The 57,671-nt window shown below is 36.6% G+C and carries 41 protein-coding genes (2 of these 41 only partly in view); 24 read left to right on the forward strand and 17 right to left on the reverse strand.

Going from position 1 to position 57,671, the window contains the following annotated elements; genetic code table 11:
* The 4 genes from ICJ84_RS01890 to ICJ84_RS01905 all read right to left on the reverse strand — a co-directional run.
* Positions 1-1,254, reverse strand: partial view of a rhamnogalacturonan acetylesterase gene (locus ICJ84_RS01890; RefSeq protein WP_188214666.1) — the 5' portion only. The gene continues 249 nt to the left of window position 1, outside the view; only the first 1,254 of its 1,503 coding nucleotides appear in the window; its start codon is at positions 1,252-1,254; its stop codon lies beyond the left edge, outside the window.
* 14 nt (positions 1,255-1,268) lie between these two features.
* On the reverse strand, positions 1,269-4,121 hold the full coding sequence (locus ICJ84_RS01895) for a glycoside hydrolase family 2 TIM barrel-domain containing protein (protein WP_188214667.1): 2,853 nt from the start codon (positions 4,119-4,121) through the stop codon (positions 1,269-1,271).
* A gap of 125 nt (positions 4,122-4,246) precedes the next feature.
* A complete protein-coding gene (locus ICJ84_RS01900) occupies positions 4,247-5,551 on the reverse strand; it encodes a rhamnogalacturonan acetylesterase (RefSeq protein WP_188214668.1) in 1,305 nt (434 codons plus the stop codon).
* A 76-nt stretch (positions 5,552-5,627) separates the two neighbouring features.
* On the reverse strand, positions 5,628-6,674 hold the full coding sequence (locus ICJ84_RS01905; RefSeq protein WP_188214669.1) for a GntR family transcriptional regulator: 1,047 nt from the start codon (positions 6,672-6,674) through the stop codon (positions 5,628-5,630).
* Between the two features lie 248 nt (positions 6,675-6,922).
* Here ICJ84_RS01905 and ICJ84_RS01910 point away from each other — a divergent pair, with 248 nt between their 5' ends.
* Positions 6,923-8,401, forward strand: a complete 1,479-nt coding sequence (locus ICJ84_RS01910) for a glycoside hydrolase family 28 protein (RefSeq protein WP_188214670.1) — start codon at positions 6,923-6,925, stop codon at positions 8,399-8,401.
* A gap of 479 nt (positions 8,402-8,880) precedes the next feature.
* Here ICJ84_RS01910 and ICJ84_RS01915 read toward each other — a convergent pair whose 3' ends face one another.
* The 13 genes from ICJ84_RS01915 to ICJ84_RS01975 all read right to left on the reverse strand — a co-directional run bounded on the left by ICJ84_RS01915 (position 8,881) and on the right by ICJ84_RS01975 (position 33,127).
* Entirely contained in the window at positions 8,881-10,737 is a 1,857-nt protein-coding gene (locus ICJ84_RS01915; protein ID WP_188214671.1) for a right-handed parallel beta-helix repeat-containing protein, read from the reverse strand.
* Positions 10,738-10,833: 96 nt separating this feature from the next.
* Positions 10,834-16,356 (reverse strand): pectinesterase family protein, encoded by a 5,523-nt coding sequence (locus ICJ84_RS01920; protein ID WP_188214672.1) that lies wholly within the window; start codon positions 16,354-16,356, stop codon positions 10,834-10,836.
* Positions 16,357-16,607: 251 nt separating this feature from the next.
* Positions 16,608-17,567 carry an alpha/beta hydrolase gene (locus tag ICJ84_RS01925; RefSeq protein WP_188214673.1) on the reverse strand — a complete coding sequence of 320 codons (960 nt, stop codon included), beginning with the start codon at positions 17,565-17,567 and terminating at the stop codon, positions 16,608-16,610.
* An 8-nt stretch (positions 17,568-17,575) separates the two neighbouring features.
* Complete coding sequence (locus tag ICJ84_RS01930; RefSeq protein WP_188214674.1) at positions 17,576-18,484, reverse strand: alpha/beta hydrolase; 909 nt, start codon at positions 18,482-18,484, stop codon at positions 17,576-17,578.
* 143 nt (positions 18,485-18,627) lie between these two features.
* Positions 18,628-20,256, reverse strand: coding sequence for a glycoside hydrolase family 43 protein (locus ICJ84_RS01935; RefSeq protein ID WP_188214675.1), 1,629 nt, complete (start codon positions 20,254-20,256; stop codon positions 18,628-18,630).
* A gap of 18 nt (positions 20,257-20,274) precedes the next feature.
* Complete coding sequence (locus ICJ84_RS01940) at positions 20,275-21,522, reverse strand: glycoside hydrolase family 88/105 protein (protein ID WP_188214676.1); 1,248 nt, start codon at positions 21,520-21,522, stop codon at positions 20,275-20,277.
* A gap of 5 nt (positions 21,523-21,527) precedes the next feature.
* Entirely contained in the window at positions 21,528-22,538 is a 1,011-nt protein-coding gene (locus tag ICJ84_RS01945) for a DUF4861 family protein (protein WP_188214677.1), read from the reverse strand.
* Between the two features lie 23 nt (positions 22,539-22,561).
* Positions 22,562-24,001 (reverse strand): glycoside hydrolase family 28 protein, encoded by a 1,440-nt coding sequence (locus ICJ84_RS01950; protein ID WP_188214678.1) that lies wholly within the window; start codon positions 23,999-24,001, stop codon positions 22,562-22,564.
* A gap of 114 nt (positions 24,002-24,115) precedes the next feature.
* On the reverse strand, positions 24,116-25,048 hold the full coding sequence (locus ICJ84_RS01955) for a pectinesterase family protein (RefSeq protein WP_188214679.1): 933 nt from the start codon (positions 25,046-25,048) through the stop codon (positions 24,116-24,118).
* Complete coding sequence (locus tag ICJ84_RS01960; RefSeq protein ID WP_188214680.1) at positions 25,020-26,354, reverse strand: pectate lyase family protein; 1,335 nt, start codon at positions 26,352-26,354, stop codon at positions 25,020-25,022. Before ICJ84_RS01960 ends, ICJ84_RS01955 begins: the two co-directional genes overlap by 29 nt.
* A gap of 111 nt (positions 26,355-26,465) precedes the next feature.
* Entirely contained in the window at positions 26,466-28,016 is a 1,551-nt protein-coding gene (locus ICJ84_RS01965) for a DUF5123 domain-containing protein (RefSeq protein WP_241748661.1), read from the reverse strand.
* A 25-nt stretch (positions 28,017-28,041) separates the two neighbouring features.
* A complete protein-coding gene (locus tag ICJ84_RS01970) occupies positions 28,042-29,835 on the reverse strand; it encodes a RagB/SusD family nutrient uptake outer membrane protein (protein ID WP_188214681.1) in 1,794 nt (597 codons plus the stop codon).
* Between the two features lie 19 nt (positions 29,836-29,854).
* Positions 29,855-33,127, reverse strand: a complete 3,273-nt coding sequence (locus tag ICJ84_RS01975) for a SusC/RagA family TonB-linked outer membrane protein (RefSeq protein WP_241748662.1) — start codon at positions 33,125-33,127, stop codon at positions 29,855-29,857.
* A gap of 736 nt (positions 33,128-33,863) precedes the next feature.
* Between ICJ84_RS01975 and ICJ84_RS01980 the strand changes: the two genes are divergently transcribed.
* From ICJ84_RS01980 to ICJ84_RS02090, 23 genes are all read left to right on the forward strand, one after another.
* Entirely contained in the window at positions 33,864-34,748 is an 885-nt protein-coding gene (locus ICJ84_RS01980; RefSeq protein ID WP_241748663.1) for a pectinesterase family protein, read from the forward strand.
* Positions 34,730-35,506, forward strand: a complete 777-nt coding sequence (locus tag ICJ84_RS01985; protein WP_241748664.1) for a rhamnogalacturonan acetylesterase — start codon at positions 34,730-34,732, stop codon at positions 35,504-35,506. Before ICJ84_RS01980 ends, ICJ84_RS01985 begins: the two co-directional genes overlap by 19 nt.
* Positions 35,507-35,688: 182 nt before the next feature.
* Complete coding sequence (locus tag ICJ84_RS01990) at positions 35,689-35,907, forward strand: hypothetical protein (protein ID WP_188214683.1); 219 nt, start codon at positions 35,689-35,691, stop codon at positions 35,905-35,907.
* A 28-nt stretch (positions 35,908-35,935) separates the two neighbouring features.
* Positions 35,936-38,380 carry a sugar-binding domain-containing protein gene (locus tag ICJ84_RS01995; RefSeq protein WP_188214684.1) on the forward strand — a complete coding sequence of 815 codons (2,445 nt, stop codon included), beginning with the start codon at positions 35,936-35,938 and terminating at the stop codon, positions 38,378-38,380.
* 15 nt (positions 38,381-38,395) lie between these two features.
* Complete coding sequence (locus ICJ84_RS02000; RefSeq protein ID WP_188214685.1) at positions 38,396-39,274, forward strand: AraC family transcriptional regulator; 879 nt, start codon at positions 38,396-38,398, stop codon at positions 39,272-39,274.
* 136 nt (positions 39,275-39,410) lie between these two features.
* Positions 39,411-41,075 (forward strand): UxaA family hydrolase, encoded by a 1,665-nt coding sequence (locus ICJ84_RS02005; RefSeq protein WP_188214686.1) that lies wholly within the window; start codon positions 39,411-39,413, stop codon positions 41,073-41,075.
* Positions 41,076-41,110: 35 nt separating this feature from the next.
* Positions 41,111-42,127, forward strand: a complete 1,017-nt coding sequence (locus ICJ84_RS02010; RefSeq protein WP_188214687.1) for a zinc-binding alcohol dehydrogenase family protein — start codon at positions 41,111-41,113, stop codon at positions 42,125-42,127.
* Positions 42,128-42,165: 38 nt separating this feature from the next.
* Positions 42,166-42,942: an SDR family NAD(P)-dependent oxidoreductase gene (locus ICJ84_RS02015; protein WP_188214688.1), complete on the forward strand. Its 777-nt coding sequence runs from the start codon at positions 42,166-42,168 to the stop codon at positions 42,940-42,942.
* A 1-nt stretch (position 42,943) separates the two neighbouring features.
* A complete protein-coding gene (locus ICJ84_RS02020) occupies positions 42,944-43,999 on the forward strand; it encodes a glycoside hydrolase family protein (protein ID WP_188214689.1) in 1,056 nt (351 codons plus the stop codon).
* Between the two features lie 52 nt (positions 44,000-44,051).
* Positions 44,052-44,912 (forward strand): fumarylacetoacetate hydrolase family protein, encoded by an 861-nt coding sequence (locus ICJ84_RS02025; protein ID WP_188214690.1) that lies wholly within the window; start codon positions 44,052-44,054, stop codon positions 44,910-44,912.
* Positions 44,909-45,736 (forward strand): amidohydrolase family protein, encoded by an 828-nt coding sequence (locus ICJ84_RS02030; RefSeq protein WP_188214691.1) that lies wholly within the window; start codon positions 44,909-44,911, stop codon positions 45,734-45,736. Before ICJ84_RS02025 ends, ICJ84_RS02030 begins: the two co-directional genes overlap by 4 nt.
* A gap of 3 nt (positions 45,737-45,739) precedes the next feature.
* Positions 45,740-46,531, forward strand: a complete 792-nt coding sequence (locus ICJ84_RS02035) for an SDR family oxidoreductase (protein WP_188214692.1) — start codon at positions 45,740-45,742, stop codon at positions 46,529-46,531.
* A gap of 23 nt (positions 46,532-46,554) precedes the next feature.
* On the forward strand, positions 46,555-46,890 hold the full coding sequence (locus ICJ84_RS02040) for an L-rhamnose mutarotase (RefSeq protein WP_188214693.1): 336 nt from the start codon (positions 46,555-46,557) through the stop codon (positions 46,888-46,890).
* 231 nt (positions 46,891-47,121) lie between these two features.
* Entirely contained in the window at positions 47,122-49,164 is a 2,043-nt protein-coding gene (locus ICJ84_RS02045) for a transketolase family protein (RefSeq protein ID WP_188214694.1), read from the forward strand.
* A gap of 16 nt (positions 49,165-49,180) precedes the next feature.
* A complete protein-coding gene (gene fsa / locus ICJ84_RS02050; RefSeq protein ID WP_188214695.1) occupies positions 49,181-49,837 on the forward strand; it encodes a fructose-6-phosphate aldolase in 657 nt (218 codons plus the stop codon).
* Between the two features lie 17 nt (positions 49,838-49,854).
* Positions 49,855-50,532, forward strand: a complete 678-nt coding sequence (locus ICJ84_RS02055) for an NUDIX hydrolase (protein ID WP_188214696.1) — start codon at positions 49,855-49,857, stop codon at positions 50,530-50,532.
* Between the two features lie 141 nt (positions 50,533-50,673).
* Positions 50,674-52,350, forward strand: coding sequence for a ribulokinase (locus tag ICJ84_RS02060; RefSeq protein WP_188214697.1), 1,677 nt, complete (start codon positions 50,674-50,676; stop codon positions 52,348-52,350).
* Between the two features lies 1 nt (position 52,351).
* Positions 52,352-53,059, forward strand: coding sequence for an L-ribulose-5-phosphate 4-epimerase (locus tag ICJ84_RS02065; protein ID WP_317173656.1), 708 nt, complete (start codon positions 52,352-52,354; stop codon positions 53,057-53,059).
* A gap of 34 nt (positions 53,060-53,093) precedes the next feature.
* A complete protein-coding gene (locus ICJ84_RS02070) occupies positions 53,094-54,659 on the forward strand; it encodes a solute:sodium symporter family transporter (protein WP_188214699.1) in 1,566 nt (521 codons plus the stop codon).
* Between the two features lie 29 nt (positions 54,660-54,688).
* Positions 54,689-56,194 carry an L-arabinose isomerase gene (gene araA / locus ICJ84_RS02075; protein ID WP_188214700.1) on the forward strand — a complete coding sequence of 502 codons (1,506 nt, stop codon included), beginning with the start codon at positions 54,689-54,691 and terminating at the stop codon, positions 56,192-56,194.
* Positions 56,195-56,398: 204 nt separating this feature from the next.
* Positions 56,399-56,857 (forward strand): peptide-methionine (R)-S-oxide reductase MsrB, encoded by a 459-nt coding sequence (gene msrB / locus ICJ84_RS02080; protein WP_188215419.1) that lies wholly within the window; start codon positions 56,399-56,401, stop codon positions 56,855-56,857.
* Positions 56,857-57,396: a peptide-methionine (S)-S-oxide reductase MsrA gene (gene msrA / locus ICJ84_RS02085; protein ID WP_188214701.1), complete on the forward strand. Its 540-nt coding sequence runs from the start codon at positions 56,857-56,859 to the stop codon at positions 57,394-57,396. The genes msrB and msrA overlap by 1 nt, the downstream gene beginning before the upstream one ends.
* A gap of 1 nt (position 57,397) precedes the next feature.
* A protein-coding gene (locus tag ICJ84_RS02090) for a protein adenylyltransferase SelO (protein WP_188214702.1) crosses the window boundary here: on the forward strand, positions 57,398-57,671 show its beginning. It continues 1,289 nt past the right edge of the window; the window shows 274 of its 1,563 coding nt (coding positions 1-274); it begins with the start codon at positions 57,398-57,400; the stop codon falls past the right edge of the window.

Consider the following 57,671-nt stretch of genomic DNA (forward strand, 5'->3'; position numbering starts at 1 on the left):
TTCAGCTTTTCCGTTAGGCCATTCGTTACGTGGTGTTAAACTCAAAATAATTGGTTTTGCACCTTTTTCTTTAGTATCATTAATCATCTTTTTTAGATACCAGCCATAAGTATGAACGGTTTCTAATCCCGTGCTGTCTCGCATCACTTCCTGGATTTCGTCTCCAATGCCTTTTAAAGAGCCCCTATATTTCTTTTTGTCAATATTTCCTGCGTCATTATGTCCGAATTGAATAACAACATAATCTCCTTCTTTAAATTCGCTTTTAGCGGTATCCCATAAGCCTTCGTAGATAAATGTTCTGGTGCTTCTTCCACCTCGCGCTTTGTTAATTACGTTTACTTGAGTGGTATCGCAAAACTGCGGAAAGGGTACACCCCAGCCAATGGTGTTTGGGTTACTGCTGCTTGCCATGGTAGAATCACCAATTAAGAAGATGTTTTTCTTTTTTGGAAGGACAACTTTAACATCGTTGAGGATATAATTTTTTATAGAATTATCGGTTTGTTTTAGTTCATTTATAATTAATGAAGCAGCCATCGCGGCTCCTCTAGCCGAAGTATGCGTGTGGTCACGTTTGTAGAAATAAGTGCCGGTTACTTTATCTTCTCCAAAGCTCTCTAGCTTCGCAGCCATCTTTTCGTTTAGATTGATAAAAGTGGCTCCTGTTTTTTCGGCAATTTTTTTAGCCCATAAACCATAAGAATTATCGTTTCTAGGTACTTTACCATTATGCCAGTCGTTTCTAGGAATTGGTGACATGATAATAGGAATCGCTCCCTTAGCCTGGGTTTCTTTAACTACCTTTTCAATATACCAACCATAGGAGTGGACAATTTCATGTTCTCCAGTTATCATATTGATTATTTCTTCCGTTTCGTTACCAATACCTTTAATCGTGCCGCGTGCTCTAATAGTATCATTAACGGGACCGTTATCATTATGTCCAAACTGAATCATCACATAATCACCACGCTTCAATTGCTTTTGAACTGAATCCCATAAGCCTAAATTTTGATAGGTACGACTACTTGTGCCCCCTAAAGCATGGTTTTCAACGTTAACTTTTGTGCTGTCTAAAAACTGACCGATAAAATCGCCCCAGCCCCAAAGTCCACCTGAACCATCGCCCCGACCATTTTTTACAGTTGAATCTCCAACAGTGTATACTGTTGGTTTTGTGTTGTTTTGTTGTGCACAAGCTGTTAAAGAAATACAAAGACACAATAGTGTTAATAACTTCATTCTTTTCATCAATATGTAAATATTTAGTTGTCGGATCTAAAATCAAACCAAAGGGTCATTGGAATTCCTTCGTCCCCACTTTTAATTCTAATGTTGGTTGGTTGACTTTCAGGGCCCTGATGCTCTAAGGGTTTAAACGCACGCATTCCAGGAATTTCATACATAAAAGAAATATTCCCTTCTGGGAATTTCGGTTGAGGAAATACTTTTGAAACGGCATGTTTAGGTTCGTCGGGGGTGAATAACCTGAAGAAAAGCTTATCATTTTCACTGAAGAATTTATAATCACCATGATTGGTTTTAAGGTTTCCTCCAATAAAATTCGCATGGTAACCTTTAAATTCAGGATATACGAGATTTTCAAAACTTTCACCGGTAACGGTGGTATTATACTCTTTTTCCCAAAGTCCCATGGTAGTTCCTTTAATTCGGTTTTTCCAAACGTGATAAGGGCCATTGCCTAACCATTTCATGCTTTCAACACCGTCTTCAGGAAAATCGAATGATACACCAAACTGATCGATAGCACCTTCGAAGAATGCGCCGTCGAAACCACTGTTTCTTCCCGCATTTTTAAGGAAAATTAATTCTAACTTTAAGCGTCCGTCGCTAAACAATGTCCAGGTTGCCGTTTCGATACCACCTGCATATTTAAAAACACAAATAGCCGCATCTTCGGTTTGTTCAATTGAAACGTTTTCAACTTCAGCTTTCATACCTATTGGTCTCGGACCGTTTGTAAAAGGAATATCTCCCTTTTTATTTTGAATATTAATAATTTTGCCAGTTTTAGTATCTAATTTTAAAGTAAGAGTTTTACTTAATAATGTGATTTCGCTGTCTGTTTTTTCAGCTTTAGGTTCTTTTTTTACATCGCTTCTCGCAATAAGTTTATTGGCTAGATATGATGCTTTATGAATAGGCCAAGACCAGGAGTAAATCTCACGACCGTATTTATCGGTTGCAGTAATTTCTAACCAATCGCCTTCAAAAAAGTTTGTTGGTATATCAAAATGAATGGTTCTGGTTTCACCCGGTTCAATACTTTCAATATTTATAGGATTTGAAGCAATAATTTCAGATTGATGATTTGTATATAAAATATTATCGGCAGCTTTTAAAACGCGATATTCTAGTTTACATATGTTTAAATCTGTATAGATGTAATCGTTAGTTACTAAGAATGACCCATCGAATTTTTGCGTGATGTGTTTTGGTGCAAATTGAATAGGAGACCATACCTCCTTTACAGTAAAGAAACTGCCTTCTTTTTCTCTATGCGGACCTAAAACACCATCGGCTGCCAGATTACCTTTTGAATCATATTTTTGTTCTCCTGTCCAGTCTGAGCGTAAAACAGCCTCATCAAGCATGGCCCACATAAAACCGCCGGCGAATAGTGGACTTTGTTTATATCGCGACCAGAAATCTTCAAGTCCCGCACCAATACCGTTGTCATAAGTCCCGTGCATAAATTCGGTAGGAAAGAATACATTTTCACCATTATTGAATCTATGCATTCCTGTTAAATAGGTTGGGTAGTGGTGTGTATCCCAACCATCGAAATCTGACCACGGGTGGATAACGATGCGTTTTTGTGGATCGTACTCATGAAATACATGGTCTATCTCATTGTTCCATCCTCCTTCATTTCCGTGATCCCAGATAATGACGGAAGGGTGATTAACATCACGTTGAACCGTTTCTTTGATGAGCTGTGTTCCTGTTTTTGTATCATAACCATTTTGCCAACCTGCAACTTCATTTAAAACGAATAATCCAAGGGAATCACAAGCTTCAAGGAAATGTGTGTCTGGCGGATAATGCCCGCGAACGGCATTCATGTTCATGTCTTTAATAAGGTTTACATCTAGAATACTAATGGCTTTGTCGGTACTTCGTCCAGACTCTGGCCAAATGGTATGTCTGTTAATCCCTTTCATAATAATCTTTTTACCATTCACATAAATACCGTCTTTTTTAAGAAACTCTATAGTCCTGAATCCGATTTTAGTTTTAGATGTATGAAGGGTTTTGTTTCCATCTTTTAACTCTAAGGTTAGGGTGTATAGGTTTGGTGATTCCGGATTCCAATCTTTAATACCATTCCATTTTGCTGAAATCGTTTGATGATTATTTTTGTTATCTAAAGGAATGGAAATGGTTTTGAAATTATCGTTGTTTCCTATAGGAGATATACTTGCTTCAATACTCGCATTTTTCGGAAGGTTAACAAGGTCTAAATCCGCGGTAAGCGAACCATCCATTTTGGCATTGACAGCTACATGCTCTATGTAGGATTTTGGCGAAACTTCTAACCATACCGGTCTGTAAATACCACCAAATAACCACCAATCGGTTTTGCGTTCGGCATTATTTACCGAATTATTACTGGAGTGTTTAGAAACGTGAACTTCTAACAAATTATCTTCACCATAATTTACAAGAGAAGTAATATCGTATTTGAATTCATAAAACCCACCTTGATGGATGGGACCTGCCAATTTACCGTTTATTTTAACTTCGGTATCGGTCATCGCACCACCAAAGACAATGGTTACATTCTGATTTTTATAAGTTTCAGGAATATTGAATTTATGTTTGTAAAATCCTTCTTCCTTGCTAGGTTCATCTTGTTCTAATTCTTTATACCAACGTCCGTAGGTGTATTCTCCAAACCCTTCTAACTCCCAGTTAGAAGGTACATTTATGGTAGCCCATTTGTTGCTATTATGCCCATCGGTACACATAAATTCCCAGGCTACGGGGTGTTTAAAATCTTTTCCCGAAAGATAGATTTTTTTTGTATCCTGCGCATGACTTAAAAAAGTAATGGCTAATAAAGCGAAAAGTATTTTTAACGTATTTAGTCTCATTTGTATTTAGTGGCGTTGATTTTTGTGAATATTAAATAGTCACAACATGTAAATGTACTTTATACATTTATGACAACTATCCTGTGGTATCATGTTTTGAAATAAGAGTTTATTGAGTTTTAAATTTAATTGCCATCAGGCTTTTTAATTTCAAATCGTGTACTCATAGGTAGGGTCCAGTCACCAATTTTATCCGGGTTTTTAGGATTGTACTGAGGAATATTGGGTCTAAGATACTTCGCTAAACCTAAGTTTAAATCTTTAATACCCTGAACCACACATTTCGCAATTTCATTTGCTCCAAAACTATTAAAATGCGTATTGTCTTCTAATTTTTCGGTTTGCCCTGGAAATGTATTTGCCGGATATTGAACAAAGGCCAGTCTTGATGGTTCATCACCCCAGCTTTCGTACATGTCTGTTGTCATTTTGGTGATGTCAATTAGAGGCACATTTAAGTCTTTAGCCACTTTTCGCATTGCATCAGGGAAGTCACCATGAGTTTCTTTTAGAGAGCCATTTGCATTGAACGCTCGGCGTTGGGTTGGCGTACATAAAACAGGTATGCCACCTTTATCAAGAGCCTTTGTAATGTATTCTTTTAAGTATTTGGTGTAAGATTCCCAAGGCCCAATACCTTCACCTTTTTGCTTTTCGTCGTTATGCGCAAATTCAATAAACAGGTAATCGCCTGGTTTCATTATCGATAAAATTTTGTCTAAACGTTTTACAGCTTTAAATGCACTTAAAGAAGATCCAGACTCGGCATAGTTGGCTACTACAGCTTCATCTGTCAAATAATTAGTGAAAAATTGTCCCCATGAAGCCCAGGGTTCCACGTCTTGGTCGGTTACAGTGGAATCTCCTGCAAGGAAAATGGTTGTAATGTTTGAAGTAGGGGTAATGCTAAGGCTTTGAATAGCTGGCGTTCCTGAGAATTCTATGGTTAATTTATCATCCCAATTGAGTTGATTTTTATCACGATCTTTTATTCGAATATAGTTGTTCACGTCTATTTTAGTGGATCTAACATTAACAGTGAAAGAAACGTGTCTGCTGTCTTTTTTATCGACTTTTAGTTCTTTAAGCATTAGTCGTCTGGATTCTGCTTTGATGGTAGTTTCAGAATATTTTTTGTCTCCTAAAACTAAATCGACTTTGTAAAATCCTTCAGGTAAACTAACTGAAAAATAAACTGAATTTGTAGTAATTAAGGCCTTTTTACTAAATTTTACATTGCTAGCTGTATTGAAATCGAAACCATAGCCTTTATTTTCGTCATAAACCAAGGCTTCAGAAATGTGTGTAGCGTTAGAAGCAGTGTTTTTTGTTCCGAAGTCAAAATATTGATTATGTTTAGTTTGGGCTGTACCATAAAGTGAAGCTACTAAAAATAAACATGCAAAAAGGCTGCTTTTGTGATGAATCATAAAATGTATTTTTTACTAAAATATGAGTAATACAAAAAAGAACCATCCTGTACTATTCTGAAACAGAATTTTTTTTTTACACCGAATTTCTTTCAATGTATTCAAAAACGTTTTTAACTTTTTCCTTTTTATTATTTAGAACCAGGTAGGCGGCTGTTTCTCCCATAGCTTTAAAATGGGTGCTTACCACATTAATACCCAATAAGTCTTTTAAAGGAGTGTCGTTATATGATATAATACCTATATCTTTTCCCAAAGTTAAGTCTTTTGCCCGAACTTGGCGTACCAGATTTACCAAGTCGTGTTCTTCAATGATAATATAGGTGTCTTTACTATCCAGATCCATGTCATCATAAATCTCATTTAATATTTCAAAGTCGAAATTGTATTTTGAGCAAAATTTTCTAAATCCGTGAACAATGCGCTGGGGGTAAGGGTATACAGATTTAGACGGATAAACCAAGACGAGTTTGTCGTATTTTTTTAATTTATCAACACCTTTTTTCAAGGCCTCATAAATATCTTCCTGAAAATCCTGATAAACTGCACCGTAATTCCCTTTAATTTCTAATTTGTTATTGTCAAGAATAATGAGTTTATCTTTTGGAATTTTGTTTAAAACCTCCTGGACCATATGTGTTGTACTAATATGGTTAGAGTCGTCTGTTTTAAAATGAGGCATAATCACGTAGTAGTCGTAAGCTCCTAAGTTGCGTTCTAAGGTTTTAGTAAAGATGGATTCTTCACAATGGTAAACCGATAAAGTCACTAAACTATTAATGCCTAAACTGTTTACAAACGAGTTGTAAATCAGCATTTTGTAAGAGCTTAATTTGTTAATCATGAAGAAGATTTGAATTTTAGAAATCAAATCGGTTTTCGCGGTATAATACCCTTTACCTTTTACAGAGACAATGACTTTTTGTTCTTTAAGCTGTTTGTAAGCTTTCTCAACCGTGTCTCGAGACAGATAGCAGGATTCGCTTAATTCGTTTATAGAAGGAATCTTTTCGCCAACTTTTAATTTGCCTTTCGAAATATCATTAATAATGGAATCGACAATTTGTTTGTATTTAGGAACACGCGACGATTCGTTTATTTTAATTTCAATTTGTTGAGCCATAAAATTGATTTGCTATTGTTTAAATCTCTTTTGTTAGGGTATCTAGCAAAATTAGCATAAAAATACAATTGAAGTAAGGTTCTGCCGGGTTTTTTAGGGATTTCTAACGGTTTGCTTTTCAAAATTGAAAGCCTCGTAAAATTGAGTTTGCTTTAAATAGAAATCGTTCTATAAGTAATATCGTGTAAGTACAGGATACGTTCTTTTTTAGAATCCGTTAAATTTACGTTTCACATTGCAACTAAACTATGACATATTTCAAACTGATTACGCTTATTTTTATAGGCATTTTTATGACTTCTTGTAAAGAAAATAAAGAACCAAAAGCACAATTATCAAATAGACCTGAAGCCTTCAGCCCCGAATGGGTAAGAAAGGTGGGTGCCAAAGCTTTTGAAACTCCAAAAGACACCTTTTATGTTAATGATTTTGGAGCTGTTAATGATGGGAAAACATTAAATACAAAAGCTATTCAAAAAACTATTGATGCCTGTGTAGAAGGAGGTGGTGGAACGGTAACTTTTAAATCAGGAGAGTATCTTTCTGGTTCCATTTTTATTAAAAGTGGCGTTAATTTTATAGTTCCTAAAGGTGTGATTTTAAAAGGAAGTGAAAATATAAAAGATTATAAAGAAATTGATACTCGTGTAGCTGGTATCGAGATGGTTTGGCCGGCAGCTTTAATCAACATAGAGAATCAGAATAATGTGGTTTTAGGCGGAGAAGGTGTTATTGACGGACAAGGAAAAGTATTTTGGGATTACTATTGGGATTTGCGAAAAAACGATTATGAACCTCGAGGTTTACGCTGGATTGTCGATTATGATGCAAAGCGCCCGAGAACGGTTTTAGTTCAAAATTCTAAAAACGTTTTTGTCACTGATTTAAATCTGCAACGCGCCGGATTCTGGACGGTTCAGGTGTTATATTCCGAATATATTACTGTAGATGGTTTAAAAATCAGAAACAATATTGGCGGTCACGGACCAAGCACCGATGGGGTTGATATCGATTCCTCAAAGTGGATTTTAGTTCAAAATTGCGATATCGACTGTAATGATGATAATTTCTGCTTAAAAGCAGGTCGTGACTGGGATGGGCAACGCGTTAATAAACCAACAGAATACGTCGTGATTAAAGATTGTATTGCAAGACAAGGCGCCGGATTATTTACATTAGGTAGTGAAACTTCAGGAAGTATTCGTCATGTTTATGTCTCAAACATTAAAGGGATAGGCACCAAAAACGGACTGAATATTAAATCGGCAACCAATCGAGGCGGAACGGTAGAAGATATTTATCTAGAGAATATTAAAATGGATAGCGTTCGTGCCTTCATGCAGGTTGGGATGAACTGGAACCCGAATTACAGCTATTCAAAATTACCGGAAGGCTTTAATAAAGATTCTATTCCTATACATTGGAAGAAGATGTTGGAACGTGTTTTACCAGAGAAAGGTATTCCAACATTTAGAAATATTACCTTAAACAATATTCAGGTGAAAGGCGCTGAAACAGCCATTAATGTTAATGGTTTAGAACAATCAATAATTGATAATGTGACTTTAAATTATGTTTATATCCAGGCCGAAAAGGCCGGGAAAATAAGTTATAGTTCCAACTGGAATATTAACAACGTAAAGATTTTAGCTGATGGCGGTGAGCATGTTTTGTTAGAAAATACAGAAAATATTGATTTGCAAGATTGCGTTTACAAATTGGAATAGTGGAGTTTACTTTGGGTAAATCGAATGGTTTTATAATGTGTGAATAGGGGGAAGACATAAATTTATGATAATTCTCATTACTATGGGTTTTTAAGTAAAGAAAATCTATAGACAAAATTAATCGAAAAAAGGTTGTGACACGACATAATGTTAATATTGCAGAAGTCGATACTTTATATCTTTAAATGTGGGGAATGGCGAGTTTTCTTTTACAGTGGATGTTAAGGGATTTCAATCGTTTCCTGGGTTTTATCAAAACGGAGTGCTATTTGGAACGCAATCGGAGTAGGGCTATAGTGATAGCATTAATGTGTGCTGGTTATGACGGAAATACCATTGAAAACCCTGGATTTCCAAAAGATGGAATGTAAAAATAGTAAGGGTCGAATTCTATGTATTAGTTGGTAATTTGAAATAGAGATAAAAAAAGGAAGGGTTTCAACCCTTCCTTTTTTTGATTAACACATTTTAATTATTGGTTACTTTTCAAAAGCACCTATATCTGGATTGCTACCTGTAAACTCTAATCCCACATCCACTCCTGCATCGATTAAATCACTGCCAGAAACAAGCTTCATAAAGTCGATATTTGGTAAGCTGCCATCAGCATTTCTTGCAGTTGCCAATAAATCAATATTAAGGTTAACAAAATCTGAAGCATCTGCTGTAATTCCATTTTGCCAACTGTTGTTTGTAATGTCTGTTGTTGTAGCGTTTAGGCTATCGCTATTTGTTCCATCTAAACTGATGGTGTTTTTAATAGTTAGAGAATTGGCAATATTCGTGCTACTAAAACTGATGTTTCTACCATTGCTGTAAGCCGAACAGTTATACAACGTAATATCTCCTCGGTTGCTGTTGTGGTCAAATCCATCAACAATGTTTCCAACAGCTATACAGTTTTTGTAGATTGCATTGTGTTTTAGTAATTTATCATCACTACCGCCTGTTTTAAAGCCGTTACCGTCGCCGGCACCAACAGATCCATCTTTTAAAACGCCGTTTTTAAAAGCCCAACAGTTGATGTAAGTGGTTGTGATATTGTCGTTTCCTCTTAAATAGCCATCCCAGCCATCATCAAGGTTTTGCCAGGCACGACAACCAATAAATTTATTTGCTGTCCCAGCATCTAATTTACAGGCGAAACCATCGGCATTTTCTAAAGTAGAATCAGCATTATAGAAAGAGTCACAATTTAAAATCGTGTTGTTTGACGCACCGTTACCTAATTGTAATCCGGTATCGGCGTTTTCACTGAAGGTACAGAATTCGATAAGGTTATTATTTCCTTCTATAAACATGCCGTTATCTCCAGCTTTATAAATATCGACACCATATATGTGCCAGAACGAACCACTAAGTTGTATGCCTCGGTTTGATGAGCTTTCGGACATCGCAGAGAAGTCAAATTTAGGACGGGTTGTATCATCTGGATGTGCTAACAGAGAGATTTCGTTACCGTAGCTTCCACTATTTGAAAGTTCTATTGTTGAACTAAATGAATAATCTCCTCCGTGAACATATATTTTCTGTCCGGGAGCAGCTGATGCAATGGCATCCAAAAGTTCCTGAGCTGTACTTACGATGGTTCCATCTAATGCATTCGAATCGGCATCACCTGTTTTAAAGGTGTAAGTTGTACTTATAGATGTGTTTATTCCATCGCTTACCTCAACATGCCAATAGTAAATTTTGTCTTGTTCAACGGCTATATCTAATGAAGTTTCTGTGATATTTTTCCAGGCTTCAAGAGGTTCTTGCTTTCCGTCAACAATATCTGCATATACAGTGAAAGTTAAGTCATCGCCATCGGTGTCTGTTGTTGGACTTTCCCAAGTAAGGGTAACTTTTCCTTCTACGGGTTTAACTGTGGCTCCGGAAAACGGACTAACCAAAGTCGCTGGGATAGGTACGTTGTTTTCCTCTCCATCTGCAGCTAAATAAAATTTCCAGACTTCAGATTCAGTAACTGTATTTCCTGAGTTTCGGGAAGTCACTTGCCAAACATAAGGATAGCCTCGTAATAATTTTACTGTAGTTGAGGTTTCAGTTAAGCCAACATTAAGCGTAGTGTTTCGCGTAATTAAATTGGTAATGGTTAGGTTGTATTTTTCTGTATAATCAGAAGGTTCCCAACTAAAAGTCACGTCGGCTTTGTCATCTAAAACTGCACCAACTTCACATTCCTGATTGTTTAATGGAAGTGATAAGGAGGCTTCACCAGGAGTATTTTTGTAGGTTTTGTTAACCTCGTCATCGGAACAGGAGGTTAGCACGCTGATGGTTGTTAAAACCAGTAATGTTTTAAAACTAAATATATTTCTTAAGCTTTTCATCTGTTTAAGTTTTATTGTTTTTTATCGGTCAGATGCTATTCGCCATAATTGTTTTGGTTGGTATCAACATCTTGTTATGGCTCATTTCATAGTCGATTATTCTTTAATGATTTTAACTGATTTTCTAACGGTTTTACCATCTAATGACAGAACGTAAGATCCTGATTTCATCATTGAAATATTGAGTTCTATAACCCTATTAGAAGGAACATTTTCAGATTTAGACATAAGGTTTCTTCCGGTAACGTCGAACAGTCCAACGTTAATTGAGTCGTCTGTTCCACCAACATAAATTTGAACAAAACCTTTTGTTGGGTTAGGGTAGGCTGAAATACTTTCAGAAACAAATATTTGTTCGAAGAATTTTCCTTGACAAACTTCATCTGTGGTTACCACAATAGTGTTTGAACCTCCTGTTAAATCAATAACAATTTCAGATTTGCTAGTGGTTGTTGTTTTTCCATTGTGTTCAACATGGTAAACTGAAGCACCAGACATAGTTAAAGTTATGGTGTTGTTATCGTGATTAACAACCGAATATGTTGTAAGTGGCTCTGGCCCATTTAATGTCACATTAAAGCACTGCTCGTAATCATCTTTGCCTTCTATTGTAATGCAAATAGTATAGGTGCCACTTGCTAATTCCGATACTCTATCAGAGAATTCGTTAGTAGAAGAAAGCGTTAATGTATAGTTTGTACTTGATCCGGAAATATTCACATTATAGGTATAGTCGTTATTATCTGCACTTACACTTATTGACCCGTTATTTCCACCATTACAAGTTGAAGCTGTTGTGACAATACTATAATTATCGGCAGGAAGTTCAAATACTTCGCAACCAAAAACATCTATGGTAGCACCCACTGTTGAATTAGGACAGCTATCTTCATTATCCATTAAACCATCACCGTCACTATCGTCACAAACATCGCCAATACCATCATTGTCCATGTCGGCTTGGTCTGGATTGTAAGTGTCAATACAATTATCTGTAGCATCGGAAATTCCATCGTTATCGGTATCTTCATTTTCTATTAAAGTTGGAATCGGATCCCAGTCATCATTTCCTTTTGTGAAATTAAAAGTGGTTATTTCGGTACCATCGGTTAAGGTAGGAGTACTTAACACTGTGGACCACGACGCACGATTAGCACTATTATTTTCTCCAGATTTTTCAATACTACCAAATTCATACATTAACGCCGATTCACCTCCTAAGGTATTTCTCCAGCCTTCAGCATCGATTAATGATTTTCCTTCGTAACCGTTAAAGGTTGAAACATCGATATTGGTTTTGTAAAAAACAACTTCGCTGGTTGTTGCTTGCCAAGGTCTGCCAAAGTACCCTGGTTTAGCGCCTTGCGAAGAAGCCGTGTTTACACCTGGGATAGTTGAAATTACATTACATTCGTACATTAAAAATCCTCTTCCACTTCCTTGTTGTGCTGCGGTAATGTATGCGGCATCGCTACTTACATCGCTTGTGTTTAATACAAAGTCAGATTGATAGAATACAGCCGTCATGCCTCCAAAAATATAATCTACAGCACCCATATAGGCACCTTTGTAAGCTACGACTCTCGCGTTAGAACCACCGTAGAACGAATCTTGTCTACCAACAATACGACATTTATTTAAGATAACTTGATCAGCACCGTTGGCAATACCTATGGCAGCGGCACGTTCAACAAAACTACGATCCTGAACACTGGTATTTCCGTAATCTGTTGGTCTTGTACCTTTGTTTCCGTTTCCTAATTCAACAATATCTTCAGATTCTTTTTTAGAAATGTATTGGTTGAAAGAGTTTTCAATAATAATATCTTCAGCAATAAATCCAGTGCTTTTTACGACTAAAGTTGCATTCCAGTAAGAGGCATTGGTTGTACCGGAAACATTGGTGTATAACTGATAGCCATTAGCTTTATTAACAGCTAGAGCTTCGGGGTTCCATTTGTTGTCGGTTCCTTGACTAAAGTAGTTGTAACCATACCCGTAATATGATGTAATACGAACAGCATGATCATCAATATCAACACCTTTATTTTTTAAAGCAATACTTGGTTCTGGAGATGTATTTTTAAGCGTGATATTAGGGTTGTCGATAACTACCATTTCTTCGTAATTACCGGCGTCAATTAATACGGTAACGCGTTCGTTGTTTGGTCGATCCATTCTGGAAATGGCATTTAAGGCGCCATTTATAGTTTGATAATCTTTATCAACACCAACTCGTAATTCTGGTTTATAATCTACAACAGGTACTACCTGAATATTGGTAATATAGGTAGATGCATTAATTGTTATAGTTGCGGTGCCAACGGAGGTTCCTGCATATTTATATTCAACAGATTCGAATTGAGAGGTGCTGCCACTATTCGTGGTTATTGCCGTGCCTCCGTCAATAGAAAAGTTAGCAGCATAGTAATAGGTTACAATCATTTTCTCTCCCGGTTGCAGAGGTATATTAATTTCTCCACCTGTAGCACAAGCTAAATGTCCTTTAGCTCTTTCATTTTTAATAGCTCCGGCAGTACCTGTAAATGATATGCCTTTGTAAAATAATGTACTTGAAGTTATGTCGGCATCATTAAATGGCCAATTGGTAACAGTGTTAAAGGTTAGCGTTTTTGTTTGTATAGCATCGTTAATTTCTAAATTCGATGTTAAAGCCAATTCAATAGGGTATTCGTCTAAACCAGAGGTTGTAATGGCATAAACACCATTCCTCAAGACTACTGTAGTTACATCGTTAAACGTATAGCTGTATCCTGCTTCATTCAGGTTTGTAAAAGTGATTGAAAGTTTTGCTTTTTGTTCGGCATTTAAACCCGGAGTGTCAATGTTTACAGCATATGTTGCTTTGGTTTCAAAAGTTATATTTTGTGTAGTATCACTGGCTGGAATTGTAACAGTGTTTGAAGGAATAAAATAATCATTAACACCTTCAGCACTTATCGTATATTCTAAATTTGCTTCCAGTTGTACAGTATAGGTTCCTGTGTTAGAATCTAAAGTTACTTGAGGAGTAAAAACAGTATTCGAATTTGGGTCTGGAGTAAACATCAAACTTAGATTAGCTATGTTTGAATCTAAACCTGTAATAGATCCAGAAACATTGTATAGATCTACTTTTTGAATAGCAATATTATAAGTGGTTGTAGATTCGTCAATACTTAAACTGGTACCATTAGAAATAATATATCCATTGGCATTAGTTAAATTCATATTGTAAGTGTATCCAATAGGTAAATCAATTTGATAATTACCACTATTTACTGTTGTTTCCCATGTTTTCCCAGCCTCGTTAGTAAATTGAATGCTGTATCCAGATGGTATATCTGTAGCCATAGAAGTGTCAACTGTTCCCGTAAGAGATAGATAAGTCGCATCTTTTCTAACAATATGGTAGTAGCTAGGTTTATCTGTAGCATCATAAAGGTGATAAGTTCCGGCAGATTTGGCAACAAATTTAATTTCAGTAAGAGTTCCAGGTAAGTCTACAATATCGTTTTGAGCAGAAGGATCTGGAACATATTCAAAGTGAAGTTTTCCACTGCCGTTTTGCGATAGTCCCCAAATGGTGAGTTCATCGTCTTCACTAAGAGCAATACTTAAATAGCGACCAGTAGCCCCTGTGGCATTGACGTAAATTCTTCCAGTATATTCGGTAACGCCAGATAGGTTTTCATCATATCGACTTAAATTTGTGTTAGAGGTTCTTAGGCGGTCTGAAGATCCCCCAACCCAGCTTAGTACACCAGCTGTAAATGAAGGCAATGTTACGCCAGCAGTTCCTGGGCTAATAGAAGCACCATACCAAGCATTAATATCGTCTTCGGTAAGTTTATTATTGTATTGTGTGTCATCTAGTTGAACAGCCCCAAAATCCCATACATCTGGTAGGCCGTTTGAAGGTGTTATAGCTGCAGCATTTTCAATTGTTAAACCGTGAAGATATACTTCGGCCGTTGGAAAGTTTGCACTTTTTAGAGTTGCTGTAATGACTCCGGCTGGTCCTGTGTACGAAAAGCTTGAAGCAAAAGCATCCGAAATACCAATGTTTTGGGCGGCTATAGTCCCTAAAACATTCGAGTTGGCATCTGTAAATTCAAAAACAGCATCGGTAGCACTTCCATATATATCTACGATAAAACTGATTGTTGCATTACCGGCAACAACCATATCGAATGAGTTTCCGGGGAAAGCAACCAATCCATGTGTTGCATCATGAAATCCAAATTTAACACTATCAGTTGTTGTATTGCTGTTAATAGTTACAATACCATCACTGGTTATAAAGGTCGAATATCTTAATGATGAATATGAAGTTTGTGGTATTTCAGAACCATCTGCAAAATTGTAGGTGTATAGTGTTCCGGGTTCGGCAGTAACAGTAGAACTGTTATCTGCTATAGTAATTGGGAATGAATTTGGGTTGCTGGTTGTATCAGAAAACGTGATAGTTAAAACATTTCCAGAGATTGTAGCTGAGGCGATATCGCCTGTTACGATTGGGGTATATGTTGAAAGGGCTTGACCTCCTAAATCAATTAAAATGGAGCCCGCTTCATTGGTCGCGCTTATAACAGTGCCTTCATTTACGGTAATGGATGCATTGCTACTGGCATCAGCTCCTGAAGTAAAAGTGATTTCAGTTCCGTTGATGGTTACTGTACCAGATTTCTGTACCCATGGTGTTAAATTCACTTCAAAAGGAATAGGTGAAATTTCTATATACGGAATGTAAGTTGTTCCGCCTCCAGTATGTTCTAAAACTACAGTTCCAGCATCACCGGCATATAAAAAATCAACAAACAAAGGATTGCCATCACTATATGTTGCTCCGGTATTGTTACTTTGTGAAGCAATGTCAAAAGCTCCTGAAGTGCTTGAAACATCTATATTCCCGCCAGAATATTGATCTGCAGCTACTCTGATGTAGCTATTTCCTGCTATCTGAAGTGTTATGGAGTTTCCATCTTTAAAAGTAATACCATGCTGAGAACCGTTAAGGCCAAGGCCATTGCAGCATCCGGCATCGATGACAAATAGACCAGCTTCAATATGATTAGATGGACTTGCAGGAACAATGCTTTGATCTCTTAAATCAAATTTATAAGCAATGTTTTTTTCGGCGGCACTAAAGTCTTTTCCAAGTTGTACAGGAATCACTTCAATACTAGGTAAATAGGTGTCGTTACCTGTTCCTGAAACTGTTTTGAAATTTAAGGTTGTAGCCGTTCCTGAGTAAACAAAATCATAAGTATCTACTTTATCGTTAACAACTTTAGTTATTTGTTCGCCTAAGTCTCCCGTGGTTGTCGCGGTTCCCACCATGTTAAGGCCTGAATACTGAGAGCCTAAAAAGCGAATGGTACAACTTCCATCTACATTAATATTGATTTCATTACCTAATTTTAAATTTAAACCGTAGGACGTACCATGATAGATATAAGTTCCGCCTAAAGTAAGTTTTCCATCAGCACTGGCTTGGTTGGTAATAATAGTCCCATCAGTAAAGTCGTAAGTGACGGCATTTGTAATTTGCCCATGAGCCACAAAGGCTGCACAAAGCAATGAAATAACAAAAATAAAGGATAGTTTTTGTTTCATGTCTCATTTGGTTTAGTTAGTGGTTTGTTGGTAAAAATTAATTTAGTTTGTCAATTAAGTAAGAACACTCTTGTTAATATGTTGATAAGTTTTTTATTTACTTGTAATCGATTGCATAAATTTATAAAAAATTATGATTTTGACAAATTTTTAAGTAGTGTTTTTAAATAATATAAATGAATTAATAGTTTAGACGTGAGTCTCTTAATTATGAAAAGACTTATTCCTACAGATTCAGGTTATAGAATGTTTTATTTAAACACATTCTTCAAAAAGTTAACGGTATGGTTTAGTGTGGTTTCAAACCAGGGATTTACTAGCCAAAAGGAATGTGGACTATTTGGTAATGTATGGGTTTGGTTATAAATATTGTAATGGTTTAAAATGTCTAGCATGTCATCCCTTCCTGTATGAAATCGGGCATGCGAGCTGTTAATGAAAAGCATAGGAGGTGTATTCAATCCTACATATTCTAAAGGAGAAGCTTCTTTCCATAGTTTTAAATTTTCATCCTTTTCACCATTTAACCAGATACCCGCCATTGAAGTTTTACCGGGTTTTGATTCTGCAGCAGCTTCAGGATGTATTAATGAAACAACACCATCAATATTAACAATGGCCTGTACTTCGTTTGAAATTTTAGAATTAGTAGAATATAATGATGAATTAGGCGTTACCCCAACAAGCGTAGCCAAATGAGCTCCAGCTGAAGCACCTAAAATAACAATTTTGTTAGGGTTAATGCGATACTTTTTCGCATGCTTTTTTATCCAGATAATAGCATCTTTTAAATCGTTAACAGCAGCCGGATAGGTCGCTTCAAAACCTAGTCTATACGATACAGGAATGCCTACGTATCCATGCAGTGCCAAATTCTGCCCCATAACACGCTGATTTTCTTTGCTTCCTACTAACCAACCGCCACCATGAATTAGTAATATCGCGGGATAAGTATCTTTTTTGTTTGATGATTTTGGTTGGTAAATGTCTAATTTTAATTTGGAAGACTTCGTTTTTTTATAGGTGATGTCTTGAAAGTAAATGATGCTATCGGAAGCTAAAGGTGTTATAGCCGAAATTAGAGGATAATCCTTTTTAAGCTTTTTAAAGGTGTTTTCAATGGTATAGGGTTTATAGTCTTCTTTTTTTTGACCATAAAAAGTTTTTAACGAAAAAAGAAACAGTAATATGGATAAAAGAGACTTATTCATTTTGTCAATTATTTAATAAATTCCATTTCCTTAAGCCATTTAGTTGAAATGGTTTTCCATTCATCAGTTAAATCGGAAGCATTATAAATACCTATCTTATGTTCGCCTTTAGGGAAAATATGGAGCGAACCTTTTACATTATGTTTTAGCATGGCTTCGTAAAACAGTATACTGTTCATAGGGTTTACAGTTTCGTCATTTTGTGCGTGAAATAAAATCGTTGGAGGTGTGTTAGCCGTTACCTGATGTTCGTTGGAGTAATAGTGAATATTTTCCCAGCTGCAATGTTTTCCTAGAAAGTTGGTTTTACTGCCTTCGTGTGTGAATTTGCCTAGACTAATGACAGGTGATACCAACACCATAAAATTCGGAATGAATCGTTCGTTGTCTAAGTCGTCGCCAATCATCGAAAAATCGGTAATATGTGTCGCAATAGTTGAGGCTAGATGTCCTCCAGCTGATGCCCCATAAATCCCCACTTTATCTTTATCTAAATTCCATGCTTTAGCATTATGACGAATAATTTTCATGGCGCGTTGTGCATCTTGTACCGGACCTTGTTCACTGACAATTAAGTCGGGTGAATTTGGTAAACGATAGAGTAAAACAAAAGCTGTGATGCCTTGTGTGTTGTACCATTTTGCTAATTGAATGCCTCCTAGGTTATACGTTAGTTTTTGATAACCACCAGATGGTAAAATTAAAATGCTGGTTCCGTTTTGTTCTTCCTTTGGGGGGAAAAACATCAGCAATTTAGGTTCGGAAATTTGGGTAATACGTTCATGTTCCTCTATATGTTCTAAGGATATTTTTTTAGAGTTTGGCATGTTGCCTTTTGGCCATAAATTCATACTGTCTTGAGCATAAATTATGCAACTCATTAATAAAACACTATAAAAAAATATTCTTTTTTTCATTTCAATTATTTTTATTCGGTTGTTTCGTTTTGATGGGTTTGTGATATTTTTTGTTAAACTAATTTATTAGATTATAACTAAAAAACTTAACATAAAAAAGGGTTAACAAATTAACCCTTTTTTAGCTGTTTAAAATTATATCATTATTTTAAAATATTGAAATAATCGATATCTGCATAGCCACCGCGTTTTGCTTCTTGGGTACTTACACTAAAAAGGCCGATTTTAGCGCCTATCCATTTACCTTCTCTAGCTTTAAACGGTTTTCCAATTTTTCTGAATTTTTTACCGTTTTCAGAATAATAAAATTGACATATGCTATGTGGTCCTGATACTTCCACTTTAAAATATGCAGAATTGGATTTGATACGATTTTGGTCGTTTACCTTTTCCTCTGTGCCTTTAATAGCATCGATAGCTTCGGTTTGTTTTATGAAAAATCCTTTTTCGTCGTGCGAAATACTCAGCGTGGCATAATCCATTCCCATAATAATTAAACCTGCTGTTTTTCCACTTTCGGCTTCTTCCGGTTGTAGCGTAATTTTGGTTTCGGCCGTGAAATTTGGAGCGGGAAATTTTTGAAGCAATAGATTAGGAACCATCCATAAGTTGGGTTCGTTTTCGGGCACTTTAATGGAGAACAATCGTAAATAATCATTCCCTGGTAATTTAGCATGCCAAACCACATTATTGTTTGCATTCCATTGCCATTGCAAGCCGATATTGAATCCAGTGAAATCATCTGTTTCAACAGGGGTCTCAATAGGGTAGATTTCACCTACATTAGGTTTTTTATGAGACATTACAGGTTCACCGATACCATTGCCGTCTAAATCTTTACCCATAACAGGCCAGTCGTTTTCCCAGATCATAGGTTGCAGGTGAACAATACGACCAATAGGACCAACATCTTGAAAATGGTAGAACCAGGATTCGCCATCGAGAGTGTCGACCCAAGCCCCTTGATGCGGTCCGTTAATTTTTGTTTTCCCTTGTTCTAATACGACTTTTTCTTCATAGGGACCATAAATATTTTTTGAACGCAGAACTAATTGCCATCCGGTAGTGACTCCACCAGCTGGCGCAAAAATATAGTAATAGCCGTTACGTTTATAAAATTTAGAGCCTTCAACCGTAGGATGGTTTTCGTGACCATCGAAAACGTGAATTCCCGGGTCTAACACTTTTGTGCCTTCCGGGTTTATTTTGTTTACCGACAACAAACTTTTCACACCGGCGCGACTTCCCGCGTAAGCGTGTACGAGATACGCATCTCCATTGTCGTCGAATAGGGGACAAGGGTCTATTAACCCTTTGCCTTCCATAACCAATACCGGTTCGTCCCATACTCCATAAGGATCTTTGGTTTTAACCATGTAAATTCCAAAATCAGGATCTCCCCAATAAATATAAATTTCACCTTTGTGATAGCGGATAGCAGGCGCCCAAACACCGTTACCATGCTGTGGAATGTTAAAAGTTTCTAAAGGCACTTGAAGGGGTAAGGCATGGTTTATTAATTTCCAGTTTACCATGTCTTTGGAATGCAAAATAGGTAAACCCGGTGTGGCGTTAAAGCTGGAGGCGGTCATATAATAATCGTCTCCAACTCTTACCACATCAGGATCTGAATAATCAGAATATATAATTGGATTTTTATACGAGCCATCACCATTATCGGCAACCCAAACCTCAGATACATATGGTTTTTCGGTTTGTGCAACCAATAGTGATGAGCAAATTAAAGAAACTGCAATTATTGATAGTTTCATTTAAATTAGTTGGGTGTTTTATTTGTTTAGTTCTAAGCTAGCCATAATAAATGGTCCGGTTCCTTTTGGATCGTTAGAACGGATTTTTTCACCGATGTAGTATTCATAAGAACCATCGCGGTAAGGATTTCCACCTAATCCGGCTACGGCACAACATTGATTTAAATTAACCACACCGTTTTCTTCAACCGTAACTAATTTTTCTAAAAGTCCGTCGTAGGCTTTATTAGCTACTTCTAAATACTTTTCAGGTAAATAACCTTTTTTCACACCTTTAGCGAATGTATAGGTAAACATAGAAGTTCCTGTTGCTTCCAGATAGTTACCTTCTCTGTTGCCTTGATCAAGCACTTGCCACCATAAGCCGGATTCATCCTGTACCTTAGTAATGGCTTCAGCATATTGATTTAAGTATGTGATGATTTTTTCACGTCCAGGGTGATTTTCAGGTAAAAAGTCTAATACATCAACCATAGCCATACCGTACCATCCCATACCGCGAGACCAGAAATGCTGAGAATTACCTGTTTTTTTATTAGCCCATTTTTGTTCTTTACTTTCATCCCAACCGTGGTATAAAAGTCCGGTTTTTTGATCACGACTGTGCTTTTGAATTAAATCGAATTGAAGGACAACATGGTTGTAGATGTCTTCTTTTTTAGCTTCATCCTGGATGTAATCGTTAGCGTATTTTGTATGGAAAGGTTCAGCCATATAAAGCCCGTCTAACCACATTTGGTACGGATAGATTTTTTTATGCCAGTACCCACCATCGGAGGTTGTTGGTTGCGATTCTAACTGGCTATCTAAAGTTTGCATTGCTTTTAAGAAACGCTCTTCTTTGGTTATAGGGTATAAGAACAGTAAAACATCTCCAGACTTAATCATGTCTAAGTTTTGTTTTTCAAGACTATAAGTGTCGATGGTTCCTGTGCTGTCGATTAAAGTATCGGCATAGTCGTAAATGTAATCGAAGTATTCTTGTTTTTTTGTATCTTCATAAACACGAGCACAGGCACTTAAAACCAATCCAGGTGTATACGTCCAGCGTGCACGCGTGGCAAAGTCTAATTTGGTAGCTTCTGGAAAACGTTGAATTTCAGAAAGCATCATACGCTCTGACCATTTTAAATTTTCAGGAACCACTTTTTCAACGGTTGTAGTAGGTTGTTCCTCTTGGGTGTTTTCTTTTTTTGCATCTTTACAAGAGGAGACCGATAAGCCTAAGGCTAATGTAAAAACGGTAAAATATTTTGTTGTTTTCATGATGCTTATTTAATCGAATTTGTTGAGTTTAAGGTAGATAATTTTGTGTCTAAATCTTTTACGAAATCTGCTTCGGTTTTAATGCCATTAAGTTCTTGCTCCCAAGCTGCTAAAAAGTAATAGGTTACAGTTTCAGTAGTTGGTTTAAAGATGACTAAGTGTTCGTAGTCGCCTTTTTTCTGTTCGGCAACTTCATCTAATTTATAAAATAAGGCCATGCCTAAGTTATCGGCTGGATGCGCTAAAGTCTGTACACCATAAGTCGCAATATAAGCCCATGTTTCACCCTCTTTTTTATGAAATGCCACACCATGGTCTACGATTCCAGTACATAATCCTTCAATGGCTTTAGAAGATGTTAATTCAGCTTTTGTATAGCGATCTTGAGGATAAATAGTTAGTTTAGATTTTAAATCGATGATATCGTTTCCTGTTTCCCAACCCGTATAAGTGATATAGATTGATGAACTCGATTCGGTGTTGTTTACCTTTGCATAGGTGTCTTTAACTCTTTGGAAGTGTACCATAGTGTCAGCAACAACACGACCGTAACCACCAAGTCCCATAGATTTTCCGGCTTTTAAAATATCCTGACCCCAAGGAGCATCTTCATGATAAGAGTCGAAACCATCCTGTCCTACGTATGGTAAGACTAAAGAATCAACTTTTTTTCCATAAATATCGATAGCATTTCGCCAGTCTAAATACAAGCGGTAGCCAACCTCCGCATTTTCCCAACCCGGACCTTCGTAGCGTATGTACCAGGAATGATCGGTGTGTTCTTTTGGAACTTGAAGCTCATTTACGTTTTTAAATGATGTTCCGCCGCTATACTCCATATGTCCTTTTGGGCCGTCAACCCATTTTCCGCCTTCAGCAATAGAAATTTCAGCATATGTTTTTGGTGTCTCCTTTACTTCAGCTACGACTTCACTTTCAGTTATTTGTTGAGATTTTTTCTCTTTACAAGAGATTAGACTTAATAAGACAATTGGTAAAATTGCTATTTGTTTCATGATTGAAAAGTTGTTTGAATGATTTAATATGGTTTACCGTTAATGGTTGAGTTTTCAAAAATAACAGGTTCTGAAAATTCAACCGAAAGCGGCGTTTTTGCATTCTTAATGTGAACATTTTTAAGAGACACATTTTTAATAGCCATTTCTTCTTCTCGCCCTTTTATTAGAATTCCGTACTTGCCGCTGTTTTCAACGTTTATATTTTCTAAATGTACATTACTTACTTTTGGCATAAATTCACCTTCCTGATTCGCATAAATCGCATAATGAAGGTTAATACGTAATAAGGCTTCTTTCACTTGGCCTACCTGAATGTCTTTAACGAACAGGTTTTCAACAAAACCACCGCGTAATGTATTGGTTTTTATACGAACGGCACGATCTAAATTCGGGCTATCCATTTTACAGTTTCTGGCATACACATTTCGAACACCAGCAGAAATTTCACTACCTAAAACCACACCACCGTGACCATCTTTCATATTGCAATTTTCAATAACAATATTTTCACTAGGAATATTAACACGGCGTCCATCATTGTTTCTTCCGGCTTTAATGGCAATACAATCATCACCGGTATCGAAAGTACAATTGGTGATGTGAATATTTTTAGAATATTCAGGATCACAACCATCGTTATTTGGACCATGACTGCTAACAGTAACACCATCAATGCGTACATAATTACATTTTAAAGGGTGAATAACCCAAAATGGAGCATTTGTAATGGTAACGCCTTCGAGTAAGACATTTTCACATTCGAAAGGTTCGAAAAACGTAGGGCGTATGTGATGCCCTTTGCCAAATACACGTTCAGACACCGGAATTTGTTTCTCGTTCATGTCGCGTAAGGTTGGTAAATTGATAGAGTCGTGTTGTTTTGGGGCGCCTTCAACCCAGCCATATGAACCCTTACCGCACCAAGGCCACCAATTAGTATTACTGGCTTGCCCGTTAAGGGTTCCTTTTCCGGTAACAGCAATATTATTTTGTTTGTATGCACGAATAAGAGGGGAGTAGTTCATAAGTTCAACTCCTTCATAAGAGGTGTGCACCATCGGAAGATAATCGTCGTGATTGGTGGAAAATAGAACGTTTGCCCCTTCTTCTAAATGTAAATTAACATTACTCTTTAAAACAATAGGTCCGGTTAAAAAGTTTCCTGAAGGGATAATTACTTTTCCACCACCTAATTGACTACAACTGTCGATTGCTGTTTTTATGGCTTCAGAATTTAGTGTTGTTCCGTCGGCAACCGCTCCAAAATCGACAATATTGAATATGCGATCAGGAAAATTCAATACTTTAATGCTTTCGATAATTTTGTCGGCAGCAGCAAAGGCATCAGATTGTGTTTGTTCTTCCTGTTTTGCTTTTTCTTTGCACGAGTTAAACGTTAAAGCAACTAGTGAAAACGAGATTAAAGCAAAACGCCTAAGTTGATTAGGTAATATTTTCATATGGATTTAATTTAGTTGTAATCGATTGCTAAAAATACTAAAGAAGTCCTTTTTAGCATAATTTATCTTGTATTATAAAGTGTTAAAACTAGTAATTTTTTGTTGTTGAAGGTGTTATAATTTAGGATTCCAGTTGTCGTATCCGCTTAAAACAGAATTTAAGGTAAACGCTTCAGCTTCTTTTTTAGACAATGTTTTAGCCCATATTACACGTTGCTTTGATGCTCCCGGTCCTGTTGAACCATATTCGGCATAAAAGGTCGTTTGTTCAGCCTCTGGTTTTCCCCAGTTATGCCATCCCTCGGATTTAATGAGGCTATCCATGTAACAGTCAATCCAAACGGTTTTGGCATAATCACGCCAAGGTCTCCCTAAATAGAAGGAGTTTTCTTGTGCACTTCCTGTTATCTTACAGTTTTTGAATACAAAACCATAAGCTGTGTCTCTATTGGTTGAGGCTGCCGTAACATAACCAGAGTTTTTACAATAGATTTCGCAATTTTCAAAATAAGCGGTAGACCATCCGAAAATGAAATCAACCGTACCTTCGATATAGCAGGTTTTATAATATTGTCGGCTACTATCTCCATGGCAATATAGCGTGTCCTGATTTCCTATGAATCTGCAGTTGTTGAAAATAATTTTATCTCCATCAACGCGAACCGCTACAGCTTGCCCCACAGCTCCGGCACTATTTTCAAATGTGATGTTTTCAGCTTTAAAATTATCACCAAAAATAAAAAATGAGCTTGAACCTGTCGTACCCATTTCTTCTCCAAAGACATTGTGCTTTTGAGCGAAATCATCATAAGTTAAAATGGTTTTAAACTTATCTTCACCCACAAGTGTTACGTTGTTTTTTGAAGCCGGTAAAACGAGTTTTTCTTTGTAAATTCCGTTTTTTATGAAAATTTTAGTCTCATTTTTTCTGAAATCGGGTACAGCATTTATGGCTTCCTGAACAGAAGTGAAATCACCAGTTCCGCTATTGTCTACTACAAAGTGATAGAATACACTATCAATTAGATTTTTTTTTTGCAAGTCCATCAACTAATGAATTTGTATAAACTTCAATATTTGTGTACTGCTTGTCGAGAGTTTTTAAATTGCTGTCGTTTCTGTTAGGGTTTAATTGGTTCTCTTTTTCCCAATCATCGGGCATACCATCTTCATCGGTGTCCGTTTTTTGAGTGCCTGATTTTAGAGTAGGCCATCCTCCAACATTGTCTTGCGAATCTATAATGCCATTTTTGTAATTGGAACCACCTTCACGCGTGTTGTGCACAATTCTGACGTCGACAGCATCTCTTGAAATACTGGAGCCAGCTTCTTTTAAAACTTTTTCGTATGCCTCAATAGCACTTTGTGTTGCAATGTTGTTTGAAATATTAATTTCTGTATCTCGTTTTGTGGCTAGTGGGTTATCGCATTGCACACCGCCAATCCAGTTGTTCTTTGTAATATTATCGAAGCCTTCAACATAATTTCCATCAACAAAAAATTCGCCGTAAGGTTCGGAAGGATTAATGATGCGGTCTTGTTTCGATTTTGGAGTTGCAGGTCCTGATTTAAAGTAGTTATTAACAACATTGTATGTGCCTTTTTCACCTCCGTAAATGCTGTTCATTCCCCAGTTATAAATGACATTGTTTCTGAAATCTACAAATTCGTTTTTTGAGTTTTCTGTGGTTGAAGAGCCACTAAATCTTGGGTTTCTACTGTTGTTTGATGCAATCAGATTATGATGAAAGGAAACATTAACTCCTCCCCAGATTCCGCCATATCCATGTGCGCCTTTATGATGAACAGAATTATTTAAGGCTTCAGATATAATACAATATTGTAAAGTGAAATTAGAGTTGTTATAGAACGAGGCATTTTCGTCGGTAGCCCAGCTTACTGAACAATGGTCTATAATGACGTTATCGGCATTTCGACACCCCAAAGCATCACCTTCAACTTTATGAATATCTCCCATTCTAAACCTTAAGTAACGTACTATGACATTATCAGCTTTGATGGTAAAAGGATAGCCTTTTAGGGTAATGCCATCACCGGGAGCTGTTTGTCCTAAAATACTTAAGTCTCCGCGATTAACATCTAGGTTAGATTGTAATTCTATTGTTCCGGAAACGGCAAATACAATAATTCGCGGTCCTTTTTTAAGAATACCTTTTCTTAAGCTACCTTCTCCATCATCATTCAAATTGGAAACGGTATACACTAGTCCGCCTTTACCACCAGTAGCAAACCTGCCAAAGCCTTCGGCGCTAGGGAAGGCTAACTGCTGAGCATGGCTTATAAGTGCTATGAGAAATATTAATGAAAGAAATATATTGTTTTTGTTAAACATGTTTTTAAGGTTTATAAATTAATTCTAAATGACACATATTGATTAGTTTTAACAAAAAGAGGTACGCAAAAACATACCTCTTTTATATTAAACGTAATTATTATCATAATATTACTGTCTCCATCTAGGGTCTCCAACCTGATTATCTAATAAGGTTTGGTTGGTAACTGTGAAATCTCCGGAAGCTGCATTAACAAAACCAGGATCTAAAGTTGTATAAAATGTAGTGCTGTCGTAAATGGTTTGGGCAACATCATAAAAACTAGGCGCATTAAAATAATTGTTATTATCAAACTCAGGAGTTGCATCAGTTCTACTCTGATTTGAATAGTAAGCAGAGGTTTCTGCAAACAAGTTATTTTTAGCTGAGATTTCATTGGTTTGAAATCTAACATACATGATTCTGTCATTAGTGTTTGAACAAGCATATAATGTACAACTTTCAAGTAGTACGTTACAAACCAACCCTTTTTGTGTAGATGTTCCCGCATCATCAAGCCTGAAAAAGTCTCTTCCTGGAGCACAGTTATTAAATGTGCTAGTTCTAACAGAAACGTTGAAAACATCAGAATTTCTAAAATCTATGAAATCGCCCCCACTGGTAAGTATGTTAGTAACAATACAATTTTCAACTGTTATGGATTGAACAATTGCGTCGGTGACATTTCCAGCAATAAACGAACGGTCATAGTCATGAATAATGCACCCACTAACTAATAGGGAATTGTAGTTGCCATCTTTAGTGTAGCGAACAACATCTGTTAATTCTGTAGCAGTATCTCCAGTTAAGTCTAAATCAATTAAATTGACATCGGAGGCTCCTGTAACTATAGAGAAGCTTACTTTTAACTGCGGTTTAAAATCTGTTCTCAAACCTTGAATAGTAATTGACTTGTCTAAAGTTATGGTTCCTATTTGGGACGTGTAATCACCTTGCTCTAATAATAAAATATCACCTGGGACAGCATTTTCAATCATCAGAAATAAGTCATCTTCAGGGGTAACTAAAGTGTTGTCTCCAATATCAATACCAGTTGTAAACGTTGATGTGCCTCTAATCTTTTCATTATTGTACAAGGTTGCTGAATAATCTGTCTCAGCAGTTAGTCCTGTAATAGTGGCTACTCCGTTTATTTTTTCTTCGGAAGAAATATCATATCTGATATCTCCTGGCTGGAGAATAAAATGAGTAACATTTAATCCTGCTTCCCAGCGTAAGGTCGCTTGAAGTGCTTCTATATCACCAGCTTCAGGAGCTAACATGATTTGTTCTGTTAGTGTAGTTGCCTCGGTTAGTGTCCATTTAGAATCTTGTAGACCTCTACCACTTACTGCTTTTACACGTATTGTGTAAACAGTTTCGCCTTCCAGTCTTATTTGGACCGGAAGTTCTTCGGTAGAAACATTCTGACTTTTAAAAATGGTATTGAAATTAGGATCATCGGCACTAAACTCTACAATGTAATGATCTACATGGTCGTCTGTAGTCCAATTTAATTCTACCGTAGTTTGATTTCTAACTCTTGCAGTTAAGGCAACAGGAGAAAATTCTCTATTTACATCCAGGTCTTCGATTACATCTTCGTTGTACCCACAGTTGTAGACGGTAAGGGTAACAAACAAAGTAATCATAAATGATTTTATTATATGTATGTTTTTCATAATTCTTAAATGTTTTTGTAAAAATCTAATAGTTGTAATCATTAACTAATTGACCATTACTGTTATCTATAAAGATTTGCCATATTGGCCAGAATTGTCTTTCATCTGGGTCGATACCTTCTTTAAATAATGAATTAATCTCATCGTCGTCTAAACCGCTATCCCAAGCTTTAGAAGAATATTCACTTCCGGGATTTGTAGTTTCTCCTCTATTTAAACCATAGATATCTAATGTCTCGTTATCGTCTTGGTATTTATAGTATAAGGTGGTTGGTACATCGGCGTAATCACCTTGTCTTAGTTGTAAATCGGTCATTTTGGTTTTAGCTTCTCTTAGCTTGTCACCAAGTAATCCCCAACGGATAAGCGCTTGTTTGCGTTGCATTTCTCCTGTAAATTCAAATAAATGCTCGTCTACTATGGCATCAAACATAGCTTGTTTTGTTGTTAAGTTGTTAACATAAGTATTTACTTTTTCTGTTTGATCTGCAGTGTCAAAAGCTCGTGTACGTAGTTCTTTAAGGTAGGGCGCAGCAGCTGATGGTCCGTCTAATTCATTAGCAGCCTCTGCTGCCATTAAAAGAATTTCGGCATAACGCATGTACATGAAGTTTACACCATCGTCGTTAGTAGATGTTACATAACGATTCATCCATTCGTAACGGTATTTTCCAAAGTACCAGGTGTCCAATCCTACTAATTCTTGTTGAGAAACACTATTAACAGCGGTTCCCCATTGATAAGGTACGCAGGTAATATCTCTGCGTGTATCGGCTTCGTCAAAATCGTAAAAAATTGTAGGTAGTGGGCCTGCAATTCCTCCTCTGGCTTGACCTGTATATTGATCGACACTGCGATGTCTTACAGCAAATGAAAAAAGTACACGGCCACGGCCATCTGCAAACGGTATTTGCCACAAAGCTTCGCCACCTGCGGCTATATCTTCTTCATTAAGTTTTCTCCAAACGGTTTCAAACGAAGATTCTAATTTTACAGTTCCACTGTTAATGATATCATTACATTCGTTTAAAGCTAAACGATACATTTTAGAAACTGATAAATCTGCATCTGTGCTTCGTCTAACACCATCATTAGGATATTGTTGGAAACCACTGGCAGCTAATGCTAAACGCGCTCTAAGTCCTTTAATAAAAGCCTTGTTTACGTTTTCAACACTTGATGTGGTTGAAGATTCATTAGGCCAAGGTACTAAAGTAGCAGCTTCACCTAAGTCGGCAATTAATTGTTTGTAAATAACGTCTCTACTTGATTTAGCTAAGTAGATAGTTTCTGAGTTGATTGGTTCAAAGCGAGCAGGAACATCTCCCCATGCTTTGATTAAATCGGCATAATAAACGGCTCTCAAAGTAAGTGCTTCACCTAAAAGTTGGCCTAATTCTGTTCCAGGTTCTGGATTGCCATAGGTACGAATACCACGAATGCAAATATTAGCACGTTCAATACCCGTATACATCATGGCCCAAGAACTATTATCTCGGTTCATTTGAGTATTATTCGGTTGAGCATCGTAAATCATAAGAGCACCTTGATCGCTACCAACTTCATCAGAACTATAATTCCATTCTGTATCTGTATTGAAGCCATAAAACGGGATGTGACGACCTCTGTAGGAGTTGGTTTGCCCCATGGGTTCTAAAATTCCATCTATTGCACCACGGGCTAATCCTGCATTTGAAAAAATCAGAGATTCGTCTATGGTTGATTGTGCCGGTGCATCTAAAAAATCAGATTCAATTTCCTGACAAGAATATGATACTCCGGCTACTATTATTCCAAGTAATATTGTGATATATTTCATTTTTCTAAACAATTTTTAATTAAAAATTAAGGTTTAATCCGAAAACAAATTGTCTGCTTCTCGGATATGGAGAATAGTCTACACCCGGAGTTAAAGGTGTCCTTCTTCTTGTTGAAACCTCTGGGTCTAACCCTGAATAGTTTGTAATAACAAAAACGTTATTAGCCGTAGCATAAAATCTTAAGTTAGATATGCCTATTTGAGACATATATTTGTCTGGAACTGTATATCCTAATGTTAAGGTGTTTAACCTTAAGAATGAAGCGTCCTCAACAGCCCAATCACTAAATACATATCTAGACATATAAGGAGACCACATGGTGGTGTTCGCATTAAGAGCTTCGAGTTCTACAGGATTGGTAACTAACTGACCTGTTTCAGTATTTAAATTGGTCCATCGTTTCCCATCTGCCATAATCGTGCTTAAGTTTCTGTATTGGTTATTTTGATTAGCCGTGGTAAACTCAATTTTATTTGCATTGTAAACATCGTTTCCAACACTAAAGTTAAAGGCTGCCGACAGATCGAAGCCATAAGCTCGTGCATTAAGAGTAAAACCACCAGTAAAATCTGGTAAGGCATCTCCAATAATAATTTGGTCATCTGCCGTTACATCACCATCACCATTAATATCTTTTAATTTCATCATACCAGGAACTGCTTCACCTAACCAAGATGTTGATGTTACTCCTGTTTTTAAAGTGTATTCTCCAGAAGCGCTATCATAATCGAAGTCTGAAACTTCATAGCGTCCGTCATTTTTGAAGCCGTACATGGCGCCTAGAGATTTTCCAACATTAATAACATAATCGTTACCTATTTGAGTTGATGCCCAATTGGTATTTATTCCAAAATCATCCATAACGCCTAAGGAATTAATTTTGTTTTTATTCATGCCACCATTAATAGAGAAGTCTAAGCCAAAATTAGGTTTGTCTATGGCAATTACATTTAAAGATCCTTCAAAACCTGTATTTTGAGTTTCTCCCATGTTTCTATATTGAGATTCATATCCAGTACCAGGAACAGGGAAATTAATTAATAAATCTTTAGTTACATTTTTGTAAACTTCGAATGAACCTGTTAAACGACTTCTGAATAAACTAAAATCAAGACCTAAATTTTGTGTAACAGTAGTTTCCCATTTTAAACCTGGGTTAGCTAAAGTATTAGATGTCCTCCAGTAGTTTGATACGTTATTGATGTATGTTGTGTTTGATGATTGGAACGTTTGTATGGTTTGTCCCGCAGGAATTCGGTTGTTACCAGCTTCACCATAACTTAGTCTAATTTTAAGTGTATTAATCCAATCAGTATTTTTTAAAAAGTTTTCTTCAGAAATTTTCCATGCAAAGGCAGCAGATGGGAAATACCCCCAACGGTTATTTCCTAAAAATTTACTTGAACCATCGGCACGGTAGGTCGCTGTAAATAAATAACGGTTTTTATAGTCGTAATTTAAACGCCCGAAGAACGAAAGTAATTTATCGTCAGGAGAGTAGTAATTGTCTACAAAAATAGGAGTTCCCTGTGAGGTTAATTTTTTAGTAGTTTCAAAATCAAAAAAATCAGGGAAGCCTTGCACTTCGTTAGTCAGTGTGTTGCTTTCTGTAAAAATCATTTCTTCACCAACCAAAAGTTTTAAGCTATGATCTTCGCTTAATACTTTTTTAAAATCATAATTTAAAGTGTTGGCATTTCTAAATCTAACTTGTTTTTCGTCTTCCCACATTAAAGAAGGTAGACCTTGGTTTTCTGCAGAGGGTCTGTTGTTAGCGTAATAGGTTGAACGTCCAAAGAATCTATAATCCAGATCGTTTCTGTTATCTAAACCTAAATCCATTTTGTATTTAAGGTTGTCTATAATTTCCCAGCCAAAACTTCCTACCATATTGAAGTTTTTTCTAAGTTTTTGTCTTTGGTTATCATCTACTGCCACAAAAGGATTAACCAAATAGCTGGATAAAGCCTCATCTGTGTTGTCTGTTGTTAATCCAGGAAGAGGAATTGGAGAATAACCAACACTGTGTCTAAGTCGGGCATCTGCAGATGAAATTTCATCTTGTTCGTTAGCACCGCCACCATTAATTTCGGTATCTGAGTAACGTAAGGTGAAGGTTAAATCTACTTTGTCGTTCGGTTGACTTTTTAAAGAAAGTGCTAGGTTGTTTCTTTTGAAATCTGAACCTAACATAATTGCTTTTTCGTCGTAAAGTGTGTAGCTGAAGTTAAAGTTTAGTTTTTCTGTACCACCACGGACAGCTAAGTTTCTGCTTTGAACTTCTCCCATTTGTCCATAAATTTGCTTTTGCCAGTTATTACCCTTCATGCCTATGTATTGGTCATAATCTTGCCAATTCCCAAAATATTCTTCGTAGGATTCTGTTGGGTCATCACTTCCGCTGTTTCTTAAAAGAGCATATTCATATTGCCATTTAACAAAATCTTCAGGAGAAAGTACATCAATAGTCTTAGCTAGTTTTTTTACACCATAGAACATATTAAAGTTGGCTGAAATTTTACCGTCTTTACCACTTTTTGTAGTAATAATAACAACTCCATTAGCCCCACGCGAACCATAAATTGCAGTTGAAGATGCATCTTTTAAAACAGTGATATTCTCAATGTCAGAGGATGATACATCACTCATACTGTTTACCGGAAAGCCATCAACAATTATTAAAGGTGAACTGTCTTGAGTTATAGATCCCCCTCCACGAACTCTAATGTTAACTTCTGCATCAGGAGAACCTTCAGAAGAGGTAACTTGAACACCGGCTAATCTACCGGTTAAAGCTTCAGCGACACTTGCTATAGGTTGCTTTTCTAATGTCTCACCACCAATAGTAACTACAGAACCTGTTAAATCAGATTTTTTCGCGGTTCCATAACCAACAACAACAACTTCATCTAAAGATTCTAAACTTGGTTGCAGGGTAACATTAATCGTTTTTTTATTATTTAAATTAACCTCTTGCTTTTCGTAACCAACGTATGAAAAGATAAGTGTGGCGTTCGGGTTTTCAACAGTTAAAGAGTAATTGCCATCAAAGTCTGTTGATGTTCCGTTACTGGTTCCTTTTACAATTACCGTAACACCAGGAAGAGGGCCTCCAAATTCACCTCCATCAGTTACAGTTCCATTAACCGTGACAGATTGAGCATATATGACTCCGGTAAAAAGTAAAAAAATACCCATAAACAAAGCCAGACCAGCTTTTTTTTGTGGGGGTGTTTTTTTTCTCACTTTGAGTAAGAAAAATTGATGTTCAAAAATTGAATAGTTTGTCATAGATAGTTTGTTTAATTGTTTGTATAGCGAGTATTTTGTTTACAATAGAGAAAGATTGGATGGTATCCGTTGGGCATAATTAGTATATGTTAGTTGTTAGTTGTCTTTTTGATTACCTTTTTTGGGTTAGAAAAAAGTTAGAATATGCAGCTTGATTATTAGATTTCTTAAAGAAATTTTTGTTATACAATTAGCACTCTATGTAATCGATTGTCCCAAATATAATTATTATTTTTTTTTCAGCAAATTATTGTTGGGCTTTTAACGAATAGGTGTGTGATTTGTAGTGTATTTATTTTAATGGATTTAATAAGATAGGTTTTTAATTGTTTAAAAGTTTGAAATTTTTAAACCTAATAAATATTACAGAAGGATTTATTGACTAGTTCCATATATAAATCTCTTTTTTGGCTTAAATTGCTTGAAGCAATTTTTAATAAGATAGCTCAGATGATTTATGAATTGTAATTTATAAAATAAGATAATCGATTGCATAATTTACGATATCAATAGGTATATTTGTTCTGTTTAGGTTTTATTATATTTAAAAGTCAATAAACTAATTTTCATGGTGAAGTATATAATAGTCTAGTTTAAATTTTAATATATGTGTCTGAATTATAATGAGAATAATTTTCTAAAGCGTGTTACGTTTCTTTTTGTGATATTGATAACTTTTATAAACCCTTCTTATGGATTCCAAATAAAGGAAAAAGATAATCTAAATCTTTATAATATGGTGGTTGCTCAAGATGGTACTGGCGATTTTACCACGATTCAGGATGCTATATATGCGGCAAAGTCCTTTCCATATGAGCGAGTTGTTATTAATGTTAAAAATGGAGTTTATAATGAAAAGGTGCATGTTTATTCATGGAATACGAATGTGTCTTTAATTGGGGAAAGTAAAGAAGGTACTATAATCACTTTCGATGATTATTTTAAAAAGATTGGTTTAGGACGAAATAGTACATTTCATACATCAACGTTGTTAGTGGAAGGTGACGATTTTATTGCTAAAAATATTACGGTCAAAAATATGGCCGGACCCGTAGGACAGGCTATTGCACTTTCGGTAAATGCAAATCGCTGTTATTTTGAAAATTGTGCCTTCATAGGAAATCAGGATACGGTTTATACAGCAGGCGAGGGCTTTAAACAGTATTTTAAAAACTGCTATATTGAAGGGACTACCGATTTTATTTTCGGGGAAGCCACGATACTTTTTGAAGGTTGTGAAATTTACAACAAATCGAATTCATATATCACTGCAGCTTCTACGCCGAAAAGTCAGGCTTATGGTTATGTGTTTAAAAATTGTAACCTTACCGCTGATAGTAATGTGACCGAAGTCTACTTAGGAAGACCATGGCGATTTTATGCTAAAACGGTTTTTATCAATTGCAAAATGGGTAAACATATCAAACCTGAAGGCTGGCACAACTGGAAAAAACCGGAAGCCGAAACATTATCTTTTTATGCGGAATACAATTGTTCAGGAGAAGGATATCAGCCGGAAAGACGTGTGTCTTGGTCACATCAACTTAAGAAATCACAAGCAAAGAAATACACAAAAGAAAATATTTTAAAATCAACAACTACATGGTATCGAAACTTATAAATGCGTTAAAAATGAATATAAAACGTATTTTAAAATTACATCTCATCACGCTATTATTAATTATGTCGAGTTGCATGGCGCAAACCACAATTTACATGATTGGCGATTCCACTATGGCAAATAAAACGAATCCGGAAACAAATCCTGAGCATGGCTGGGGACAAGTTTTACCGAATTATGTAACCGAAGATATTACTATAGATAACCGAGCGGTAAATGGTAGAAGCAGTCGTAGTTTTATTGGAGAAGGCCGATGGGATTCGGTGTTGGAAACTTTAAAAGCGGGTGATTTTGTGTTTATTCAGTTTGGGCACAACGATCAGAAGTTTAAATCGCCAGACCGATATACAAATCCGCATACAACCTACCGCCATAATTTAATCAAGTTTATAGAAGAAACTAGAGTTAAAGGCGCAACTCCAATCTTGTTTTCTTCTATTGTAAGACGAAACTTTAATGAATTTGGAACGTTAATCGATACGCATGGCGAGTATCCTTTAGAAACCCGTTTAGTGGCTTTAGAATACGATGTTCCGTTTGTAGATTTACAATATTTCACGGAATATTTAGAGGAATCTTACGGTGTGGAAGGTTCTAAAAAACTACATCTTCATTTTGAACCAGGAGAACATTCGTATTACAAAGATGGTAAACACGATGACACGCATTTGTCTAATTTAGGTGCTAATGAGGTTGCTAAACTGGCTGTTTCAGAATTAAAAAAGAAAGCGCCGAGTTTGGTGAAGTATTTAAAGTAACTTTAATTAAAGTTATATTGTTCAATTAGAAACTGAAGCAGTCGAAAAAAATAGGTTCGGGCGTTAAAAATGGCTTTTTTAAGAAAAGTGATTACGTTGGGTTTGCCGAAAACACAAAAAACAGTATTACTTTTACCGTTACGCCTGGAGTTGCTAATATTTATTTAATGCGTTTCAGGTATATGAATTTAACTGACGCGCCCTTGAAGGTGAGATTAAAAATTGAAGATGCTAACGGTATTTTATTAAGAAATGACGATATCGAATTCCCGATTCAGAATGAAAAGTGGAAAATATTAAATACTACTTCCGGAGGATATATCAATGCCGGAACCTATAAGATTCGGTTAGAATCAGACAACATGAAAGGACTTCGAATAGAGCCGTTCGAATTTCAATAAAAGCGATTATTAATTACGAGTACACATAATGAACAAGACATTAAATCAAACTAAAATCTTTAGCCTGTTGCTGCTGGTCAGCTTATTCTTAGCATGTAATAAAACAGAAGACGTTGTTGAAAAAGATGTGCGTATAGTTGAAGATTTTAATTTCAATTGGAATTTTAAATTAGGCGATTTTCCTGAGGCGATTCAATCTAATTTTACTACAACCGATTGGCGAATACTTAACCTGCCGCACGATTGGAGTATTGAAGGTGATTTTAGTGAAGAACACCCAACAAAACCTGAAGGTGGAGCCTTACCTGCAGGAATAGGTTGGTATAGAAAAACCTTTACTTTGCCAGCAGATTGGAATGGTAAGTCGGTTTCAGTGGAGTTTGATGGTGCATACAGAAATAGTGAAGTTTGGATAAACGGACATTATTTGGGTAAGCGTCCCTACGGTTACATTTCTTTCGCTTATAACCTGACCGATTATGTGCATTTTGGAACTCAGGAAAATGTGATTGCTGTAAAAGTAGATAATTCGTTACAGCCTAATTCGCGCTGGTATACCGGATCAGGGATTTATAGAAATGTGCGTTTAGTGGCTACTGAAAATCTATATGTAGACCATTGGGGGATTTATGTCACAACGCCCAAGGTGTTAAAGGATAAGGCGACGGTTGCTTTCGAAACAACTATTAAAAACGATAGTACTGGAAAACGTGTATTTAAATTAGTGAATACTATTTTAGATTCCGATGATTTAGAAGTTGTGGTTTCAGAGAAAATAGATACAATTCAACCTAATACATCTTATGTCACCAGACAACAAATGGAAGTGTTAAATCCTGTATTGTGGAGTGTTGAAAATCCGTATTTGTATACGGTAAAAACCAAGATTTATGAAGGTGAAACTTTGGTTGATAATTACGAAACGCCACTGGGTATTCGTTATTTCAGCTTCAATGCTAAAAAAGGTTTTTCATTAAATGGTGTGCCAACTAAAATTCATGGTGTTTGTCTGCATCATGATAACGGCGCTTTGGGTGCTGTGGCTAATAAACATGCTATAAAAAGAAAACTTCAAATCATGAAAGACATGGGGGTGAATGCCATTCGTGTAGCGCATAATCCGTCGTCTTTAGAATTGTTGCAGTTGTGTGATGAAATGGGATTAATTGTTCAGGTAGAAGCTTTTGATGTTTGGAAAAAGCGTAAGGTAAAGAATGATTATAATCTTGAGTGGGATGAATGGTATAAACGCGACTTGCAGGATTTAATTCGTCGAGATAGAAATAACCCTTCGGTAATGATGTGGAGTATTGGTAACGAAATTCGTGAGCAATTTGATAGTACAGGAATTGCAATGACTAAAGATTTAGTGAAAATCGTAAAAAGTTTAGATCAGACCAGACCAGTAACCTGTGCGTTGACAGAAAACGTACCTGAGAAAAACTTCATCTATCAGTCAGGAGCTTTAGACCTTTTAGGGTTTAATTATAAGCATGAAGATTATGGGACTTTTCCAGAGAATTTTAAAGGTCAAAAAATAATAGCTTCCGAAAGTGTATCTGCATTAGAAACACGTGGACACTATGATGTAACATCGTCGGATATTAAATTCTGGCCACCAGCACATAATGAACCTTTTGATGGTAATGACGATTTTACAGTTTCAGCTTACGATAATGTAGCAGCATATTGGGGAACAACGCATGAAGAAAACTGGAAAACCGTTAAGAAACTGGATTATATAGCAGGAACATTTATCTGGACAGGTTTCGATTATATCGGCGAGCCTATTCCTTATCCGTACCCGGCACGTAGTTCGTACTTTGGAATTGTTGATTTGGCAGGATTACCAAAGGATGTGTATTACATGTATCAAAGCGAGTGGAGTGATACCAACGTATTGCACGTATTACCACATTGGAATTGGAGTCTAGGTCAGGAAGTAGACGTTTGGGCGTATTATAATAATGCCGATGAGATCGAGCTTTTTGTAAACGGAAACTCCCTAGGGGTAAAGTCTAAGAAAGGCGAAGATTTACATGTGTCCTGGAAGGTAAAGTACGAGCCGGGAACCATTAAAGTCGTGTCTCGAAAAGTAGGACAAGTGGTTTTAGAAAAAGAAGTGCATACGGCAGGTGTAGCTTCAAAATTAGTATTGGAAGCTGATAAGTCAACAATTAAAAAAGATAACTACGATTTGGTTTATGTAACTGTAGAAGTGAATGACGACCAGGGTAATTTATCGCCAAGAGCCGATAACTTAATTCATTTTGAAGTTAAAGGTGGCGGAAAAATTGTTGGTGTAGATAACGGATATCAGGCGAGTTTAGAATCGTTTAAGGCTAACAAGCGTAAAGCGTATAACGGAAAATGTGTGGTAATCATTCAATCGAATGGTAAAGCCGAAAATATTCAGTTCAAAGCATCTTCAAAAGGCTTGATTGCAGCGACCATTCAAATTGAAGTAGAATAAAAAATAAACAAACCGATGAAACTTCATTTAATCGATAGGAGTACACCAAGCGATACGTCGTTTACTGCTAAAGTACATGAAGGTTCTAATTTTTTGAAACTCTGGCATTACCATCCCGAACTCGAACTGGTTGTTATTTTAAAAAGCGACGGCAATTGTTTTGTTGGGGATGGTATTGAAAAGTTTGAAGTTGGTGATGTGTTCTTGATTGGTAAGAACACGCCACATATGTGGCTGAATCATGAAGCTTATTTTGATGAAGCTTCTGAACTGATCGCTAAATCTGTAGCTATTCATTTCAAAAAGGAATTTTTAGGCGATAAGTTTTTTGAAACTCCTGAGATGCAGCATGTGTCTGAGTTATTCGATAGAGCCCGTTTTGGAATTAAGTTTTTAAATCTTAAAGAAGAGTTGTTAATAACTGTTCAAAACATGTTAAGTTTAGACGGATTTCATAAAACTATTACATTTTTAAATATTCTCAATACGCTTTCTGCACATAAAGATTTTAAGTTGCTGGCGAGTTCGGGCTATATGAAATCGTTTAAAGTGAAAACGAACAAAACGCTTGATAAGGTGTATGCATATATCTTTAAAAACTTCAACAAAAATCTATCTTTAGAAGAAGTTGCGAAGATTGCAAATATGAATGCAACCGCATTCAGCCGATTGTTTAAACGGGTTAATGGTAAACCGTTTTCCCGTTATGTAGCCGAAATTCGAATTGGTTATGCTTGTAAATTGTTGCTGGAACAAAAGGTGAATATTTCTCAGGTTTGCTATGAAGTTGGGTTTAATAATATTTCAAATTTTAATCGTCAGTTTAAAATGATAATGGGGTGTAATCCTTCAGAGTATATCAAACAACACGTTAATTCATATCAAGGGCGATAGGTTTTTAAAGTATGTTTTTTGCTTTTAAATTAGTTAATTGTATTTTTTGGCAAAAAAAGTATCATATTTAGTCATGATTTAGGAAGATTTGATGATTTTATATTTATAGTATTGCAATTATTAATCTTATTCATAAATGATAGGAAATAGACAGGAAATACTAAAAATACATTCGAAAGATAATGTACTGGTGGCTTTAACCGATTTAGCAAAAGGCACAACACTTTCGTATGAGGATCAATCATATGTTTTGGCAGATACAATTCCCGCCAAACATAAGTTTGCAACCGAAAATTTCAAAACCGGAGATCCGATTTATATGTACGGGGTTTTGGTAGGAAGAGCTAAAACAGAGATTGTAAAAGGCGGACTTATCACTACGGAAAATTTAGAGCACGACACCGAGCATTATAGTGCTGACCATGTTAATGAAAAAGTACAGTGGCAGGCACCAGATGTATCAAAGTTTAAGAATAAAACGTTTTTAGGGTATCACAGAACTAACGGAAGAGTAGGAACCGAGAATAACTGGTTAATCATTCCTTTGGTGTTTTGTCAGAACAGAAACGTTGAGGTGTTAAAAAATGCCTTGGTCGATAAATTAGGGTTTGGTAAACAACAACACTTAGGTTTAAATGTTGAAAGGTTAATTGAATCTTATAAGGCAGGTGAATCTGCCGAAGCTATTTTAGAGCAAGATATTTTAAGGGAAGCAGATGATGTTTCTAAAAATCCATTATTTCCAAATGTTGATGGTATTCGTTTTTTAACACACGACGGCGGTTGTGGTGGCTCAACATCCGATGCCATTACTTTATGTCATTTACTGGCGGGTTATATTAATAACCCGAACGTAGCAGGTGCTACGGTATTAAGTTTAGGTTGTCAGCATGCGCAATCGAAAATTTTGAAGGATGCTTTAAGTAAAATGGCTCCTCATAACGACAAGCCGGTGTTTTTTTTAGAGCAGCAAAACATGAATTCTGAAAAAGAGTTATTAGCTGAAGCGGTAAAGAAAACTTTTATTGGTTTAATGGAAGCTAATAAAATTGAACGACAACCGGCAACTTTAGATAAGTTGGTTATCGGATTAGAATGTGGAGGCTCCGATGGGTTTTCAGGAATTTCAGCGAATCCTGTTTTGGGTTATGTGTCCGATTTATTAGTTGGTTTAGGAGGAGCTACGGTATTAGCAGAGTTTCCGGAATTGAATGGTGTAGAGCAGGAGTTAATAAACAGATGTCAGTCGAAAGAGAAAGCTGATAAGTTTTCAAATATCATGGCGGTTTATAATGAAAAAGCAAGTTTATTAGGCGGTGGGTTTTCAGCAAATCCTTCACCAGGAAATATAAAAGATGGACTAATTACCGATGCTATCAAATCGGCAGGAGCTGCTAAAAAAGGAGGAACATCACCGGTAGAAGATGTTTTAGATTATACCGAACAAGTAGTTAAACCAGGACTTAATTTATTGTGCACACCAGGTAACGATGTTGAGTCTACTACCGGTTTAGCAGGTTCAGGGACCAATATTATTTTATTCACCACAGGTTTAGGAACGCCAACAGGAAACCCGATTACACCGGTAATAAAAGTGTCATCAAACACAAAACTATTCAACAGAATGAACGACATCATAGACTTTAATACAGGAGGGGTTATTGATGGGGAAGCCACTATTGAAGAAACGGGTGAATTATTACTAGATTACGTAATCGAAGTAGCGAGTGGAAAACAGGTAAAAGCCAGAAAATTAGAACAGAACGATTTCATTCCTTGGAAACGAGGCATGTCGTTGTAGAAATAGGAGAGTTAGTATAATTTAGTTTTAAAATAATGAACTATATAGTTTGCGAAGAACCAACAAAATTCGCATTAAAACAAAAAGAGCAACCGGTTCTCGAGGCGAATCAAGCCTTAATAAAAATCCACCGTGTTGGAATTTGTGGTACCGATTTACATGCCTATTCCGGAAATCAGGCATTTTTCACTTACCCAAGAATTTTAGGTCACGAGCTGGCTGCTGAAGTTTTAGAGGTTGGAGAAAACAATCAGAATTTAAAAGTAGGCGACAAGGTTATCGTGATGCCTTATGTAAGCTGTGGTGAGTGTATTGCCTGTCGAAAAGGAAAAACCAACTGTTGTAGTAATATCAAGGTTTTAGGAGTTCATGCCGATGGAGGTATGCAGGAAGTTGTTGCGGTGAGAACCGATTTATTAATTCCTGCCAATACCCTGTCTTACGAAGAAATGGCAATTGTAGAGCCTTTAGCCATTGGTGCACACGCCATCCGAAGAGCTACTATTGAAGCTGGAGAGTTTATTGTGGTTGTTGGTTGTGGACCAATAGGAATAGGTTTAATGAAACTGGCACAAATTAAAGGAGCCGAAGTGATTGGTATAGATGTCGACGAATCGCGTTTAGAGTTTGTGAAAAACGAAATTGGGGTGAAACACGTGGTTAAAGTTTCAGAAACGGCAGCCGAAGAAGTATCTAAAATTACTAACGGCGATTTAGCAACTGCGGTTTTCGATTGTACAGGAAACAAGCGTGCGCTTGAAGGCGGGATCGCTTATATGTCACACGGTGGGCGCTATGTGTTAGTGGGGCTTTCAAAAGGCGATTTGGTGTTCAGTCATCCGGGAATTCACGCTAAAGAATCAACTATTATGTGTAGTAGAAATGCAACTTTAGAAGATTTTCAGTTTGTTATTGATAACCTAAAGCAATTCCCAACAGATAAATTTGTAACTCATAAGGTCCCTTATACAGAAATGATTGCGAATTTCGACTCTTGGTTAGATCCGAAAAACGGAGTCATTAAGGCTATGGTTAATTTTAGTGCAGAGTAAAAAAGTATATTCATAAATATTAAGAAAAATATAATAAGATGAAATTTAGTCTAGAAAATAAAACAGCTATTGTTACAGGCGGTGGTAGTGGAATTGGTAAAGCGATTTCTAAAACTTTAGCAGGTCAAGGTGCTTATGTTCACATTTTAGAATTGAATGTTGATAATGCTGAAGGTACAAAATCTGAAATTGAATTAGACGGAGGAAAGGCTGAAGTACACCAATGTAATGTGGTAAATCAAACTGAAGTGGTTGACGTTATTAATGTGATTGCAGAAAAAAATGGTGTTGATATTTTAATTAATAATGCAGGAATCGCACATATTGGTAATGTTGAAAACACGCCAGAAGCCGATTTAGACCGCGTGTATAGTGTGAATGTAAAAGGGGTTTACAACTGTATTTTTGCAACGGTTCCTCATATGAAAGTAAAGCAAAGCGGAGTAATTATCAATATGGCATCAATTGCATCTTCTGTAGGGCTTAATGATCGGTTTGCATATTCGATGTCTAAAGGTGCGGCTCTAACGATGACCTATTCTGTAGCTAAAGATTATATCAACGATGGTATTCGTTGTAACTGTATTTCTCCGGCGCGTGTACACACGCCATTTGTAGATGGATTCTTAAAAAACAATTATCCAGGAAAAGAAGCTGAAATGTTTGAAAAATTATCACAAACACAACCTATCGGTCGTATGGGGAAACCTCAGGAAATTGCCGATTTAGCACTATTTTTATGTTCAGATGAAGCCTCATTCATTACAGGTACAGATTTTCCAATAGATGGCGGATTTATAAAATTAAACGGTTAATATGCTTAAGCAGATTCGTTCTTTAATTATAGTATTGATGTCTTTTACTTATACTTTGGTTAGTGCTCAAAGCACAAACGATGATTTAAGTTTGAAGGACAGTTTTAAGCCTATTACAGCAGACAATATTTTTAAAACAGAAGGTTATTATAATTGGGGAACATCAATTTTAAAAACTGATGACGGTAAGTATCATATGTTTTATTCCCGTTGGAAAAAAGAATATGGTTTCTATGGGTGGTTAACACATTCTGAAATAGCACATGCGACATCAAAAAGTCCTGCTGGACCGTGGACATATAAAGAAACTGTCTTACAAGGAGCCCGGGAGAATAGATGGGATGCGATTACAGCACATAATCCTAAAATCAAATATTTTGATGGGAAATATTATCTGTATTACGTAGGTACTAATTTAGGTGATAAGAACTTTACAGAAGAAGAATTGATAGAAACGGCTCATACGGGTTATGGTCATGCGAATTGGAAAATTTTAAGACCAAATCAACGTGTTGGCGTAGCAGTTGCTAATTCTATAAACGGACCATGGAAACGTTTTGATACGCCATTAATAGAGCCCTCAGGTCCTATTACAACGATTACGGTAAATCCAGCGATAACGAAAGCTAAGGACGGAAATTATTACTTAATAGTAAAAGGTGATAAGCCTAACGAAAAGCGTTTTATCAGAAACCAGGCTATGGCCATTTCTAAATCACCAATAGGTCCTTTCGTAATTCAGGAAAAACCTGTTATCGATTATATAGACACTGAAGATATGTCTATGTGGTATGACGAAATTAGAGATCGTTTTTATGGTGTGTTTCATGCTCATGGATTTATAGGTATGGTGACCTCTGCAGATGGTTTACATTGGGAAAAAGCTCAGAATTATGAGTTGATGCCTAAAGAGGTGAAACAAGAAGATGGAACCAAGCTAATACCAGATCGTTTAGAACGACCATTTATATATCATGAAAATGGAATTCCAAAGGTGTTGGGCCTTGCGGCTAAACAAGGTGATGAATCTTTTAGTATTTTTATACCAATAGAATAAGAGATTTAAAAACGAGAATATTTAAAAGTAAAAAAATAAATAAACGATTAAGATGAAACTTATAAGATTTGGAGAAGCTGGTAATGAAAAACCAGGAATACAATTACCAGACGGAACTAAAATAGATGTATCAGCTTTTGCTGAAGATTATACAGAACGCTTTTTTGAAACCAACGGACTGGAACGTTTAGAGGAATGGTTGAAAATTAATCAGTCAAAATGTGAAGTAGTTGGAGAAGATGTAAGATTAGGATCTCCAATCTGCCGTCCGTCAAAATTAGTTTGTATAGGATTAAATTACGCAAAACATGCCGCTGAAGCAGGCATGAAAATACCAAGTGAACCTGTATTGTTTTTCAAATCAACAACAGCAATTGTAGGGCCTAACGACGATGTTGTCATTCCTAAAGGCAGTGAAAAAACCGACTGGGAGGTTGAGTTAGCTGTGGTTATTGGAAAAAAAGCGTCTTACATTTCACAAGATGAGGTTATGGATCATATTGCGGGTTACGTATTGCATAATGATGTTAGTGAGCGTGCTTTTCAAATCGAAAAAGAAGGGCAATGGTGTAAAGGAAAAGGTTGTGATACGTTCGCGCCTCTTGGACCATTTATGGCAACAAAAGACGAAATTAAAGATCCGAACAACTTACACTTATGGCTAAAGTTAAACGGAAAAATGATGCAGGATAGTTCAACTTCAGATTTTATTTTCAATATTCAGGAATCTATCAGTTATATCAGTCAGTTTATGACCTTACTACCTGGTGATGTTATTTCAACCGGAACACCATTCGGAGTTGGTTTAGGATTAACACCACCATTATACTTAAAACCAGGAGATGTTATGGAATTAGGTATCGAAGGTTTAGGAGTGTCAAAACAAAATGTTATCGCTTACCCAGGAAAATGATAATAGATAGTCATCAGCATTTTTGGAAATACGAACCCGTAAAGCATTCATGGATAGATGATAACATGGTTGTAATTCGTAAGGACTTTATGCCTTCCGATTTACAGTCTGTTTATCAGGAAAATGGTATTGACGGATGTGTAGCGGTGCAAGCCGATCAAACCCTTGAAGAAACCGATTTTCTATTGCAACTTTCAAATGAAAATAGTTTTATTAAAGGCGTTGTGGGTTGGGTAGATTTAAGAGCTAATAATTTAGAAGCAACACTTGAGAAATATAGTGAAGTAGATAAATTAAAAGGATTCAGACATGTGGTTCAGGGAGAGCCGGACCATAACTTTTTGTTACGTCCGAATTTTTTGAGAGGTATTGAGGTATTGGAGAATAATGGTTACACCTACGACATTTTAATTTTTCCTCATCAGTTAGGTGCTACTTTAGACTTTGTAAAGCGTTTTCCAAACATGAATTTTGTCATCGATCATATTGCGAAACCTTATATTAAAGATGGTTTTTACGATGGCTGGGCGGTTTTAATGAAAGAAATTGCGAAGTACGAAAATGTGTATTGTAAAATGTCTGGTATCGTAACCGAAGCCGATTATAATACTTGGACACCAGAACAGATTCAGCCGTATATGGAACTTGTTTTAGAGGTTTTTGGTCCGAATCGCGTGATGTTTGGTTCAGACTGGCCGGTATGTCTGGTAGCAGGTAACTATACAAAAGTAAAAGAATTAACAACCAATTTTATTGCAGCTTTAAGTGCCGATGAGCAACAGCAAATCATGGGTATAAATGCAATGAAATTTTATAAACTATAAGACATGGACTTACATTTAAAAGATAAAGTAGTTGTGGTAACTGGTGCTGCCGGGGTAAAAGGGAGTATTGGTGAAACTATTGTTCAACGTTTAGCTGATGAAGGCGCAATACCTGTGGTTGTTTGTAGAAACGATCGTGGTTATGCTTACGAAAAGGAATTACAGGAACGCGGGATCGATTCTATTTTTGTGAAAACTGATTTAACCGATCCTGTTCAAATTGAAGCGGCGGTAAAAACCATTGCTGAAAAGTATGGTCGTATAGATGCTTTAATTAATAATGTTGGGGTTAATGATGGAGCAGGGCTAGATGCCTCAATTGATGATTTTATGTGGTCACTTAAATTGAATTTGGTAAGCTTCTTCGCCATGACAAAATATTGCTTACCATATATTAAAGCTTCCAAAGGAAACATTTTAAATATAGGATCTAAAGTAGGTATGACAGGTCAAGGTGGAACATCAGGGTATGCAGCTTCAAAAGGAGGTGTGCTTGGTTTAACACGTGAGTGGGCAGTCGATTTAATTAAAGAAGGTATTCGTGTAAATGCCATTATTATTGCAGAAAGCTGGACACCTGCTTACGATACTTGGATTAAAACTCTTGAAAACGGAGAGGAAAAATTACAGTCTATAGTTAAAAAGATTCCTTTAGAACATCGAATGACAACACCCGAAGAAATTGCAGATACTTGTTTATTTACAATTTCAGATCGTTCGTCTCATACAACGGGACAATTCATTTTTGTTGATGGTGGTTATGTGCATTTGGATCGTTCCTTGTTGACAGAATAATTTTAATCTTTTAAAATTTATTTATGGGATTAACAAGATATTGTTTAGCTTGTGACTTAAAGGATAATCCGGAATTAATTGCCGAATACATACAACTACATCAAAAGGTTTGGCCAGAAATCTTAGAAAGTATAAAGGAATCTGGAATAGAAGACATGGAAATCTTTAACATTGGTAATAGGTTGTTCATGATTATGGAAGTAAATGATACATTTTCTTTCGAAAGGAAAACCGAAATGGATGCTAACAATCCAAAAGTTCAGGAATGGGAAAATTTTATGTGGAAATTTCAACAAGAATTACCTATGGCTCGACCTGGGGAAAAATGGATTCTTCTCGATAGTATTTTCAGGCTTTGACAGCATTATTGGATTAAAAAGTTTCAAATAAAATTTTAGTTTTTTTAAATAGTCTTTGAAAAATTTACAAGTGTTTATTGTACACTTGTAAAATAATGTTATATATTTGTGAATATCACAAGACTAATGCATTTAAAATAGGCTCGGGTAAAATGTTTTTATATTTTTGCAAAATTATTTTAAATGCGTTCAACATACTAAAACGTTGACTATTAAATTAACTAAATTAAAATGAACAAAAAATTAGATCAGCAGGCAGCAGATAATATTAGGGCATTGGCTGTAGCGATGGTAGAAAAAGCAAATTCAGGACACCCTGGAGGGCCAATGGGAGGTGCAGATTTTATGCACATTCTTTACTCAGAGTTCTTTAACTTCGATCCAACCGATATGGAGTGGCCGTTTAGAGACCGCTTTTTCATGGATGCAGGGCACTTATCTACATTAATGTATGCTCAGTATTATCTATTAGGGAATTATGCAAAGGATGATGTAGCTAATTTTAGACAATGGGGTTCTATTACACCGGGTCACCCAGAAGTAGATGTTAAAAGAGGTATTGAAAATACGTCTGGTCCACTAGGTCAGGGACACACTATGGGAGTTGGAGCTGCAATCGCTGCTAAATTTTTACAGGCGCGTTTTGGAGATTGGATGAATCACAAAATCTACGGATTCATTTCAGATGGAGGTATTCAGGAAGAGATCTCTCAAGGAGCTGGTCGTATTGCTGGACACTTAGGATTAAGCAATTTCATTATGTTCTTCGATTCTAACGATATCCAGTTGTCAACATCTACAGATGAGGTAACTACCGAAGATACAGCAATGAAGTATGAGTCTTGGGGATGGAAAGTTGTTACAATCGACGGGCATAATCACGACGAAATTCGTAAAGCATTACAAGATGCAAACAACGAAACTGAAAAACCAACCTTAATTATCGGTAAAACGATTATGGGTAAAGGATGTGTAACTGCCGATGGTAGTATGTTCGAAGGACACTGTGAATTACACGGTCAACCAATCGGACACACAGGAGCAGATTACGCTAAAACAATGGAAAACCTAGGTGCTAATACAGAAAATCCGTTTGATATTTATCCGGAAGTAGAAGCATTCTACAAAGATATTCTTGCTCAAAAAACAGCACAGGCCGCGGAGAAAAAAGCTGAAATTAACGCTTGGAGATCTGAAAATCCTGCATTAGCTGATAAAATGGATTTCTTCTTCTCAGGTCAGTTACCAGAATTAGATTTCTCTGCTATCGAGCAAAAGCCAGGAGTAGCTTCACGTGTTGCTTCTTCAACAGTTTTAGGTTACTTAGCTGAGAATGTTGAAAACATGATAGTATCATCTGCCGATTTATCGAATTCAGATAAAACTGATGGTTTCTTAAAAAAATCACACGCACTTAAGAAAGGGGATTTCTCAGGAGGATTCTTACAAGCGGGTGTTGCTGAGTTAACTATGGCTTCTATCGCTAACGGTATTGCATTACACGGAGGTATTATTCCGGTGGTTGCAACCTTCTTCGTGTTCTCAGATTATATGAAACCTGCGATTCGTTTAAGTGGTATTCAAGAATTACCAGTTAAGTATGTTTGGACACACGATGCTTTCCGTGTAGGAGAAGATGGTCCAACACACCAGCCAATCGAGCAGGAAGCTCAAATTCGTTTATTAGAAAAGCTTAAAAACCACAGCGGAAAACCAAGTTTCTTAGCCTTACGTCCTGCTGATGCTGCAGAGACTTCAGTTGCTTGGAAAATGGCTTTAGAAAATACCTCTACCCCTTCAGGTTTAATCTTATCTAGACAAAATATTAAAGATGTCCCTGCGCAAGGCGATTCAAGATATAACGAAGCTTTAGCTGCTGAAAAAGGTGGTTATTTAGTGAAAGAAGTTGAAAATCCAGACGTGGTGTTAATCGCCAACGGATCGGAAGTATCAACTTTAGTTGAAGCTGCTGAAATTTTGGAAAAAGAAAACGGATTGAAAGTGAATATTGCTTCAGTAATCTCAGAAGGTGTATTCAGATTACAACCTAAAGACTACCAAAACAGCGTGATTCCTAAAAACAAACCATTATTTGGTTTAACAGCTGGTTTGCCAGTAAACTTAGAAGGTTTAGTTGGTGATGCTGGTAAAGTATTCGGATTAGATCACTTCGGATATTCTGCGCCTGCAGGAGTTCTTGATGAGAAGTTCGGATTTACAGGGCCACAAGTAAGCCAACAGGTTTTAGAGTATTTAAAAGCATATAACAACTAATAAAATAGGATATAAAATGAAATTTTTTATTGATACAGCGAACCTAGACGAAATTGCAGAAGCACAAGCTTTAGGAGTATTAGATGGTGTAACAACTAACCCATCTTTAATGGCGAAGGAAGGAATTACCGGTGAAGCAAATATTTTAGCGCACTATCAAAAGATATGTGAAATCGTTGATGGTGATGTTAGTGCAGAAGTAATTTCTACAGACTTTGAAGGTATGGTAAAAGAAGGAGAGGCTTTAGCTGCACTTCACCCACAAATCGTGGTTAAATTACCTTTAATTGCTGATGGTATTAAAGCATGTAAATATTTCTCAGATAAAGGTATCAGAACCAATGTAACCTTAGTATTCTCTGCTGGTCAAGCATTATTGGCTGCTAAAGCTGGAGCAACTTATGTGTCTCCGTTCTTAGGTCGTTTAGATGATATTTCAACTGACGGTTTAAACCTTATTGCTGAAATAAGACAGATTTATGATAACTACGCTTTCGAAACACAAATTTTATCAGCTTCAATTCGTCACACCATGCACGTAATTGATTGTGCTAAAATTGGTAGTGATGTGATGACAGGACCTTTATCTTCTATTACTGGATTATTAAAACACCCATTAACAGATATCGGTTTAGCGAAGTTCTTAGAAGATTATAAAAAGGGAAATCAATAATTTTAGACTAATTTGTTGTGAATAAGACATCGGAACAAAAACAACAAATTAAGCTAGCTGTTGATTGTATCATTTTCGGGTTCAATAATAACAGACTGGAATTACTTTTAATTCACAGAGGTTTTGAACCCGAAAAGGGTAAATGGTCTTTAATTGGTGGTTTCGTTGGTAACGATGAAGATCTAGATGATGCCGCTAATAGAGTTCTGTATGATTTATCTGGTTTAGAGAACATTTATATGGAACAGGTAAGAACTTTTGGTAAAGCAGATAGAGATTCTTCTGGGCGAGTGGTATCAACAACCTACAGTGCAATGATTTTAAAGTCAGAGTACAACGAAGAGCGTGTTGGTAAATACGATGCCAAGTGGTTTCCTTTAGATGAATTGCCAGAGCTTATTTTCGACCATGATGAAATGGTAGGTTCTGCAGTTCGACGACTACGACGTCGTGTTAGAAACTTCCCGATAGCGTTTAATTTATTACCGGCTAAGTTTACTCTGCCACAGTTGCAAATGTTGTACGAGGGCATTTTAAGTGAAACCTTAGATAAACGAAACTTTAGAAGGAAAGTATCTCAAATGAACTACTTAGTTAGATTAGAAGAAAAGGACATGTCTGAATCCAGAAAGGGCGCTTATTTCTATACTTTTGACGAAGAACTTTATAAAAAGGAATTGAATTTCAATTTATAACTACAGAAAAAATAACTTTAACGAGTTATTTTTTTTGACTTAATTTTTACAAGTGTGAGTGTTACACTTGTAAAATAAATGTTATATTGCAACACTAATTTCTTAAAAAAGAAGAAAAATTAAAATTGATATATTCATATTATGAATAACGTAAAATACACCATTGGAATGGACTTCGGGTCAGACTCGGTAAGAGCGTTAATTGTTAACACGGCTACTGGGGAGGAAATGGCTACAGCAGTTCATTACTATGTGCGATGGAAAGAAGGTAAATATTGTAATCCATCGGAAAGTAAATTTAGACAACACCCTTTAGATTATGTTGAAGGTATAGAGGCTACCATTAAATCGGTAGTGTCGCAGGTGAGTAAAGAGGTTGTTGATAATATTGTTGGTATCGGTGTTGATACCACCGGGTCTACGCCTGTTGCTGTTGACAAAACAGGAACACCTTTAGCCTTGTTGGAAGGTTTTGAAGAAAACCCAAATGCAATGTTTGTGTTATGGAAAGACCACACCGGAATTAAAGAAGCAGACGAAATTAATGCGCTTTGTGCAAAATGGGATATCGATTATACTAAGTACGAAGGTGGAATTTATTCTTCAGAGTGGTTCTGGTCAAAAATATTACACGTTTCAAGAGCTGATAAATCGGTGCAGGAAGCAGCTTACTCTTGGGTAGAGCACTGTGACTGGGTGCCGTTTTTATTAACAGGAGGAAACGATGTAAAACAAATGAAACGTAGTCGTTGTGCTGCAGGGCATAAAGCATTGTGGCATGAGTCATTTGGTGGTTTACCACCAAACGACTTCTTTGTTGCTTTAGATCCTGTTTTAGACGGATTAACTGATAGGTTGTTCAAAGAAACGTATACGTCTGATGTGTCTGTTGGAACGCTTTCAGAGGAGTGGGCAACACGTTTAGGGCTGCCAGAAAATGTAGAAGTGGCTGTTGGAGCTTTCGATTGCCACATGGGTGCTGTTGGGGTTAATATTGAGCCGTATCACTTAACAAAAGTTATGGGTACTTCAACCTGTGATATTGTAGTAACACCAATGCAGGACGAAGAACATTTGGTGAAAGGTATTTGTGGACAAGTAGATGGTTCTGTAATTCCGGGTATGTTGGGGCTTGAGGCAGGTCAGTCGGCTTTTGGAGATATCTATGCCTGGTACGAGCGTTTAATCGCCTGGCCGATTAAAGAACTTATCGGAGGAACGAATTTAATTTCAGAAGACGTTAAAGCGCAATTAGTTGAAGAAGCTTTAGGAAATATTTTACCGAAATTAAGTGAGGCTGCGGCTAAGGAACCAATTGGTGCTTCAGGAGAGTTGGCTTTAGACTGGATGAACGGTAGAAGAACACCGGATGCGAATCAGAATTTAAAAGGAGTAATTTCAGGAATTAATTTGGGAAGTACGTCACCTAAAGTATTTAGAGCATTAGTGGAAGCATCCTGTTTTGGAGCTAAGAAAATCGCTGATCGTTTTATTGAAGAAGGTATCGCTATTAATGGTGTTATTGCTATTGGAGGCATATCTAAAAAATCAGATTTAGTCATGCAAATCATGGCTGACGTATTAGATGCGCCAATTAAAGTGGCGAAATCTGAACAGGCTTGTGCTTTAGGAGCTTCGATTTTTGGAGCAGTTGCAGCAGGTGTTCATGCCAATACAGAAGTAGCTATGGATGCTATGGCAAGTCCGTTTGAAAAAGTATATGAGCCTATCAAAGAAAATGTAGAGGCTTATAAAAGAGTATATAACGACTATAGTGAACTTTGCGTTGCTATGGAAAATCACATTATGAAAAAATAAGATTATGAGTAGTTATAAATCATTGAAAGAAGAAGCTTACGAAGCAAATATGCAGCTTCCTGAATTAGGTTTGGTACTTTTTACGTTTGGTAATGCCAGTGCTGTAGACCGCGATAAAGGCGTGTTTGCCATTAAACCAAGTGGTGTGCCGTATTCAGAATTAAAAGCTGAAGATATGGTGATTTGTGATTTCGATGCTAAGATTGTTGAAGGATCCATGCGTCCGTCTTCAGATACCAAAACACATGCGGTTTTATACAGAGAATGGGATAAAATAGGAGGTGTTGTTCATACGCACTCAACTTACGGAACAGCATGGGCGCAAGCTATCAATGATATTCCTATTTTCGGAACCACACACGCCGATCATCTAATTTCTGATATTCCTTGCGCACCGCCAATGAAAGATGAGTATATTGCGGGCGATTATGAGCACATGACCGGGTATCAAATTATAGATTGTATTAACGAACGTAATTTAGATTACAACGAAGTAGGTATGATACTCGTTGGTAATCACGCGCCGTTTACTTGGGGAGCTACAGCTGCAAAAGCAGTTTACAATAGCGCAGTTTGTGAGGAAGTAGCTAGAATGGCATACTTAACGTTACAAATTAACCCAAATGCAGCAATTTTAAAAGATGCATTAAAGAAGAAACATTTCGAGCGTAAACACGGAAAAGATGCATATTACGGTCAAGGGTGCTAGGGAGCAAATATTAACTAAAACTAAATAAACAATTATGAGTATTTTATCTTTTGTCGCTTTTACTTTGTTGGTTGCTGTAATTGCATGGTGGTCAACAAGAAAAACAGATGAGAATTCGTCTGATGGGTATTTCTTAGGGGGTAGAAGTCTTACAGGGCCAGTAATTGCTGGGTCTTTATTACTTACCAACTTATCAACAGAACAAATTGTGGGAATGAATGGAGTATCTTTTAGAGATGGTATTCCAATTATGGCTTACGAGGTTGTAGCAGCAATAGCTATGGTGTTTACAGCATTTGTTTTATTACCTAAATACCTTAAAAGTGGTATTGCAACCATTCCTCAGTTTTTAGAAAACCGTTATGGTAAAAGCACAAAAACAATAGTTTCATTATTATTCTTATTAGGATACGCCATTTCTATGCTTCCAACTGTATTATACTCTGGGGCATTAGCAATTAATACCATGTTCGATATTCCTGAAATGTTAGGCATGGAGCCAGAGCCAGCCTTATGGGTTACCGTTTGGGCTATTGGTATTATTGGTAGTATCTATGCGATTTTCGGGGGGTTAAAAGCGGTAGCGGTTTCCGATTCTATTAATGCAGTAGGTTTAATCATTGGAGGTTCGTTAATTCCTATTTTTGGTTTAATGAAAATTGGTGATGGCAATGTATTTCGTGGCTTAAAAACCTTAACAACAACCTTGCCTGAGAAATTTAATATTATTGGAGGTCCGGATTCTGATGTGCCATTTGCAACATTGTTTACAGGAATGTTAATCGTAAACTTCTACTATTGGGGAACGAACCAGGCTATTATTCAAAGAGCATTAGGGGCTAAAAACTTAAAAGAAGGACAAAAAGGTTTATTACTGGCTGCTTTCATTAAAATCTTAGGTCCATTTATTGTAGTACTTCCAGGTATCATTGCCTTCTATTTATTCAATGGTGATTTAGCTAATGCTGATGAGGCCTATCCAATGGTTGTAAAAGCGGTGTTGCCAGTAGCATTTATCGGATTTTTTGCAGCCGTACTTTTCGGTGCGATTTTAAGTTCATTCAATAGTGCCCTAAACAGTTCGGTAACTTTATTTGGTTTAGATTTCTACAAAGAATATATCAACCATGAAGCATCGGAAAGACAAGTGGTGAAAGCCGGTAAAATATTTGGTATCGTATTAGCTATATTCTCTATGGCTATTGCACCTTTATTATACGGTGTAGAAGGTGGAATCTTTACGTATTTACAAGAGTTAAACGGAACGCACAGTGTGCCGATTTTAGCAATCATTTTAGTTGGGATCTTTTCTAAGCGTGTATCTGCTAAAGCAGCAAATATTTCTATTTTATTTAGTGTGGTAACCTACTTAACAACCTTATATGTTATTAAGCCAGATATTAGTTTCTTACACTTAATGGGTATTCTGTTTGTATTAACAGTTATTATCATGTTTGTGGTAAGTTCAGTAGTACCAAGAGAAACAGATTACAATCAAGAGTATACAAAACAAGTCGATATTACGCCTTGGCAATATTTAAAACCAGTTGGTTTTGCTGTTGTAGCGGCTGTGGTAGCACTTTATATTTATCTTTCATAACAATTAACAAAAACTATTTTTTATAAATAATGATTAATTTTAAACAAGGTGAAGTTTGGTTTGTAACAGGTAGTCAACACCTTTACGGACCTGAAACCTTAAAACAGGTTGCCGAACATTCAAAAGAAATTGCAAATGCCTATACAGAAAATTCTGTGATTCCGGTAAATGTAGTTTTCAAGCCAACAGTTAAGACGGCAGATGAGATTCATGCGATTTGCAAGGCTGCAAATAACGATGATAACTGTATTGGTATTATTACTTGGATGCATACGTTCTCTCCGGCAAAAATGTGGATTGCAGGATTAACAGCTTTACAAAAACCATTTTTACACTTACATACGCAGTTCAATAGAGATATTCCTTGGGGAACTATCGATATGGACTTTATGAACTTAAACCAATCGGCACATGGTGGTCGTGAGTTCGGGTTCTTGGTGTCACGTTTACGTAAAAATCGTAAAGTGGTTGTTGGACATTGGAAAAACGAAAGGGTTATCAAACAAGTAGCAGACTGGTGTCGTGTAGCTAATGCTGTAGCAGATAGTCGCCGTATGAAAGTTGCTCGCTTTGGTGATAATATGCGTCAGGTTGCTGTAACCGATGGAAATAAAGTATCGGCTCAAATTAAATTTGGTTACGAAGTTAATGGTTACGGAATTGGTGACTTAGTTGATTTCGTTGATCAAATTACCGATGCACAAGTAGATCGTTTAGTTCAAGAGTATGACGATACTTATGTAATGGCTCAAAAGATTAAAGCCGATGGTGCTATGCGTCAATCGTTAAGAGATGCGGCGAAAATTGAGTTAGGTATGCGTGCTTTCTTAGAAAATGGAGGTTACTCTGCATTTACTGATACCTTTGAAGATTTACACGGTATGAAACAATTACCAGGTATCGCAACGCAGCGTTTAATGGCTAGTGGTTACGGTTTTGGTGGTGAAGGAGACTGGAAAACGTCTGCTTTAGTGCGTACTATGAAAGTTATGGGTGCTGGCTTAGAAGGTGGAAACAGTTTTATGGAAGATTACACATACCACTTCGATCCTGAAAATACTACTTGTTTAGGATCTCACATGTTAGAAATCTGTCCTACAATTGCTAAAGGCGATGTGTCTTGTGAAATTCATCCGTTAGGAATCGGAGGAAAAGAAGATCCTGTGCGTTTAGTATTTAACAGTGCAGCTGGTAAAGCTTTAAATGCCTCTGTAGTAGATATGGGTAACCGTTTTAGAATGTTAGTAAACAAAGTGGAAGCTGTTGAAATTAAAGACGATATGCCTAACTTACCGGTAGCTCGTGTACTTTGGGATGCGAAACCAGATTTACAAACGGCTGCTGCTGCTTGGATTCACGCTGGTGGTGCGCACCACACGTGTTATAGCCAGAATATTTCTGCAGAGTCTTTAGAAGATTACGCAGATATTATGGATATCGAATTCTTATTAATCGATGAGAAAACCGATTTATATAGATTTAAACAAGAGTTGCGTTGGAACGATGCAGCTTACGTAATAAACAAAGGATTCTAATTTTTTCGAATCTTTAAAGCGTTAAAAACCACTGAGAGTTTATTCTCAGTGGTTTTTTGTTTTTTATAGTTTAACATCTTGTTGAGAGAGAATGTTTTCTTTTATCACTAAATTGTATAGAGTGAATAGTTGAAAGGATTTCTATGTTCTATCGACTATTCTTTAACTTTGCTAAGAATTAATATAAAAGAAAGAAACAAGCCTATGTTGACTTGGAAAGACATAATAAATTTTGCGGTTAACGGTAATCCAGAACCAGATACTAGAATTGAAAAAACAGAAGAAGAATGGAAGGAGCAATTAACCCAGGAACAATTTCGAATTACGCGACATAAAGGAACGGAGGCACCACACACCGGAGCGTTGTGTTCTTCGTATGAAGAAGGTAAATATAATTGTATTTGCTGTGATACACCTTTGTTCGATTCGACTATAAAATTTAGTTCAGGTACAGGATGGCCTAGTTTTACACAGCCTATTAAACCCAATGCAGTGAAGTATGATAAGGATGTTTCATTCGGAATGGTTCGCGTAGAAATTATGTGTAATACCTGCGATGCGCATTTAGGTCATGTGTTCCCTGACGGACCAGAACCAAGCGGATTACGTTATTGCGTTAATTCGGAATCGTTAACATTACAAACCGTAGAAGAATCAAATTAATGGGAAATAAAGCATTACAATTAATGACTGTGGGTGGAGGTTGCTTCTGGTGTGTCGAAGCTGTTTTTACTGAAATAAACGGGGTTGAAAAAGTCGTGTCAGGTTATACTGGAGGGACAGCTCCAGGAAAGCCAACCTATAGAGAGGTATGTTCCGGATTAACAGGGCACGCCGAAGTGGTTCAAATAACATTTGATGCGAATGTGGTATCGTATGAAGATTTATTGCTTGTTTTTATGACAAGTCACGATCCAACGACGTTAAACCGACAAGGCGCCGATGTTGGAACGCAATATCGTTCGGTGATTTATTATCACAATGATCTCCAAAAGGAAATTGCGAATGTTGTCGTTGAAGAAATGGGGCCTTACTATTATAATTCTATTGTAACAGAAATAAGTCCGTTAGGTGTTTTTTATGAAGCTGAAGATTACCATCAAAATTACTACGCTAACAATCAAACACAAATGTATTGCAGCGCAGTAATAACTCCAAAATTGGCGAAGCTGAGAAAAATGCATGCCGAAAAATTAAAATAAAATGAAACTGAATATAGAAAATACATTCATAGATAGTTTGCCAGCCGATGCTGTTCAGGAAAATTCCAGGCGTCAGGTAGAACAAGCTTGTTATTCTTTTGTCAGGCCTAAACAAACGGCAAAACCCGAATTACTTCATATATCAGAGGATATGCTGGGTAATTTAGGTTTAACAAAAGCCGATAGCAAAAGCGGTATGTTTTTGAATGTGTTTACAGGAAATGAAGTGTATCAGGGTACAAAACCATACGCGATGTGTTATGGTGGACATCAGT

It is taken from the genome of Aestuariibaculum suncheonense (assembly GCF_014596935.1).
GTDB classification, from domain to species: domain Bacteria; phylum Bacteroidota; class Bacteroidia; order Flavobacteriales; family Flavobacteriaceae; genus Aestuariibaculum; species Aestuariibaculum suncheonense.

Bases quoted from the DNA above. Each gene is read 5' to 3' on its own strand.
- ICJ84_RS02070 (WP_188214699.1), top strand. From the start codon at position 53,094: ATGAGTATTTTATCTTTTGTCGCTTTTACTTTGTTGGTTGCTGTAATT.
- ICJ84_RS01985 (WP_241748664.1), top strand. From the start codon at position 34,730: ATGGTATCGAAACTTATAAATGCGTTAAAAATGAATATAAAACGTATT.
- ICJ84_RS01925 (WP_188214673.1), bottom strand. From the start codon at position 17,567: ATGAATAAGTCTCTTTTATCCATATTACTGTTTCTTTTTTCGTTAAAA.
- ICJ84_RS01955 (WP_188214679.1), bottom strand. From the start codon at position 25,048: ATGGACTTGCAAAAAAAAAATCTAATTGATAGTGTATTCTATCACTTT.
- ICJ84_RS02035 (WP_188214692.1), top strand. From the start codon at position 45,740: ATGGACTTACATTTAAAAGATAAAGTAGTTGTGGTAACTGGTGCTGCC.
- ICJ84_RS02010 (WP_188214687.1), top strand. From the start codon at position 41,111: ATGAACTATATAGTTTGCGAAGAACCAACAAAATTCGCATTAAAACAA.
- ICJ84_RS01965 (WP_241748661.1), bottom strand. From the start codon at position 28,016: ATGAAAAACATACATATAATAAAATCATTTATGATTACTTTGTTTGTT.
- ICJ84_RS01895 (WP_188214667.1), bottom strand. From the start codon at position 4,121: ATGAGACTAAATACGTTAAAAATACTTTTCGCTTTATTAGCCATTACT.
- fsa (WP_188214695.1), top strand. From the start codon at position 49,181: ATGAAATTTTTTATTGATACAGCGAACCTAGACGAAATTGCAGAAGCA.
- ICJ84_RS02005 (WP_188214686.1), top strand. From the start codon at position 39,411: ATGATAGGAAATAGACAGGAAATACTAAAAATACATTCGAAAGATAAT.
- ICJ84_RS01910 (WP_188214670.1), top strand. From the start codon at position 6,923: ATGACATATTTCAAACTGATTACGCTTATTTTTATAGGCATTTTTATG.
- ICJ84_RS01975 (WP_241748662.1), bottom strand. From the start codon at position 33,127: ATGACAAACTATTCAATTTTTGAACATCAATTTTTCTTACTCAAAGTG.
- ICJ84_RS02030 (WP_188214691.1), top strand. From the start codon at position 44,909: ATGATAATAGATAGTCATCAGCATTTTTGGAAATACGAACCCGTAAAG.
- ICJ84_RS01970 (WP_188214681.1), bottom strand. From the start codon at position 29,835: ATGAAATATATCACAATATTACTTGGAATAATAGTAGCCGGAGTATCA.
- ICJ84_RS01940 (WP_188214676.1), bottom strand. From the start codon at position 21,522: ATGAAAACAACAAAATATTTTACCGTTTTTACATTAGCCTTAGGCTTA.
- ICJ84_RS02045 (WP_188214694.1), top strand. From the start codon at position 47,122: ATGAACAAAAAATTAGATCAGCAGGCAGCAGATAATATTAGGGCATTG.
- ICJ84_RS01935 (WP_188214675.1), bottom strand. From the start codon at position 20,256: ATGAAACTATCAATAATTGCAGTTTCTTTAATTTGCTCATCACTATTG.
- ICJ84_RS01945 (WP_188214677.1), bottom strand. From the start codon at position 22,538: ATGAAACAAATAGCAATTTTACCAATTGTCTTATTAAGTCTAATCTCT.
- ICJ84_RS02025 (WP_188214690.1), top strand. From the start codon at position 44,052: ATGAAACTTATAAGATTTGGAGAAGCTGGTAATGAAAAACCAGGAATA.
- ICJ84_RS01900 (WP_188214668.1), bottom strand. From the start codon at position 5,551: ATGATTCATCACAAAAGCAGCCTTTTTGCATGTTTATTTTTAGTAGCT.
- ICJ84_RS02060 (WP_188214697.1), top strand. From the start codon at position 50,674: ATGAATAACGTAAAATACACCATTGGAATGGACTTCGGGTCAGACTCG.
- ICJ84_RS01990 (WP_188214683.1), top strand. From the start codon at position 35,689: ATGAATTTAACTGACGCGCCCTTGAAGGTGAGATTAAAAATTGAAGAT.
- ICJ84_RS01980 (WP_241748663.1), top strand. From the start codon at position 33,864: ATGGTGGTTGCTCAAGATGGTACTGGCGATTTTACCACGATTCAGGAT.
- ICJ84_RS01915 (WP_188214671.1), bottom strand. From the start codon at position 10,737: ATGAAAAGCTTAAGAAATATATTTAGTTTTAAAACATTACTGGTTTTA.
- msrA (WP_188214701.1), top strand. From the start codon at position 56,857: ATGGGAAATAAAGCATTACAATTAATGACTGTGGGTGGAGGTTGCTTC.
- ICJ84_RS01950 (WP_188214678.1), bottom strand. From the start codon at position 24,001: ATGAAAATATTACCTAATCAACTTAGGCGTTTTGCTTTAATCTCGTTT.
- ICJ84_RS01960 (WP_188214680.1), bottom strand. From the start codon at position 26,354: ATGTTTAACAAAAACAATATATTTCTTTCATTAATATTTCTCATAGCA.
- ICJ84_RS01995 (WP_188214684.1), top strand. From the start codon at position 35,936: ATGAACAAGACATTAAATCAAACTAAAATCTTTAGCCTGTTGCTGCTG.
- ICJ84_RS02040 (WP_188214693.1), top strand. From the start codon at position 46,555: ATGGGATTAACAAGATATTGTTTAGCTTGTGACTTAAAGGATAATCCG.
- msrB (WP_188215419.1), top strand. From the start codon at position 56,399: ATGTTGACTTGGAAAGACATAATAAATTTTGCGGTTAACGGTAATCCA.
- ICJ84_RS01920 (WP_188214672.1), bottom strand. From the start codon at position 16,356: ATGAAACAAAAACTATCCTTTATTTTTGTTATTTCATTGCTTTGTGCA.
- ICJ84_RS02015 (WP_188214688.1), top strand. From the start codon at position 42,166: ATGAAATTTAGTCTAGAAAATAAAACAGCTATTGTTACAGGCGGTGGT.
- araA (WP_188214700.1), top strand. From the start codon at position 54,689: ATGATTAATTTTAAACAAGGTGAAGTTTGGTTTGTAACAGGTAGTCAA.
- ICJ84_RS01905 (WP_188214669.1), bottom strand. From the start codon at position 6,674: ATGGCTCAACAAATTGAAATTAAAATAAACGAATCGTCGCGTGTTCCT.
- ICJ84_RS02020 (WP_188214689.1), top strand. From the start codon at position 42,944: ATGCTTAAGCAGATTCGTTCTTTAATTATAGTATTGATGTCTTTTACT.
- ICJ84_RS01930 (WP_188214674.1), bottom strand. From the start codon at position 18,484: ATGAAAAAAAGAATATTTTTTTATAGTGTTTTATTAATGAGTTGCATA.
- ICJ84_RS02000 (WP_188214685.1), top strand. From the start codon at position 38,396: ATGAAACTTCATTTAATCGATAGGAGTACACCAAGCGATACGTCGTTT.